Origin of the sequence: Methylobacterium sp. Leaf88 (genome assembly GCF_001422795.1) — a bacterium.
Taxonomy (GTDB): Bacteria; Pseudomonadota; Alphaproteobacteria; order Rhizobiales; family Beijerinckiaceae; genus Methylobacterium.
Genome location: NZ_LMMK01000012.1, coordinates 781,264 through 825,586, shown reverse-complemented (window position 1 = coordinate 825,586; position 44,323 = coordinate 781,264). Strand labels below are relative to the sequence as shown.

At 69.5% G+C, this 44,323-nt stretch carries 43 protein-coding genes and 1 riboswitch; of the genes, 30 read left to right on the top strand and 13 right to left on the bottom strand.

Features of this window, described 5'->3' with window-relative positions; genetic code table 11:
* Positions 1–178: 178 nt before the first annotated feature.
* Both groL and groES read right to left on the bottom strand, forming a co-directional pair.
* Positions 179–1,822, bottom strand: a complete 1,644-nt coding sequence (gene groL, locus ASF20_RS10200; RefSeq protein ID WP_056273599.1) for a chaperonin GroEL — start codon at positions 1,820–1,822, stop codon at positions 179–181.
* Between the two features lie 85 nt (positions 1,823–1,907).
* Positions 1,908–2,195 (bottom strand): co-chaperone GroES, encoded by a 288-nt coding sequence (gene groES / locus ASF20_RS10195; protein ID WP_018042554.1) that lies wholly within the window; start codon positions 2,193–2,195, stop codon positions 1,908–1,910.
* A 213-nt stretch (positions 2,196–2,408) separates the two neighbouring features.
* Between groES and ASF20_RS10190 the strand changes: the two genes are divergently transcribed.
* From ASF20_RS10190 to ASF20_RS10175, 4 genes are all read left to right on the top strand, one after another.
* Positions 2,409–3,419: a magnesium transporter CorA family protein gene (locus ASF20_RS10190; protein WP_056273596.1), complete on the top strand. Its 1,011-nt coding sequence runs from the start codon at positions 2,409–2,411 to the stop codon at positions 3,417–3,419.
* An 88-nt stretch (positions 3,420–3,507) separates the two neighbouring features.
* Positions 3,508–4,962, top strand: a complete 1,455-nt coding sequence (locus tag ASF20_RS10185; RefSeq protein WP_056273594.1) for a lipopolysaccharide biosynthesis protein — start codon at positions 3,508–3,510, stop codon at positions 4,960–4,962.
* Positions 4,963–5,063: 101 nt separating this feature from the next.
* Positions 5,064–6,251, top strand: a complete 1,188-nt coding sequence (locus ASF20_RS10180) for an FAD-binding protein (protein WP_056273591.1) — start codon at positions 5,064–5,066, stop codon at positions 6,249–6,251.
* A 163-nt stretch (positions 6,252–6,414) separates the two neighbouring features.
* Positions 6,415–7,797, top strand: coding sequence for a heterodisulfide reductase-related iron-sulfur binding cluster (locus ASF20_RS10175; RefSeq protein WP_056273589.1), 1,383 nt, complete (start codon positions 6,415–6,417; stop codon positions 7,795–7,797).
* Positions 7,798–7,804: 7 nt separating this feature from the next.
* Here the strand turns inward: ASF20_RS10175 and ASF20_RS10170 are convergent, their stop codons facing one another.
* The gene (locus tag ASF20_RS10170; protein WP_082501264.1) at positions 7,805–8,788 is read right to left on the bottom strand and encodes an MBL fold metallo-hydrolase; all 984 of its coding nucleotides are present in this window, start codon (positions 8,786–8,788) and stop codon (positions 7,805–7,807) included.
* A gap of 87 nt (positions 8,789–8,875) precedes the next feature.
* On the opposite strand from ASF20_RS10170, the gene ASF20_RS10165 reads away from it, so the two are divergent.
* A complete protein-coding gene (locus ASF20_RS10165) occupies positions 8,876–9,715 on the top strand; it encodes an AraC family transcriptional regulator (RefSeq protein WP_156648011.1) in 840 nt (279 codons plus the stop codon).
* Here ASF20_RS10165 and ASF20_RS10160 read toward each other — a convergent pair.
* The 3 genes from ASF20_RS10160 to fumC all read right to left on the bottom strand — a co-directional run bounded on the left by ASF20_RS10160 (position 9,665) and on the right by fumC (position 11,656).
* Positions 9,665–9,883: a ribbon-helix-helix domain-containing protein gene (locus ASF20_RS10160; protein WP_056273584.1), complete on the bottom strand. Its 219-nt coding sequence runs from the start codon at positions 9,881–9,883 to the stop codon at positions 9,665–9,667. The two genes, ASF20_RS10165 and ASF20_RS10160, sit on opposite strands and share 51 nt — an antisense overlap.
* A gap of 154 nt (positions 9,884–10,037) precedes the next feature.
* Positions 10,038–10,229: a DUF4169 family protein gene (locus ASF20_RS10155; protein ID WP_056273581.1), complete on the bottom strand. Its 192-nt coding sequence runs from the start codon at positions 10,227–10,229 to the stop codon at positions 10,038–10,040.
* A 14-nt stretch (positions 10,230–10,243) separates the two neighbouring features.
* Positions 10,244–11,656 carry a class II fumarate hydratase gene (gene fumC / locus ASF20_RS10150; RefSeq protein WP_056211512.1) on the bottom strand — a complete coding sequence of 471 codons (1,413 nt, stop codon included), beginning with the start codon at positions 11,654–11,656 and terminating at the stop codon, positions 10,244–10,246.
* A 143-nt stretch (positions 11,657–11,799) separates the two neighbouring features.
* Between fumC and ASF20_RS10145 the strand changes: the two genes are divergently transcribed.
* Positions 11,800–13,209 (top strand): cytochrome P450, encoded by a 1,410-nt coding sequence (locus ASF20_RS10145; protein ID WP_056273578.1) that lies wholly within the window; start codon positions 11,800–11,802, stop codon positions 13,207–13,209.
* 363 nt (positions 13,210–13,572) lie between these two features.
* Here ASF20_RS10145 and ASF20_RS10140 read toward each other — a convergent pair whose 3' ends face one another.
* The gene (locus tag ASF20_RS10140) at positions 13,573–14,241 is read right to left on the bottom strand and encodes a ClpXP protease specificity-enhancing factor SspB (protein ID WP_056273570.1); all 669 of its coding nucleotides are present in this window, start codon (positions 14,239–14,241) and stop codon (positions 13,573–13,575) included.
* Positions 14,242–14,675: 434 nt separating this feature from the next.
* On the opposite strand from ASF20_RS10140, the gene ASF20_RS10135 reads away from it, so the two are divergent.
* The 6 genes from ASF20_RS10135 to ASF20_RS10115 all read left to right on the top strand — a co-directional run bounded on the left by ASF20_RS10135 (position 14,676) and on the right by ASF20_RS10115 (position 21,026).
* The gene (locus ASF20_RS10135; RefSeq protein ID WP_082501263.1) at positions 14,676–15,497 is read left to right on the top strand and encodes a CPBP family intramembrane glutamic endopeptidase; all 822 of its coding nucleotides are present in this window, start codon (positions 14,676–14,678) and stop codon (positions 15,495–15,497) included.
* Between the two features lie 172 nt (positions 15,498–15,669).
* Complete coding sequence (locus ASF20_RS23255; RefSeq protein WP_082501262.1) at positions 15,670–16,470, top strand: thymidylate synthase; 801 nt, start codon at positions 15,670–15,672, stop codon at positions 16,468–16,470.
* A gap of 15 nt (positions 16,471–16,485) precedes the next feature.
* Positions 16,486–16,983 (top strand): dihydrofolate reductase, encoded by a 498-nt coding sequence (locus ASF20_RS10130; protein ID WP_156648010.1) that lies wholly within the window; start codon positions 16,486–16,488, stop codon positions 16,981–16,983.
* A gap of 275 nt (positions 16,984–17,258) precedes the next feature.
* Entirely contained in the window at positions 17,259–18,431 is a 1,173-nt protein-coding gene (gene hflK, locus ASF20_RS10125) for an FtsH protease activity modulator HflK (protein ID WP_056211523.1), read from the top strand.
* Positions 18,428–19,381 carry a protease modulator HflC gene (locus ASF20_RS10120; protein WP_056211525.1) on the top strand — a complete coding sequence of 318 codons (954 nt, stop codon included), beginning with the start codon at positions 18,428–18,430 and terminating at the stop codon, positions 19,379–19,381. Before hflK ends, ASF20_RS10120 begins: the two co-directional genes overlap by 4 nt.
* A 106-nt stretch (positions 19,382–19,487) precedes the next feature.
* Positions 19,488–21,026 (top strand): DegQ family serine endoprotease, encoded by a 1,539-nt coding sequence (locus ASF20_RS10115; protein WP_056273565.1) that lies wholly within the window; start codon positions 19,488–19,490, stop codon positions 21,024–21,026.
* A gap of 357 nt (positions 21,027–21,383) precedes the next feature.
* Here the strand turns inward: ASF20_RS10115 and serB are convergent, their stop codons facing one another.
* Positions 21,384–22,280 (bottom strand): phosphoserine phosphatase SerB, encoded by an 897-nt coding sequence (gene serB, locus ASF20_RS10110; RefSeq protein ID WP_056273562.1) that lies wholly within the window; start codon positions 22,278–22,280, stop codon positions 21,384–21,386.
* A 19-nt stretch (positions 22,281–22,299) separates the two neighbouring features.
* Here serB and miaA point away from each other — a divergent pair, with 19 nt between their 5' ends.
* A complete protein-coding gene (miaA, locus tag ASF20_RS10105; protein WP_056273561.1) occupies positions 22,300–23,262 on the top strand; it encodes a tRNA (adenosine(37)-N6)-dimethylallyltransferase MiaA in 963 nt (320 codons plus the stop codon).
* On the opposite strand, the gene ASF20_RS10100 is transcribed toward miaA, so the two are convergent.
* Both ASF20_RS10100 and moaA read right to left on the bottom strand, forming a co-directional pair.
* Positions 23,240–24,106: an NAD(P)-dependent oxidoreductase gene (locus ASF20_RS10100; RefSeq protein WP_056211797.1), complete on the bottom strand. Its 867-nt coding sequence runs from the start codon at positions 24,104–24,106 to the stop codon at positions 23,240–23,242. The two genes, miaA and ASF20_RS10100, sit on opposite strands and share 23 nt — an antisense overlap.
* A 76-nt stretch (positions 24,107–24,182) precedes the next feature.
* Entirely contained in the window at positions 24,183–25,220 is a 1,038-nt protein-coding gene (gene moaA / locus ASF20_RS10095; RefSeq protein WP_056273558.1) for a GTP 3',8-cyclase MoaA, read from the bottom strand.
* 161 nt (positions 25,221–25,381) lie between these two features.
* On the opposite strand from moaA, the gene ASF20_RS10090 reads away from it, so the two are divergent.
* The 8 genes from ASF20_RS10090 to ASF20_RS10055 all read left to right on the top strand — a co-directional run bounded on the left by ASF20_RS10090 (position 25,382) and on the right by ASF20_RS10055 (position 31,481).
* The gene (locus ASF20_RS10090) at positions 25,382–25,855 is read left to right on the top strand and encodes a DUF971 domain-containing protein (protein ID WP_056211534.1); all 474 of its coding nucleotides are present in this window, start codon (positions 25,382–25,384) and stop codon (positions 25,853–25,855) included.
* 45 nt (positions 25,856–25,900) lie between these two features.
* On the top strand, positions 25,901–27,274 hold the full coding sequence (locus tag ASF20_RS10085; protein WP_056273547.1) for an MATE family efflux transporter: 1,374 nt from the start codon (positions 25,901–25,903) through the stop codon (positions 27,272–27,274).
* A 186-nt stretch (positions 27,275–27,460) separates the two neighbouring features.
* Positions 27,461–28,024, top strand: coding sequence for an iron transporter (locus tag ASF20_RS10080; protein ID WP_056211538.1), 564 nt, complete (start codon positions 27,461–27,463; stop codon positions 28,022–28,024).
* A gap of 5 nt (positions 28,025–28,029) precedes the next feature.
* Positions 28,030–28,371 (top strand): cupredoxin domain-containing protein, encoded by a 342-nt coding sequence (locus tag ASF20_RS10075; RefSeq protein ID WP_056211540.1) that lies wholly within the window; start codon positions 28,030–28,032, stop codon positions 28,369–28,371.
* A gap of 34 nt (positions 28,372–28,405) precedes the next feature.
* The gene (locus ASF20_RS10070; RefSeq protein WP_056273545.1) at positions 28,406–29,848 is read left to right on the top strand and encodes a 4Fe-4S binding protein; all 1,443 of its coding nucleotides are present in this window, start codon (positions 28,406–28,408) and stop codon (positions 29,846–29,848) included.
* Between the two features lie 47 nt (positions 29,849–29,895).
* Positions 29,896–30,720, top strand: coding sequence for an FTR1 family protein (locus ASF20_RS10065; RefSeq protein ID WP_056211543.1), 825 nt, complete (start codon positions 29,896–29,898; stop codon positions 30,718–30,720).
* A gap of 6 nt (positions 30,721–30,726) precedes the next feature.
* Complete coding sequence (locus tag ASF20_RS10060) at positions 30,727–31,098, top strand: tRNA-binding protein (protein ID WP_056273542.1); 372 nt, start codon at positions 30,727–30,729, stop codon at positions 31,096–31,098.
* Positions 31,099–31,142: 44 nt separating this feature from the next.
* Positions 31,143–31,481 carry a hypothetical protein gene (locus tag ASF20_RS10055; RefSeq protein ID WP_056273539.1) on the top strand — a complete coding sequence of 113 codons (339 nt, stop codon included), beginning with the start codon at positions 31,143–31,145 and terminating at the stop codon, positions 31,479–31,481.
* Positions 31,482–31,494: 13 nt separating this feature from the next.
* Here ASF20_RS10055 and ASF20_RS10050 read toward each other — a convergent pair whose 3' ends face one another.
* Complete coding sequence (locus ASF20_RS10050) at positions 31,495–31,824, bottom strand: DUF167 family protein (protein WP_056273536.1); 330 nt, start codon at positions 31,822–31,824, stop codon at positions 31,495–31,497.
* Positions 31,825–31,998: 174 nt separating this feature from the next.
* On the opposite strand from ASF20_RS10050, the gene ASF20_RS10045 reads away from it, so the two are divergent.
* The 4 genes from ASF20_RS10045 to ASF20_RS10030 all read left to right on the top strand — a co-directional run bounded on the left by ASF20_RS10045 (position 31,999) and on the right by ASF20_RS10030 (position 35,662).
* On the top strand, positions 31,999–32,883 hold the full coding sequence (locus ASF20_RS10045; RefSeq protein ID WP_056211552.1) for a CoA ester lyase: 885 nt from the start codon (positions 31,999–32,001) through the stop codon (positions 32,881–32,883).
* 82 nt (positions 32,884–32,965) lie between these two features.
* A complete protein-coding gene (locus ASF20_RS10040) occupies positions 32,966–33,562 on the top strand; it encodes a hypothetical protein (RefSeq protein WP_056273533.1) in 597 nt (198 codons plus the stop codon).
* A gap of 143 nt (positions 33,563–33,705) precedes the next feature.
* Positions 33,706–34,812 (top strand): alkene reductase, encoded by a 1,107-nt coding sequence (locus tag ASF20_RS10035; protein WP_056273531.1) that lies wholly within the window; start codon positions 33,706–33,708, stop codon positions 34,810–34,812.
* Positions 34,813–34,861: 49 nt separating this feature from the next.
* Complete coding sequence (locus ASF20_RS10030) at positions 34,862–35,662, top strand: hypothetical protein (RefSeq protein ID WP_056273528.1); 801 nt, start codon at positions 34,862–34,864, stop codon at positions 35,660–35,662.
* A gap of 12 nt (positions 35,663–35,674) precedes the next feature.
* Here the strand turns inward: ASF20_RS10030 and ASF20_RS10025 are convergent, their stop codons facing one another.
* Positions 35,675–35,980, bottom strand: coding sequence for a hypothetical protein (locus ASF20_RS10025; protein WP_056273525.1), 306 nt, complete (start codon positions 35,978–35,980; stop codon positions 35,675–35,677).
* Complete coding sequence (locus tag ASF20_RS10020; protein ID WP_056273522.1) at positions 35,977–38,274, bottom strand: FdhF/YdeP family oxidoreductase; 2,298 nt, start codon at positions 38,272–38,274, stop codon at positions 35,977–35,979. The genes ASF20_RS10025 and ASF20_RS10020 overlap by 4 nt, the downstream gene beginning before the upstream one ends.
* Positions 38,275–38,581: 307 nt before the next feature.
* On the opposite strand from ASF20_RS10020, the gene ASF20_RS10015 reads away from it, so the two are divergent.
* From ASF20_RS10015 to ASF20_RS24950, 5 genes are all read left to right on the top strand, one after another.
* The gene (locus tag ASF20_RS10015; protein ID WP_056273520.1) at positions 38,582–38,893 is read left to right on the top strand and encodes a hypothetical protein; all 312 of its coding nucleotides are present in this window, start codon (positions 38,582–38,584) and stop codon (positions 38,891–38,893) included.
* A gap of 76 nt (positions 38,894–38,969) precedes the next feature.
* A riboswitch (cobalamin riboswitch) is annotated at positions 38,970–39,172 on the top strand.
* A 107-nt stretch (positions 39,173–39,279) separates the two neighbouring features.
* Positions 39,280–41,448, top strand: a complete 2,169-nt coding sequence (locus ASF20_RS10010) for a TonB-dependent receptor (RefSeq protein ID WP_082501260.1) — start codon at positions 39,280–39,282, stop codon at positions 41,446–41,448.
* 38 nt (positions 41,449–41,486) lie between these two features.
* Complete coding sequence (locus ASF20_RS10005; protein ID WP_156648009.1) at positions 41,487–41,888, top strand: hypothetical protein; 402 nt, start codon at positions 41,487–41,489, stop codon at positions 41,886–41,888.
* Positions 41,889–41,931: 43 nt separating this feature from the next.
* Positions 41,932–43,308, top strand: coding sequence for a PepSY domain-containing protein (locus tag ASF20_RS10000; protein WP_056273514.1), 1,377 nt, complete (start codon positions 41,932–41,934; stop codon positions 43,306–43,308).
* A 493-nt stretch (positions 43,309–43,801) separates the two neighbouring features.
* The coding region (locus ASF20_RS24950) for a Plug domain-containing protein (RefSeq protein ID WP_244476376.1) at positions 43,802–44,323 on the top strand (522 nt) is incomplete at its 3' end.

Sequence of the window (44,323 nt, the reverse complement as noted above, 5' to 3'; positions counted from 1 at the left end):
CCAACACGGACGAGAGCAGGTTGGCGATAATCCCTCTTGACCTGAAACACCCAATAGAGAAGGCCGCCTGACGCGCCTGCTGCTGTCCCGACTATTCGGCCGCCGATGGCTGTGCCGCGGATAAAAAAGGGGCCGCCTCGCGGCGACCCCCATTCCGATAAGGTGCAGTTTGGACGCCTTAGAAGTCCATGCCGCCCATGCCGCCGCCGCCCGGCATCGCCGGGGCACCGCTGTCCTTCTTCGGAGCATCGGCGATCATGGCTTCGGTGGTGACGAGGAGGCCGGCGATGGAGGCGGCGTCCTGCAGGGCGGTGCGCACGACCTTGGCCGGGTCGACGATGCCGGCCTGGATCATGTCGACGTACTCTTCGGTCTGGGCGTTGAAGCCGAAGGTGATCGAGGACGTGTTGTCGGTGATCTTGCCGACCACGATCGAGCCCTCGACGCCGGAATTCGCGGCGATCTGGCGGATCGGAGCCTCGAGGGCCTTCAGCACGATCTTGATGCCGGCCTGGACGTCCGGGTTGTCGCTCTTGAGAGCACGGACGGCCTCACGGGCACGGAGGAGGGCGGTGCCGCCGCCGGGGACGATGCCCTCTTCCACCGCAGCGCGGGTGGCGTTGAGCGCGTCGTCGACGCGGTCCTTCTTCTCCTTGACCTCGACCTCGGTCGCGCCGCCGACGCGGATGACCGCGACGCCGCCGGCGAGCTTGGCCAGACGCTCCTGGAGCTTCTCACGGTCGTAGTCCGAGGTGGTCTCCTCGATCTGCGCCTTGATCTGGCCGACGCGGGCTTCGATATCTGCCTTCTCGCCGAGACCGTCGATGATCGTGGTGGTCTCCTTCTCGATGCGGATGCGCTTGGCGCGGCCGAGCATCGGGAGGGTGACGTTCTCGAGCTTGATGCCGAGATCCTCGGCGATCATCTGACCCTGGGTCAGGATCGCGATGTCCTCGAGCATGGCCTTACGGCGATCGCCGAAGCCCGGAGCCTTGACGGCCGCGACCTTCAGGCCGCCGCGCAGCTTGTTGACCACGAGCGTAGCGAGCGCCTCGCCCTCGATGTCCTCGGCGATGATGACGAGCGGCTTGCCGGTCTGCACCACGGCCTCGAGAACCGGCAGCATCGCCTGGAGCGAAGACAGCTTCTTCTCGTGGATGAGGATGTAGGGGTCCTCGAGCTCGGCGACCATCTTCTCCGCATTCGTGATGAAGTACGGGGAGAGGTAGCCGCGGTCGAACTGCATGCCCTCGACGACGTCGAGTTCGGTCTCGGCCGTCTTGGCCTCTTCGACGGTGATGACACCCTCGTTGCCGACCTTCTGCATGGCGTGGGCGATCATCTCGCCGATTTCCTTGTCGCCGTTGGCCGAAATGGTGCCGACCTGGGCAACTTCCTCGGACGAGGCGACCTTCTTGGCGCGGCTCGTGATGTCCTTCACGGCGGCGGTGGTAGCGAGGTCGATGCCGCGCTTCAGGTCCATCGGGTTCATGCCGGCGGCGACGTACTTGGCGCCTTCGCGGACGATGGCCTGCGCCAGAACGGTGGCCGTGGTGGTGCCGTCACCCGCGATGTCGTTGGTCTTCGAGGCCACTTCGCGCACCATCTGGGCGCCCATGTTCTCGAACTTGTCGGCGAGCTCGATCTCCTTGGCGACGGTGACGCCGTCCTTGGTGATGCGCGGGGCGCCGAAGGACTTCTCGATGACGACGTTGCGGCCCTTGGGGCCGAGCGTGACCTTCACCGCGTCGGCGAGGATGTCGACGCCACGGAGCATCTTCTCGCGGGCGTCGGAGGCGAAGCGGACTTCTTTCGCTGCCATGTCAGATCCTTGTCAGTGATGGGCCCCGAGGCGCCGGATGGCACCCTCGAAGGGCTCGTGAACGGGAGGAGAACCGAAACCCGACTTAGGCGACGACGCCCATGATGTCGGATTCCTTCATGATCAGGAGGTCCTGACCGTCGATCTTGACCTCGGTGCCGGACCACTTGCCGAACAGGACGCGGTCGCCGGCCTTGACGTCGAGCGGGTTCACCCGGCCGGCCTCATCGCGGGCGCCGGGACCGACGGCGACGATCTCGCCCTCTTGCGGCTTCTCCTTGGCGGTATCCGGGATGATGATGCCGCCCTTGGTCTTCTCTTCGCCTTCGATGCGGCGGACGACGACACGGTCGTGCAGCGGACGGAACTTCATGAGCTGCCCTCTTGCTTCAAATTCGTGGATGGCGTTGATGCGGCGCGGCAGCGCGCTCAACCCAGGCCGTTAGCACTCGCCTTGGGTGAGTGCTAACGATGGCGTCGAGTTAGGCGCGGAAGCCGTTCGAGTCAAGACTGTCGCAGGCTCCGACGACGATCCGGCGACAGGATTATCCCCCGATCCCACGAGCCGCCGGAAAGTCCTTCGCGGATGATCAAGCTTCATGGTCCGCAGGGCGCGGTCGAGCCCGAGGCACAGGCGCCCGCGACAGCCTATCCGTCGGAGGTCGTATGGATCGATCTCGATGATCCGAGCGCCGAGGAGGCCGAGCGAATCGAGGCCTGCACCGGCATCCGGGTCCCTTCGCGCAAGGCCCTTAGCGAGGTGGAGAATTCGAGCCGCCTGAGGCGTTTGAAGACCGGGTTCTCACTCTCGACCCCGATGGTCACCTTCGACAAGCTCGATACGCAGTTGAAGCCCTTGGGCTTCGTGCTGACCCGGGACCGCCTTGTCACCGTGCGCTTCCACGAATTGCGGGCTTTCGCGGAGGTCAAGAAGCGCATCGACACCGGTGATGGGCCGGGCACCACCTCCACCGAGATCTTCCTTCTCCTGATAGAGGAGCTCGTCGACAGCCTCGCCGATTCACTTGAGGACATGGGCGCCGACCTCGACGAGTTGTCCACGCGGATCTTCGATTTCGACGTCCGCAGCGGTGCGCCTGCCGGGGACACCAAGCTGCGCAACCACACGCCGCGCCGGCGCGACTTGGCGCTGCGCCGAATCCTGCGCGGCATCGGACGTCGCGGGAAGACCCTCGGCAAGGTCCGGTCGAGCCTCCTCGGCCTGGAGCGGATCGTGCCCTTCGTGGCCAACGAGTGCGAGCATATCCTCGGCGAGGAACAGGTGCCGCGCTTCGAGGCCGTGCGGCGCGACATCGCCTCCCTCGACGAGTTCGAGATCCGGCTCTCCGAGAACGTTCAGTTCCTTCTCGACGCGACCCTCGGCTTGATCAGCATCGAGCAGAACAACACCTTCCGGGTGCTCACCGTGGCATCGGTGGTCGGCATTCCGCCGACCCTGATCGCTTCGATGTACGGAATGAACTTCAAGCACATGCCCGAACTCGAATGGGCCTACGGCTATCCCTACGGCCTCGCGCTCATCCTCGTAAGCGCCATCATTCCGATCGTTTTCTTCCGCATCCGGGGTTGGTTGTAACCGGTCGACGGACTGTCAGGTCTCCTGCGCTAGAGCTGTGCGCGGCGATGCCCCGTCCAGCCGGCCTCCGAGGATGACCCGTCGCGCCATGGCCGTGATCGCTGCCTTCGTCCTCAATGCCGGACTGAACTTCGTCCTCGGCCTCCTCATCGCCAAGCTGCTGGGACCAGCGGAGTTCGGTCTGTTCGCTCTGGCGACTGCCGGTGCGATCGTGGCCAACACCGTCCTGTTCGAGTGGCTGCGTCTATCCGCGACACGATTCTATTCAGCCCGGGTCCGCATCGACGAGCCCTGGATCCGGCAGGGTTTGGACCGGGCCTACATGGCCCTCACGTTCAGTCTCTTCGTGGCGGCCTTGATCTGCGCGGGACTGGGTTTCACGCTCGAGCCCAACGCGGGAAGCCGCCTGGCGATCACAGCGGGCGCCGCGGTCGCCGCATTGGGCATCGGCGTGTTCGATTATCATGCGGCCCTCGCCCGGGCGCGCTTCGACGGCCGGCTGTACTTCAATCTCGTCGCGGTGAAGAACGGCCTCGCCTTCGTGCTGATGGCGGGTGCCGCCTGGTTCTTCCCCCAACCCGTCTGGGTTCTGACGGCGGCCGGGATCAGCCAAGCCTTCGCGATCCTGCTGCTGTATCGACCGCTGCGCGATCCGATCGTTCCACGCGTACGGCTGAAGCTGCGGGAAGCCTGGCGGCTCTTCGTCGCCTACGGCCTACCCCTCATCGCGGCCAACGCGATCTACCAGCTGATGCCGTTCCTCAATCGGGGCAGCATCGCGTCCCATGCGGGCCTCGCCGAGGCGGGCTACTTCGCCCTCGCCGCCGATGTCACCACCCGGAGCATCGGCACCCTCGGGACCGCCCTCGATCTGCTGCTCTTCCAGCTCGCGGTCCGGGTCGAGGAGGAACAGGGGCGTGCCGCGGCCGAGCGCCAGGTCGGGCTCAATATCGGCGTGGTGGTTGCGCTGCTTCTGCCCTGCGCGGTCGGGTTCTGGGCCGTGCTCCCGGCCCTCGAGGCGCTGGTGGTGCCGGAGGCCTACCGCGGCCCCTTCGCTGCTTATGCGGGGCTGATGGTTCCGGGCTTCTTCTGCCTCGCGATGACCAACTTCGCCCTCAATCCGATCTTCCAGATTCGTCGGCGCACGCGCCCGGTCATCGCCGCCGCTCTGGTTGGGCTCGCCCTCAACGGGCTCGGGCTGTGGCTCCTGCCGTCCCGGTACGGTCCCGAGGGCGTCGCGATCGCACAGACCGCAGGCCTCGGGGCCGCCACCCTCATCCTGGCCTGGCGTGCGCTCACGGGACCCCAGCGCCTGCACCTGCCCTGGTGGGAAATCCTGGCTGCCAGCATCGCCTCCCTCGCCATGGCACTGTGCCTGTTACCCCTGCGCCATATCGAGCCGACACGGGCGCTGCTGCTTTCCGTGCCTCTCGGCATGGCGGTCTACGGTGCGCTCGTCTGGCTCTTCGACATCGCGGGCCTGCGCGGTCACGTGGCGGCGCGGTTGACCCGTTCACCACCCGAGACCGTACCGGCCGAATAGCCGTTCCTGACCGGATGCCATCGGCGCGAACCTCCTCTAAGGTGGCTCCACAGGAACAGGATCGAGGGTGCCGCAGAGTGCCCCGGATCGGGTGGGAATCGATGCGTACATATGAGCCTCACGACGAGGGCGCCGCGGCCGAGATCGTCCGTGGGGCGGTCGGGAGCCCGGAGCGGCTTCGCCTCGTTGGCGGAGCGACCAAGGCCGGGATCGGCCGACCGGCCCAGGACGAAGCGACGCTCTCCAGCGTGGCTCTGACCGGCATCACGCTCTATGAGCCCGCCGAGATGGTCGTCGCCGCCCGGACCGGGACGCCCCTGGCCGAGGTGCAGGCCCTCCTCGCGGCGCGCGGTCAGATGCTGCCCTTCGAGCCCATGGACCACCGCTCCCTGATGGGCACGACCGGCGAACCGACCTTCGGTGCCGTGGCGGCGGCCAACAATTCCGGACCACGCCGGATCAACGCGGGCGCCGCCCGCGACAGCCTGATTGGCGTGCGCTTCATCAACGGACGGGGCCAGGCGATCAAGTCGGGCGGGCGGGTGATGAAGAACGTCACCGGGCTCGACCTGGTGAAGCTGATGGCCGGCTCCTGGGGCACCCTGGGTCTGCTGACGGAAGTGACGTTCAAGGTGCTCCCCGTTCAGGAACGGGTCGCCACACTCGCGTTCCCGGACCTCGACGATGCCCGCGCCATCGCGGCCTTGAGCGCGGCCCTCGGTTCGCCCTTCGAGCTGACCGGAGCCGCTCACCTGCCGGCCGGGATCGAAGGCGGGGCGGCGCGGACGCTGATGCGGATCGAGGGTTTCTCGGAGTCGATCGATTATCGTCTCGGCGAATTGCGTCGTCTGCTCAAGCGCTTCGGCCAGCCCGAGATCGTCGAGGGCGGGGCGGGGACAGCGCTTTGGGCCCGCATCCGCGACGCTGCGAGCTTCGCCGAGCCGCGGAGTGCCGCGGTCTGGCGCATCTCCACTGCGCCGACCCGCGGCCCCGCCGTCACCGCCGCGATCGGCGCCCAGCGCGACGCCCGCTGGTTCTACGACTGGGGCGGTGGGCTGGTCTGGCTCGCCACGGATGCCGGGGGCGATGCCGGCGCCGAGGTCGTCCGGGCGGCCGTGCGCGCACAGGGTGGGCATGCGACCCTGGTGCGGGCACCCGATGCCGTCCGGGCGGCCGTGCCGGTCTTCGAGCCATTGGCCGAGCCCCTGATGCGGATCACCGCGGGCATCAAGGCGGCGCATGATCCCCATGGCCTGTTCAATCCGGGGCGGATGTACGCCGGTCTGTGAGCGAGGGGCGGTGCGGGACGAGGTCGCGTCGATCGCGCTCTTCGGAGCGATTCCAAGGCTCGGCAACCGGCGCGAGACCCTCTAAACAGCAGGGACCAAGAACGACGATGCCGACGCGGGCCGGACCCGATGGACGGCACGAGGGTGGACCCGAGGACGCACCGTGCAGACCAATTTCAGCCTGACGCAGCTCGCCGATCCGGCCATGGCGGCGTCCGAGAAGATCCTCCGGACCTGCGTGCATTGCGGGTTCTGCACCGCGACCTGCCCAACCTATCTCCTGCTCGGCGATGAACTCGATTCCCCGCGCGGACGGATCTACCTGATCAAGGACATGCTGGAAGGCGGAAAACCGGCGGTGCCGGAAGTCGTCAAGCATGTCGACCGCTGCCTGTCCTGCCTGTCCTGCATGACGACCTGCCCCTCGGGCGTGCATTACATGCACCTCGTCGACCATGCGCGGACCTATATCGAGGAAACCTATCGGCGTCCGTTGAGCGACCGGCTGCTCCGCAGCGTGCTGGCCTTCGTGCTGCCCTACCCGAACCGCTTCCGCCTGGCGCTGCTGGGGGCGAAGATCGGTGCTCCCTTCCGGCCCCTGGTGGCGCGCCTGCCGCGGGTCGGAAACCGCCTCGCGGCCATGCTCGACCTCGCCCCGGCCCATCTGCCGAACCGCAATCCCACCGACCGGCCCGGCACCTTCCCGGCCGAGACGCGGGCCCTGGAGGCGAGCGCGGCGTTGCATGGGTATACCGCGCCGTCGCGTCGAGGTCGCGTGGCTTTGCTGCGCGGGTGCGCCCAGAGCGTGCTGCGTCCCGATTTCAACGAGGCGGCGATCCGGCTCCTGACCCGGCACGGGGTCGAGGTGGTGCAGGCCGCGGGGGAGGGCTGCTGCGGCGCCCTGACCCACCACATGGGTAAGGCGGATTCGTCGCATGCCCAGGCCCAGCGCACCATCGACGCCTGGATCGCCGAGATGGACGGCGCCGGGCTCGACGCGATTCTCGTCACCGCCTCCGGCTGCGGCACGACGATCAAGGATTACGGCTTCATGTTCCGCGAGGACCCGGCCTACGCGGAGAAGGCGAAGCGCGTGTCCGCCATCGCCAAGGACGTCACCGAGTACATGGCCACCATCGGGTTGATGCCGCCGATCGTCGAGACCGACCTCGTGGTCGCCTACCACTCGGCCTGCTCGATGCAGCACGGCCAGGGCATCCGCACCGAGCCGAAGAACCTCCTGAAGACGGCGGGCTTCACCGTGAAGGACGTGCCCGAGGGCCACATCTGCTGCGGCTCGGCCGGCACCTACAACATCCTCCAGCCCGAGATCGCCAACCGCCTGCGGGACCGCAAGGTCGCCAACATCGAGCGGATGCGCCCCGACGTCATCGCCACCGGCAACATCGGCTGCGCCACCCAGATCGGGAAGGGCACGGCGATCCCGATCGTCCACACGGCGGAGCTCTTGGACTGGGCGACCGGCGGCCCGAAGCCGGCGGCCCTGGAGGGGCTGCCGGAGCGGACGATGGCGGCGGCGGAGTAGAGGCGCGTCAGCGCTCGCTCCGGTCCGCCATCGGGATCCAGCGGTACCCGAGCCCGTCGCGGACGACGTATCCGAGCGACGGGAAGGCGGTGTGGTAGCCGGCGACGAGGACGCGGTCGGTGGCGGCCATGTCGTAAATCGTCCGTCGGGTCGCGGCGCCGGCCGCCTTGTCCATGTCGAACAGGGCGTGCCAGTCGGGCCGGGCCAGCGAGGCGACCTCGTGATGGGCGCAGTCGCCCCAGACCAGCAGGCGCTGGCCCTCGCTTTCCACGTTAAAGGCAAGGTGGCCCGGCGTGTGGCCGAAGGCCGCCACGGCGTCGATGCCCGGCACCACCGTCTGGCCCGGCGACACGAAGCGGATGTGCTCGGCGAGGGGAAGTAGGTGGCTGCGGAAGACGCGGGCCGACTTGTACGCGTTGCCGTCCGGCGGGCCTGCCAGGCGATCGTCGTCCCTCCAGAAGGCGAATTCCCGGTCGCCCATGACGTAGCTGGCCTTGGGGAAGAGCGGGCGCCCATCCTCCAAGAGTCCGCCGATATGGTCGGTGTGGCAATGCGTCAGGACCACGAGGTCGATCGCGTCCGGCGACAGGCCGGCCTGCCGCACCCGCTGCGCCAGCTGCCCGCCGGCCGGGCGCGGGACGAAGCCGACCGCGCCGTTGCCGGTGTCGAACAGGACGGTCTCGCGGCCGGTCTGCACCAGGATCGGCGTGAAGCCGGGCGCGAAGCGGTCCGGCGGAAGCCGGTTCTCCCGCATCAGGGCCTCGACCTCCGCCTTCGGACGGTCCTCGCCCACGATCGGCCAGGGGCCGTCGATGACCGCGTCGGCGTCGCACAGGGCGGTGACGGTGAAGGCACCGAGACGGATCCGCCGCAGGCCGGCGGGCGGGCTCGGGGGCGGGGCTTGCGTCGGTATGCCCGCCCGTGCGGCCCTCGGAAGGGCGAGGCCGGCGACCAGGGTCGCGGCGAGATGACGGCGGGTGAGTTCGGTCATCGCTGGACGTTTCCCGAGAGTGCCGGTTCCGTCAGGATGGGTGCGGGACCGGTCGCGGACGGTCTATCGCGGCGGGAGGGGGCCAGCTTGAACGAACGTGCTGCGCCGTCCGGCGCGTCGTCCCTCCCGATCTGGCATGTCGAGGGGGCGCACACCCTCTTCGCGGGGCCGCTCGCGTACAATGCCAGCCACCAGCACGGCGCCCCGGTCTATCTCGCGGGACTCTACGACGCCTTCCGCATCCGCTTCGCGCCGGGGGCGTGGATCACCTGCCGCACGGCCTTCGTTCCGGCGGGGATGCCGCACGAGCTGGATTGCGGCGGCGCTCCCCTCGGCGTCCTCTATCGCGAGCCCGATGCCGGGGCGTGGGCCCTGACGGGCCTGATGGGTCCGGCCGAGGCGGTCGGCAGCGCCCTGGTGGGCAGGGGCGGGGAGGTCGGCCCGTTGCGGTCGCTCTTCGAGCGGCGCGACGCCTGCGATTGGGCGGGCGAGGCCATCGCCGACCTTTCCGGCTTCGCGGCACGGCGGGTCGATCGGCCGGTCGATCCCCGGATCGCGAAGGTCCTCGTCGACCTGCGGGCCCGGCCGGAAGCGTGGATGAGCGCGGGACGGCTGGCCACGGCGGCATCCCTGTCCTCGTCGCGGATGCAGCACCTCTTCAGCGCGACCATGGGTGTCCCGTTCCGGCGCTATCGCGGCTGGCTGCGCATGCGCCGCGCCATCGCGGCCGTCGTCCGCGGCGCCAACTTCACCGGGGCCGCCCATGAGGCGGCGTTCGCCGACCAGGCGCACTTCGCCAACGCCTTCCGCCGGACCTTCGGCGCGCCGGCCTCCTACAGCCTGCAGGACATTCGCCGCCCGAGCCCGTCGCGGCCGTCAGGCACGATCACGCACGCTCGCCAGCACGAACACCCGGAGGGCGGATGAGAGGTTCTGACCCTCCCGACCGGCATCGACGGCGCCGATCAGGGCCTGGACGGACTGGCCGCGCGCGCCTGCGATCTCCCGCAGGGCGTCCCAGAACGAGTCCTCCAGGGACACGCTGGTCCGGTGGCCGGCGATCATCACGGAGCGCTTGGTGATGCCGGTGGTCATTCCGGCACCCGACCCTCCCCCCTCTGCGGGGGAGGGTGGTCGCGGAGCGACCGGGAGAGGGGAGCGCCATATCCGGAAAGGTCGCTCCCTCTCCCGCCTGCTCCGCAGGCACCCTCTCCCGCAGAGGGGAGAGGGTCACGTGCCGCGTCCCCCATCACCCCTCCGACTCGGGCCCCACGAGCTTGTGGCCCTCGTGGCGCGAGACCTCGATGGCCTTCTTGGCCTCCGCCAGGGTCCTGGCCTTCTTCGGGCGGCCGAAGGCGATGCGGTTGTCCGCGGCCTTCGCCTCCCGCTCCACCCGCGCCCGGTCCTTCCGGGCCTGACGCAGGTTGATGATCTCCGCCATGCCGGTGGGCTCCTCTAGGCGGCGCCGGGCGCCAGCATCGTCTCGGGGCGCACCACGCGCTCGAACTCCTCGGCCGTGACGTAGCCGAGGCGCAGGGCCTCCTCCTTGAGGGTGGTGCCGTTCTTGTGCGCGGTCTTGGCGATCTCGGCGGCCTTGTCGTAGCCGATCGAGGGGGCGAGCGCGGTCACCAGCATGAGCGAGCGGCTCATCAGGTCGGCGATCTTGTCCTCGTTGGCCTTGATGCCGACGACGCAGTTGTCGGTGAAGCTCACCGCCGCGTCGGCGAGGATGCGGATCGACTGCAGCACCGCGTTGGCGATGACGGGCTTGAACACGTTCAGCTCGAAATTGCCCTGGCTGCCGGCAAAGCTCACCGTGGTGCCGTTGCCGATCACCTGGGCGCAGACCATCGTCAGCGCCTCGCACTGGGTCGGGTTGACCTTGCCGGGCATGATCGACGAGCCGGGCTCGTTCTCCGGCAGCGAGAGCTCGCCGAGGCCCGAGCGCGGGCCCGAACCGAGGAAGCGGATGTCCTGGGCGATCTTGAACAGGCCGGAGGCCAGCGCCGTGAGCGCGCCCTGCGTGAAGACCAGGGCATCGTGGGTGGCCAGGGCCTCGAACTTGTTGGCGGCCGAGGTGAAGGGCAGGCCGGTCAGCTCCGCGACCTTCGCGGCGAATTTTTCGGCGAAGTCCGGATGGGCGTTGAGGCCGGTGCCCACCGCCGTGCCGCCCTGTGCCAGCGCCAGCACGCCGGGCAGCGTCGCCTTCACGCGCTCGGTGCCGAGCGCCACCTGCGCCACGTAGCCGGAGAATTCCTGGCCGAGGGAGACCGGGGTGGCGTCCTGCAGGTGGGTGCGGCCGATCTTCACGATGGCGGCGAACGCCTCGGACTTCGCCTGGAGCGCGTCGTGCAGGTGCTGCAGGGCCGGCAGCAGCCGGTCGTTGATCTCGCGCGAGACCGCGATGTGCATCGCCGTCGGGAAGACGTCGTTCGAGGACTGGCCGCGATTGACGTGGTCGTTGGGGTGGACCGGAGACTTGCCGCCGCGCTTGCCGCCGAGCAGCTCGTTGGCGAGGCTGGCGATCACCTCGTTGGCGTTCATGTTCGACTGGGTGCCGGAGCCCGTCTGCCACACCGCCAGGGGGAATTCCTGGTCGTGCTCGCCGGAGACCACCTCGGCCGCCGAAGCCGCGATGGCCTGGGCCACCTTCGGGTCGAGGGCGCCGAGGTCCTGGTTCACCAGGGCGGCGGCCTGCTTGACCATGCCGAGGGCGTGGACGAGAGGCGCGGGCATCTTCTCGGTGCCGATCTTGAAGTTCTGGATCGAGCGCTGCGTCTGCGCGCCCCAGTAGCGATGCGCCGGGACCTCGATCGGGCCGAAGGTGTCGGACTCGGTGCGGGTGGCGGGCGTCTCGGTGGGCGACATCGTGGCCTCTTCGTCTGGTCAATCCGGACCCTACTTAAACTGCACGCCAGCAAACCGCGATGCCGCATCGCGAGAGGGCCGTGTGCCCGGCGCTGAATTGTCATGGCTTGTCAGCCCTCAGCCCGGGCCCGGAGTTGTCGTTTATGTCGAGTGCCGCCGCCCGCGTCGAAGCCCCTGTCGATGCCCCCGTGCCGGTCCGCTTCCGCCCGGCGGTCCCAAAACCCCTGCGCGAGCAGCCGGGCCTGTTCGGCTTCCTGAAGGCCGCCCGCGCCAACCCGCTGACGACCTGGCTCGACGTGCATTTCGAGAAGCCGGTGGTGGCCGCCGACGGCGCCCTCGGGCGCGTCACCGTGGTGAGCGACCCGGCCCTGATCCGCTACCTCTACGTCGAGAACGCCGCCAACTACCGCAAGGACGACCTGCAGCGGCGGGTCCTTGCCCCCGGCCTCGGCAACGGGCTGCTCACCGCCGAGGGCGAGGAATGGAAGCTGCAGCGCCGGACTTTGGCGCCGATCTTCTCCGCCCGGCACGTGCTCGGCTTCAACGGAGCCATGAACGCCGCCGGTGCCCGCATCGCCCGCCGCCTGGCCCGCCGCGACGGCACCCGCATCGACGTCGCCCTGGAGATGACCCGCGTCACCCTCGACGTGCTGGAGCGGACGATCTTCACCCAGGGCCTCGCCAGCGACCCCGACGCCCTGGGCCGGGCGATCACCCGCTTCCTCGAATCCGTCGGGCCGATCGATCCCCTCGACGTGTTCGGGGTGCCGGGATTCGTGCCCCGCATCGGCCGCCTGCGGGCGCGGCCCGCCATCCGCTTCTTCGCCGAGGTGGTGGACGAACTGATCGACCGTCGCCGCGCCCTGATCGCGCAGGGGACCGCGCCGGCCGACCTGCTGACGCTTCTCCTGAAGGCGCAGGACCCGGAAACGGGGAAGGGCCTCACCGACCTCGAGGTGAAGGCCAACATCGTCACCTTCATCGCGGCCGGCCACGAGACCACCGCCAACGCCCTGACTTGGGCCCTCTACTGCTTGTCGCAGGACCCTGCCGCCCAGGCGCGGATCGAGGCGGAGGTCGATGCCGTGCCGGCGGACCAGGACTTCGACGCCGATGCGCTGCCCTACACCAGGGCCGTGATGGAAGAGACCATGCGGCTCTTCCCGCCGGTGCCGTTCCTGAGCCGGCAGGCCATCGCGGAGGACCGGATCGGCCGCATCAAGATTCCCAAGGGCTCCCTGGTGATGGTGGCGCCCTACGTGCTCCACCGCCACCGGACCCTGTGGCAGGAGCCGGACGCCTTCATGCCCGAGCGCTTCCTGCCCGAGGCCCGGGCCGCGATCCCGCGCTTCGCCTACCTGCCGTTCGGGGCCGGCCCCCGCGTCTGCATCGGCCAGAACTTCTCGCTGCAGGAGGCGGTGGTGGTGCTGGCCCACATCGCCCGCGCCGCCCGTTTCACCCTGGCCGACGACCACGCCCCGGTGGTCCCGCTCCACCGCGTCACCCTGCGCCCGGAGCACGGGCTGCACATGACGGTGAACCCCCGGGGGTGAGGGCTGGAAGCTCGACATAACCCTGCTCCCCCCTTGCGGGGAGGAGTTGGAGGGGGGGGGTTGGGCGACCCTCGACGGGCGGGGACTGGCGGAGCGACCCCCAGGCCTCCCCTCTCCCCGCGAAGGGGAAAGAGACGCGTTTCGCTGTCCGAAGGGCCGTCGTCTCAGTCCAACCGGGATCGGAGGATATACCCGCGCGCAACACCGCGTCATCCCGGGGCCGCGCAGCGGAGCCCGGGATCCAGAGGCACGGGCGGTGCCAGGATTGACGCCGTCGGCGGCTCTGGATTCCGGGCTCGCCTTTGGCGCCCCGGAATGACGATGCGGTTTTTTCGTTGAGCGTCCGCGTCGGCGCCGCTTCGCTCAGCTCTTCTTGCGGAAGGCGTCGAGGCTGACGACTTCGGCGCTGGTCTCGGTGCCGTCCTCGGCCTTCTTCGCCGGGGGCTTGGCTTCGGTCCCGTCCTCCGACTTGCCCGCTCCCTTGGCAGCCTGGGCCGCGGCGGGCACCGGGGTGGTGCCGGCGCCGATCTTGGGGACGGCGCTGCCGATGGTGGCGAGGCCCGTGCCCTTCGGCTTGATCTCGGTGGGCTCGGACGCGGCACCCCGGGGCGGGGTCTTGCCGGCCGCAGCCGGCGCCTCCTCCGAATCCTCCTCGGCGGCGGCCGTCTCCGTGCCCTCGCTGAGGTCGAACTTGAGGCCGAACTGGACGGAGGGGTCGAAGAAGCCCGTCAGGGCGTCGAAGGGCACCAGCAGGCGCTCGGGCACCCCCGAGAAGGACAGCCCGACCTCGAAGGTGTGCTCGGTGACGCCGAGGTCCCAGAACTGGTGCTGGAGCACGATCGTCATGTCCTGCGGGTACTTCTCGCGCAGGCGCTGCGACATGCGCACGCCCGGCGCCTCGGTGCGGAACGAGACGTAGAAGTGGTGCTCGCCCGCGAGACCCTCGCGGGCCGCGTCGGTCAGCACCTTGCGCACCACGCCGCGCAGCGCGTCCTGCACCAGAAGATCGTAGCGGATCAGGTCGTCTGCCATCTGCGGTCGCTTATGCCCGGTCACTGCCCGCCGTCACACGCCGCGATGGCGCTCCGGGTCGGATGAAAATCGAATGGGAATGCCGGTGCCCGACCCTCCCAGAACCCTGCCTGAACGGCCGTCGCGGCCATCCGGACGTCCGCTACCAAGTCCGTCCGCTACCCAGAACCACCGTTCCGCGACGCGGCGGTCGCCCGTCGCGGCTCCGACCGAGATCTCCGCACCGGAGCGAGCTTCCGCCAAAACCCGGGGCCTGTCGAGCCTCGGGCCCTTGCGTCCAAAAGCCCGTGGTCCGGAAAGGGGCTGCCGGGTTACCGTTCGGGCCTCGAAGCCGTTCCGGCGCCGCCGGATCCCCGTCCTCGCCGAGCCTCTCGGCCAACGCCTTGATTATAGTGGGAGTGCCGCCGCATTTGAAGCCCGATGATGGGGCGCCGATGCCCGAGGCGCCGGCGGCCTGGTCCGCCTCCGCGCTCCTCCGGCCGTCCCGGGTCCGTGCCGGCCTCGGCGCGGCGACGGCGCTCGTCGGGCTGGCCTTCGCGGCCTTCCTGGCGCTGGCGGTGGCGACCCTCCTCGCCCTGGTGATCGTGCGGGTCGGCGGCGACTGGATCGACGGCATCGCGCTCCTGGGCGGAGACCGTCCCCGCCTGCATCCGCGCCAGCTCGCCATGCGGGAACTGGCGGTGGACGTGGTGCGGCAGGGGGTCCTGGCCCTCCTCGTCGTCGTCGCGGTGCGCTGGCGCGACGGCGCCGCCTGGCGCCGGACCCTGGCCCTGGTGGCGCCGGTGCCGCCACCCTGGGGGCCCGGCGCGCCCGGCCTGACGGCGCGCCGCTTCGCCGTGATCCTGCTGGCCTGGCCGGTGATCCACATCACCTGGGTGACCGGCATCGCCGATCTGTTCCGGATGCCGATCGGCCGGCACACGGCCCTGTCGCCCGGCCTCACCCCGGCCGCGGCGACCCTGTGGTTCGCCTACGTGCTCGTCCTGGCCCCGGTGGCGGAGGAACTCCTGATGCGCGGGGCCCTGTTCGCCCGGGCGCGGGAGGTTTTTACGGCGCGGGGCGCGATCCTGGCGACGGCGCTCCTGTTCGCCGGGGCGCATCTCACGCCCGCGGGGTTCGCCCGGCCGGTCTCGCTGATCCCCCTGGCGCTGATCCTCGGCTGGGTCCGCTGGCGCAGCGGCCGGCTCTGGCCGGGCATCCTGCTCCACGCCTGGAGCAACCTCGCGATGATCGCCTACGTGCTCGGGCCGGCCTGACCGCAGCCTGAATCCATTCCACGAAAAGCTATTGTTGCTTCGCGGCGAAAGTCCTAAAATCAACACATCGAGTCTAAGAATCGGTATCCCGGATTGAGACGTTCGTCCCACGAGTCCGTTTAAGAGAAAGTTTGTGACGCGGGCGGTTTAATGGCCCGTGGAGACTCTCGTTATGCATGAATACCATTTGCTGCTCAAAAAAATCCTTGAGCAAGGTGTCCGTAAGGATGATCGGACCGGCACCGGGACTCTGTCCATTTTTGGACACCAAATGCGCTTCGACTTGAGCGAAGGTTTCCCATTGGTTACCACTAAGAAGCTCCACCTGCGCTCAATCATTCATGAGCTCCTGTGGTTTCTTTCCGGAAGCACAAATATCGAAAAACTTCATCAGAATGGTGTCACAATTTGGGATGAATGGGCTAGTCCCTGCGGTGATTTGGGCCCGGTCTACGGCGAGCAGTGGCGATCCTGGAAAAAGCCGGGATTAACCGACGAGACAATAGATCAGATTGCCTGGGTCGTTGAAGAGATCAAGCGTAACCCCGATTCTCGTCGTCTAATTGTGACTGCATGGAATCCAGCGGAATTAGACAAAATGGCATTGGCTCCGTGCCATTGCTTGTTTCAATTCTATGTTCTGAATGGACGCCTGTCGTGTCAGCTTTATCAGCGCTCCGCAGATGTATTCTTGGGAATACCCTTTAATATAGCAAGTTATGCCCTACTAACCTCAATGATTGCTCAAGTGTGCGGTCTCCAGCCTGGCGATTTTGTCCATTCTTTGGGTGATGCCCACCTTTACTTAAATCATCTCGATCAGGCGCACCTGCAGCTATCTCGAGAGCCAAAAGCGCTTCCCAGATTAAGGCTGAACTCAACGGTTCGTTCGATTGACGGTTTCAGGTTCGAAGACATAACTATCGAGGGATACGAGGCGCATCCTGCCATCCGCGCGCCCGTCGCGGTTTGAGTCTGATCGAAGAGAATTTTGGTCCCCCGCATCACGATCATCGCGGCGGTCGCCCGCAACGGCGTCATCGGCCGCGACAACGACCTGATCTGGCGCCTGCGCAGCGACCTGCGCCGGTTCAAGGCCCTGACCATGGGCAAGCCCCTGCTGATGGGGCGCAAGACCTTCGCGTCGATCGGCCGGCCGCTGCCCGGGCGGCGCACCATCGTGCTCACCCGCGATCCCGCCTTCGCGGTGCCCGAGGTCGCGGTGGCGCAGGACTGGGCCGGCGCCCTGGCGGCGGCCGAGGGGGCCGACGAGCTGATGGTGGCCGGCGGCGGCGAGATCTACGCCCTCGCTCTGCCCCACGCCGACCGCATCCACCTCACGGAGGTCGATCTGGCGCCGGAGGGGGACACCGTGTTCCCGCCGTTCGACCGTGCGCTCTATCGGGAGACCCGGCGCGAAGCCCATCCGCCGGGCGAGCACGACGCCTGCGGCTTCAGCTTCGTCGACTTGGAACGGGCCGGGTGAGGGCCGGGGCGCGGAGAAGCGCCGTAAACCAATCCGGCGCGACCCATTGCGCATTGGGTTCCCGTGCGGTTGTCTTTCGGCGGCCCGATGCCCAAGTGGCAATCTTGACAGGATCCGGTGCGCCCACGCAGGTGCCGGGGTCGGGTCACGACGAGATCAACACTCTTGTCCACGCGGGGGAGATTCGGCCCGCCTCCTGAGGAGGCCGGGACGGGGAGCGCGGGTGGGCTTCGTGCGCGGCGCAGACGCTGCTGGAACAGGAGAGATCGGCGAGCATGCCTTGGAGCAATCAGAGCGGCGGCGGTAGCGGCAACGGGGGAGGGCCCTGGGGCCGAGGCGGCGGCGGCAATGGCGGCGGGGGTGGCCCGTGGGGCGGCGGTGGCGGTGGCGGTGGCAAGACCCCGCCCGACCTTGAGGACCTCCTCCGGCGCAGCCAGGACCGCCTGCGCGGGGTGCTCCCGGGTGGATCGTTCGGTGGAGGCCGCGGCCTCCTGATCGCCGGCGGCATCGTGGTCGCCGTCTGGCTCGCCACCGGGTTCTACACCGTGGCGCCGCAGCAGGTGGGCATCGAGACGGTGTTCGGCCGCTATCTCAGCACCACCGGCCAGGGCCTGAACTACAACTTCCCGGCTCCCATCGGCGCCGTGACCAAGCCGAATGTCGGCCAGGTCAACAGCGTGCAGATCGGCTACCGCGCCGGGCTCGGCAACCAGAGCCGCACCGTCGACAAGCCCGAGGAGAGCCTGATGCTCACGGGCGACGAGAACATCGTCGACCTCGACTTCGAGGTGCAGTGGCGCATCAATCCCCTGAAAGCGTCCGACTTCGTCTTCAACCTCGAGAACCCGGAAGGGACGATCAAGGCCATCGCCGAGAGCGCGATGCGCGAGGTCGTCGGCCGCCGCAACATCCAGCCGATCCTGACGAACGAGCAGTCGAGCGTCGCCCAGGAGGTCCGCGAGATCACCCAGAAGGCCCTCGACGAGTACGGCGCCGGCGTGCGCATCGAGCTCGTGCAGCTCGTCAGCGTGCAGCCTCCGCCGGAGGTGCGGCCCGCCTTCTTTGACGTGAACGCGGCGCAGCAGGACGCCGAGCGCGCCAAGAACGATGCGCGCACCTACGAGAGCCAGAAGGTGCCCCTCGCCAAGGGTGAGGCGCAGAAGATCATCCAGGCGGCGGAAGCCTACAAGACGCAGTCCACCGCCGACGCGACCGGTCAGGCCGCCCGCTTCACCCAGGTCTACGATTCCTACAAGGTCGCCCCGGTCATCAGCCGCGAGCGCATCTTCCTCGAAACGATGGAGCGGGTCCTGGGCTCGGTCAACAAGGTGATCATTGACCAGAACGGAGCCGGTGCCGGCACCGGCGCCAGCGCTGCCGGCGTGCTGCCGGTGCTGCCGCTGACCGAGTTCGGTCCCCGCAACGCTGCCGGTGGAGTGGCCCGATGAACAACCAAGCCCTCCGCACCGGCCTCATGATCGTGGCGGCCGCCGTGGCCGTCGGCCTCTACGCCTCGGTCTTCACCGTCGGCCAGATGCAGCAGGCCCTGGTGCTCCGCTTCGGCGGCGTCCGCGCCGTCCTGAACCAGACCGGCACCGACAAGCCTGGCCTCTACTTCAAGCTGCCGTTCTTCGAGAACGTCGTCCTGTTCGACAAGCGGGTGCTCGACCTTGATCTCCCGGTCCAGACCCTGCTGACCACCGACCGTCAGAACCTCGAGGTGGACGCGTTCGCGCGCTACCGGATCATCGATCCGCTGAAGTTCTACCAGTCGGCCAACAACATCGCCCGCGCCAACACCCTGCTGGCGAGCTTTACCAACTCGGCCCTGCGCAACCTGCTCGCCCGCTCGACCCGCGACGCCATCGTCCGGACCCAGCGCGCCGAGCTGATGAACCAGATCCAGGCCGACGTGAACCGGCAGGCCAAGGAGCTCGGCGTCGAGATCGTCGACCTGCGCATGACCCGCGTCGATCTGCCGGCCCAGAACAGCTCGGCGGTCTACAAGCGCATGACGACGGAACGCCAGCGCGAGGCGGCCGACATCCGGGCCACCGGCGAGCAGGCCGCGGTCACGATCAAGGCCAAGGCCGACCGCGACGTCACCGTGCTGCTCTCGGAGGCCAACCAGACGGCCGAGACCCTGCGCGGCCAGGGCGACGCCGACAAGAACCGCATCCTGGCGGAAGCCTACGGCAGGGACGCGGACTTCTTCAGCTTCTACCGCTCCATGCAGGCCTACGAGACCGGCTTGAAGGGCTCCGACACGCGGCTCGTGATCAGCCCCTCGTCGGACTTCTTCCGCTACTTCAGCGATCCGCAGGGCCGGACCCCGGCGACGCCGGCCGCCCGCACGCGCGCGCCGGCGGAGCCCGGCTCCACCGGCACGCTGCGCTGAGCGGTCACCATGACGCTCCGGCGGCGGACCCCGGTTCGCCGCCGGACTCTTGATCGGCGGACGGCGGAGACGATCTAAGGACGTCTTGAGACAGATGAGGTCGATTATGGTTCCCGTCGCGAGCGCCGTCCGGGCGCCCCGTTCCCGAGCGCTTCAGCGCAGCCTGCGCTCTGCCCTCGCCGCCGCCGCGCTGGCGACCGCCCTCGCCGTGACCGGCGCCCCGGCCCCGGCCTTCGCCAAGGGCCCCGAATCCCTCGCCGACCTCGCCGATCAGGTCACCGACGCGGTCGTGAACATCTCGGCCTCGACGACGGTCGACGCCCGGCCCAACGCCCGCTCCGGCCCGCAGCTCCCACAGGGCACGCCCTTCGAGGACCTGTTCGAGGAGTTCTTCAACAAGCGCGGCCAGCGCGGCGGCGGCGACCGCAGCGAGGCCGACCGCCCGAAGCCGCAGCAGCGCAAGTCGAACTCGCTGGGCTCGGGCTTCATCATCGATGCGTCCGGCATCGTGGTGACGAACAACCACGTCATCGGCGACGCCAACGACATCCAGGTCATCCTGCACAACGGCACCAAGCTGAAGGCGGAGATCATCGGCAAGGATGCCAAGATCGACCTCGCGGTGCTGCGGGTGAAGCCGGAGGCCAACAAGCCCCTCAAGGCCGTGCCCTTCGGCGACTCCGAGAAGATGCGTCCGGGCGACTGGGTCATCGCCATCGGCAACCCCTTCGGCCTCGGCGGCTCGGTCTCGGCCGGCATCGTCTCGGCGCGGGGCCGCAACATCGAGTCCGGCCCCTACGACAACTACATCCAGACGGATGCTGCCATCAACAAGGGCAATTCCGGCGGCCCGCTGTTCAACATGAACGGCGAGGTCATCGGCATCAACACGGCGATCCTGTCGCCCACCGGCGGCTCGGTCGGTATCGGCTTTGCGGTGCCCTCGAACAACGCGTCCCAGGTCATCGACCAGCTGCGCGAGTTCGGCGAGGTCCGCCGCGGCTGGCTCGGCGTGCGCATCCAGAACGTGGACGAGACCACGGCGGAAGCCCTCGACATGAAGGACGGGGTCAAGGGCGCCCTGGTCGCCGGCGTCGACGAAAAGGGCCCGGCCAAGGCCGCGGGCCTCGAGATCGGCGACGTCATCGTCAGGTTCAACGGCACGGCGGTGAAGTCGTCCAGCGACCTGCCCCGGATCGTCGCCTCGACCCCGGTCGGCAAGGTCGTGGACGTGCTCGTGATCCGCAAGGGCGCCGAGACCACGAAGTCGGTCACCCTCGGCCGTCTCGAGGACACCGAGAAGCCGACCCTCGCCAGCGTCAAGCAGCCGGAGGCCGAGAGCGCCGTGCGCCAGGTGCTCGGCCTCAACCTGTCGGGCATCACCGACGAGGCCCGCAAGCGCTACAGCCTCAAGGACAGCCTCAAGGGCGTCCTCGTCACCCGCGTCGATCCGAACTCCACGGCGGCCGACAAGCAGATCAAGCCGGGCGAGGTCATCGTCGAGGTCGGGCAGGAAGCGGTGAACGCACCCGCCGACGTCAGCAAGCGCATCGACCAGCTCAAGAAGGACGGTCGCAAGTCCGTCCTGCTCCTGGTCGCCAGTGCGAGCGGCGACGTCCGCTTCGTGGCGCTGGGAATCGACTGATTCCCAGACGCCATTCGAACACATCCAGCCGCCGCCCGAGAGGGCGGCGGTTTTGTTTTGGTAGGTGGGGCTACTCTGATTCGCAGCCAACCGATTCACCGGCCGAAGCATGTCCCGTCGCTCCCCGTCATCCCGGGGCCGAGCAGCGGAGCCCGGGATCCAGAAACACAGGTGGCGCAAGGTCTTGCAGGGTCGGCGGTTCTGGATTGCACGCCGTTGGCGCGCCCCTTCGGGTCCGGGCTCGCCTGTGGCGCCCCGGAATGACGGCGCGGTGTCGGCTGTGGTCAGGCCGGAAACCCGCGCTCAGCACCATGTCATTCCGGGGCCGCCCAAGGTGCCCCGGCATGGCGGCGCCGCTCAGCCCACGAATTCGGCCGACGAATACCCCTGCAGGTAGAGCAACGCCGTGAGGTCGCCGTGGTCGATGCGCACCTGCGCGGCGGCCGCCACCTTGGGCTTGGCCCGAAAGGCGACGCCGAGGCCGGCCTCGGCGAGCATGTCGAGGTCGTTGGCTCCGTCGCCCACCGCCAGGGTCTCCGCGGCGTCGAGGCCGAAGCGACCGCGCAGGGCGACCAGGGTCGCGCGCTTCGTCTCCTTGTCGACGATCGGCTCGATCACCTCCCCGGTGAGCCGGCCGTCCTGGATGCCCAGCGTGGTGGCGTGGGCCTCGTCGAAGCCGATCCGGGCTGAGACCGGCCCGGTGAACAGGGTGAAGCCCCCGGAGATCAGGCAGGTGTGGGTGCCGTGGGCCTTCATGGTCCGCACCAGGGTGCGTCCGCCCGGCGTCAGGGTGATGCGCGCTTCGATCAGCGCGTCGATCGTGTCCACGGGCACGTCCCGCAGGAGGGCGACGCGCTCGCGCAGGGCCGGGCCGAAGGCGATCTCGCCCCGCATCGCCCGCTCGGTGATGGCGGCGACCCGGTCCTTCAGGCCGATCGTGTCGGCCAGCTCGTCGATGCATTCCTGCTCGATCATGGTCGAGTCCATGTCGGCCAGGAACAGGCGCTTGCGCCGGTGCGGACCGGCCTCGATCACCGCCACATCGATCGGCTCGTGGGCCAGGGCCGCGCGCAGGCGCCGGGCCAGCGCCGGCGCATCGGCGGACGCGCCGGGGACCAGCACCTCGGCGGCGACCTCGCCATGCAGGATGCGGGGCTGGTGTTCGGTGCGCAGCACCGCCCGGGTCTCGGCCAGCACCGCATCGGTGATGGCGGGGCGGCTCTCGTTTGCTATCAGGATCGCGACGAGGGTCATCCGGGAGTTTTCCACGCCAGTGTCGCCGGTCACGCAACGCACGCACGCGCAGGTTTTGCCGGCGGCGATCCTCATCGCAGGGCCGACCGCCTCGGGCAAGTCGGGCCTGGCGCTGGCGCTCGCCCGCGATTTCGACGGAGTGGTGATCAACACCGACTCGATGCAGGTCTATGCCGACCTGCGCCGGCTCTCCGCCCGGCCGAGCGCGTCCGAGGAGGCCGAGGCGCCCCACCGCCTCTACGGCCACGTGGACGGCGCGGTGAACTACTCGGCCGGGCACTTCGCCCGCGAGGCGGCGCCGCTGATCGGCACGCTGCGCGCGGAGAAGCGCCTGCCGATCTTCGTCGGCGGCACCGGCCTGTATTTCCGCGCTCTGGAGGAGGGGCTCTCGGAGCTGCCGCCGGTGCCGGACGACGTCCGGTCGGCCCTGCGGGCGCGGGCCGAGGGCCGGGCGACGGAAGCGCTTCACGCCGATCTGGCCGAGCGCGACCCGGCCGGGGCGGCGGCCCTGCGCCCCAGCGACCGGGCGCGGGTGATGCGCGCCCTCGAAGTGTTCGCGGCGACCGGCCGGCCCATCGCGGAATTCCACGGGGCCCGCACCCCCGGGCCGCTGTCCGGCCTGCCGCTCGTGAAGCTGTTCCTGGCCCCCGAGCGCGAGGCCCTGCGCCGGGCCATCGACGCGCGCTTCGAGGCGATGATCGCGCACGGGGCGCTGGGCGAGGTCGAGGCCCTGCGCGACCGGCGCCTCGACCCGCTGCTGCCGATCATGCGCGCCCACGGGGTGCCGGGCCTGATCGCCCATCTTGACGGGACGCTGGCGCGAGCGGAGGCGATCCGGCGCGGGCAGGGCGACACGCGGCGCTACGCCAAGCGCCAGTTCACCTGGTTCCGGCACCAGATGGGGCCGGACTGGCTCTGGACGCCGCCCGAAGAAGCCCTCGGGCGAACGCAGGCGGCGCTTACTTCTCCAGGCGGGCGATGAGGGACGAGGTGTCCCAGCGGTTGCCGCCCATGCCCTGCACGTCGGCGTAGAACTGGTCGACCAGGGCGGTGACCGGCAGCTGCGCCCCGTTGCGCCGGGCCTCGGCCAGGAGGATGCCGAGGTCCTTGCGCATCCAGTCCACGGCGAAGCCGAAGTCGAACTTGCCCGCGTTCATGGTCTTGCCGCGGTTCTCCATCTGCCAGGAGCCGGCGGCGCCCTTGGAGATCACCTCCAGCACGGCCTCGACGTCGAGGTTCGCGCGCTTGGCGAAGTGCACGGCCTCGGACAGGCCCTGGACCAGCCCCGCGATGGCGATCTGGTTGACCATCTTGGTGAGCTGGCCGGAGCCGGCCGGGCCCATCAGGCGGCTGGCGCGGGCAAAGCACAGAATCGCGGGCTCGACCGCCGCATAGGTCTCGGCCTCGCCGCCGCACATCACGGTGAGGGCCGCGTTCTCGGCGCCGGCCTGCCCGCCCGAGACGGGGGCGTCGATGAAGCCGAGGCCGGCGGCCCCGGCGGCGTCGGCGAGCTCGCGGGCGACCTCGGCCGAGGCGGTGGTGTGGTCGACGAAGACCGCGCCCTTCTCCATGCCGGCGAAGGCGCCGTCCGCGCCGAGGGTGACGCTGCGCAGGTCGTCGTCGTTGCCCACGCAGGCGAAGACGATGGCCTGGCCCTTGGCGGCCTCGCGCGGGGTGGCTGCGAAGGCGCCGCCATGGGCGGCGACCCAGGCCTCGGCCTTGGCGGCGGTGCGGTTGTAGACGGTGACCTCGTGGCCCTTGGCGGCGAGGTGGCGGGCCATCGGGCCGCCCATTACGCCGAGGCCCAGAAACGCGACCTTCGCCATCATCATCTCCGCTCGTATCCTGAATACGAGCGGGGTCTAGGAGCGATGCTCCCGAGCGTCAAACCATCGCGAAGACTTATCCGCCGGTGACGCTCATGTGGCGCGGCACGGCGGCCGGGCGGGCCCGTTCGATGACGAAGTCGTGGCCCTTGGGCTTGCGCGCGATGGCGTCGATCACCGCCTGGGTCACCAGGGCATCGTCGGGCGAGGCGCGCAGGACCGCGCGGAGATCGGCCGCGTCCTCCTGGCCGAGGCACATGTAGAGCTTGCCCGTGCAGGTCAGGCGCACCCGGTTGCAGCTCTCGCAGAAATTGTGGGTCAGCGGCGTGATGAAGCCCAGGCGCCCACCGGTCTCGGCGATGCGGACATAGCGGGCCGGGCCGCCGGTGCGGTCGGGCAGGGGCGTCATCGTGTAGCGCTGCTCGAGCCGGGCGCGGGCCACCGAGAGGGGCAGGAACTGGTCGGTGCGGTCGCCCTCGATCTCGCCGAGCGGCATGACCTCGATGAGGGTCATGTCCATGCCGTCGCCGTGGGCCCAGGCGATCATGTCGGCGATCTCGTCCTCGTTGACGCCCTTCAGCGCCACCGCGTTGATCTTGACCTTGATGCCCGCCTTGCGCGCCGTCTCGATCCCGTCGAGCACCACCTTCAGGTCGCCCCGGCGGGTCACGGCGCGGAACTTGTCCGGGTCGAGGGTGTCGAGGGAGACGTTGACGCGGCGCACGCCGAGTTCGGCGAGTTCGGGCGCGAAGCGGCCGAGCTGCGTGCCGTTGGTGGTCATCGTCAGTTCTTCGAGGGCGCCCGTATCGAGGTGGCGGGACAGGCGCCGGAACAGGTGCATGATGTCGCGGCGGACCAGCGGCTCGCCGCCGGTGATGCGCAGCTTGCGCACGCCGCGCTGGATGAACACGGCGCAGAGCCGGTCCAGTTCTTCCAGGGAGAGCAGGTCGCGCTTGGGCAGGAACTGCATGTCGTCGGACATGCAGTAGACGCAGCGCAGGTCGCAGCGATCGGTGACCGAGATGCGCAGGTAGGTGATCGCCCGCTGGAACGGGTCGATCAGCGGCGCAGGCGCGATCGGGGCAGCGTCGTCGGTGGCGCGGGGACCCCACATGCGGGATTCTGTGCTCTGTTGGGGTGAGGAAACGTTGGCGCGGTCGCGTGACGAACCTAACATGGCACGTCATATGAGGTCTCGCACCCTCGCGGGCAAGTTTGCGTCGGTCGCAGGGGCCATGCAACCCGTGCGGCCGACGCGGCCGGAAGGAAGCCACCATGACTCAACAGGCTGTCGATCCGCACGCGGCCCCGGCCGCATCCGAGCGCTGGCCCACCGAGATCCGCCTCTCGGGTGACAAGCGCACCCTCAACGTCGCCTTCGAGGATGGCGGCCGCTTCGCCCTGCCGGCGGAGTATCTCCGCGTCTCGAGCCCCTCGGCCGAGGTCCAGGGGCACTCGCCCTCCGAGCGCAAGGTGATCGGGGCGAAGCGCGACGTGGCGATCCTCAAGGTCGAGCCGATCGGCAACTACGCCGTCAAGCTGACCTTCGACGACATGCACGACACCGGTCTGTTCGGGTGGGGCTACCTCTACGATCTCGGGCGCGAGTACCGGAACCGCTGGGCGACTTACCTGTCCGAGCTGGAGGATCGGGGCCTGAGTCGCGATCCCGTTCGCCGGGCCGCGAAGCCGACCCCCACCCCGAGCGAGGGCGGCGGAAGCTGCGGCAGCGGCTGCGGCTGCCACTGAACGGATCGACCGCCGCCCGGAAGGCCGCTGCAGGACCCCATCGATATGACGCCCTCGACCAGCCCGGCGACGAGCCGGCGCGTCCTCGCGCTCGCGCTGCCGATGACGCTCGCCAACGTGACGACGCCGCTTCTCGGCTTCGTCGGCGCCACCGTGATCGGCCGGCTCGGCGATGCCGCGCTCCTCGGCGCCATGGCCCTGGGCGCGGTGATCTTCGATGCGATCTTCTGGTCGTTCGGTTCGCTGCGCATGGCCACCGCCGGTTTGACCGCGCAGGCGGTGGGGGCAAACGACCGCGCCGAGGTCGACCGGACGCTGGCCCGCGCCCTCGCGGCGGCCGTCGTGGTCGGGCTGGTGATCGTGGGGCTGCAGGGGCCGATCGGCCGGGCGGCCTTTTCCTTGAGCGGCGCGAGCCCCGCGGTGATCGCCGCGCTGGCGGCCTATTTCCACATCCGCATCTTCGCGGCCCCCTTCACCCTGGCGAACTACGCCATCCTCGGCTCGGTGCTGGGGCGCGGGCGCACCGATCTCGGGCTGATCCTGCAGGTCGCCATCAACCTCACCAACATCGTCCTCACCCTGGCCCTGGTCCTCGGCGCGGACATGAGCGTCGCCGGGGCCGGGCTCGCCACCCTGATCGCGGAGGCGGCCGGCGCCGGCCTCGGCCTGCTCCTGCTGGCGCGGCTCGGCTCGCGCCCCTTCGCGGTGCCGTTCCGGGTGGTGCGCGATCCCCTGGCGCTCGCCCGGATGCTCAGCGTCAACGCCGACGTGATGATCCGGACCCTGCTGCTGGTGGGCTGCATCACCCTGTTCTCGGCGCTCGGCGCCCGCTCGGGCGACGTGGTGCTGGCGGCCAACGCCGTCCTGTGGAATCTCTTCATGATCGGCGGCTTCTTCCTCGACGGCTTCGCCACCGCCGCCGAGACCCTGTGCGGCCAGGCGGTGGGCGCCCGGGACGAGGCCCGCTTCCGCCGCGCCGCCACTTTGAGCCTGCTCTGGTGCCTCGCCTTCGGCGGCGCCATCGCGGGCGGGTTCCTCCTCGCCGGCAACGCCTTCATCGACGCGGTGACCACGAGCCCGGAGGTGCGGGCCATGGCCCGGCTCTACCTGCTGCCGGCGGCCCTGGCGCCCTTCCTGGCGGCGCTGCCCTTCGCCTTCGACGGCATCTACATCGGCGCCACCTGGACCCGGGCGATGCGCAACCTCATGCTCGTGGCGAGCGCGGCCTACGGCCTCGCCCTCCTCGCCGCCCACGCGGCCGGCCTCGGCAATGGCGGCCTCTGGCTCTCGTTCCTGATCCTGCTGGCCGGGCGCGGAATCAGCCAGGCGCTGGCCTATCCGGGCCTGACGCGCCGGACCTTCTCTCCGACGGGCGCGATCCCTCGGGAGAAGCACGCGGGGGACTTCACGCCTGCGTGACGCGGGTCCGACACGGCGGCGCGTCGGCATTGGCGTCGTCAGTCACGCACAAGATCAGCGACCGCGACTGCATCAGGGTTTACTTGGGCGCTCAGGTAGAGCTTTAGTTTGGAATTGTTCTTATTAAGGAACGTGACGAAAAAGCCTCTTTGCTTGGTTTATCGTCTGGTCTACGCGCTAGACACGATGCGCAAGAATCTCCGCTCCTCCCTCGCCCTGGTCGTTCTCGTCGCCGGCGCCGTCTCCCTCGGGAGCGGGGCCCAGGCGAAGGAGACGCCCATCGGCCCGCACGTGACCCAGAACGGGATCGAGGTGGGGGCCGTCTACCTGCAGCCGATCGAGATGGATCCGCCGGACATGATGCGCGCCGCAGCCGCGTCCGACATCCATCTGGAGGCCGACATCCACGCGGCGAAGGACAACCGCAACGGCTTCGCCGAGGGCGACTGGGTGCCGTCCCTGACGGTCAGCTTCGAGATCACCAAGCTGGAGGGCGAGGCCGCCACCGGGCCGAAGGTGACCGGTTCGCTGATGCCGATGGTCGCCAATGACGGCCCGCATTACGGCGACAACGTCAAGCTCTCCGGCCCCGGCCGCTACCGCCTCAAGCTCACCGTCGCGCCGCCCGGCCCGCACAGCCATTTCGGTCGCCACGTCGACAAGGAGACCGGTGTCGCCGAGTGGTTCAAGCCCTTCGACCTGATCCAGGACTTCACCTTCGCGGGTATCGGCAAGAAGGGAGCCTACTGAGCCCCATGGCCGTTCTCTCCCGAACCCTGACCGCCGCCCTCGCGGCCGGTCTACTGGCCGCCGCCGGTCCGGCGCGCGCCGAGGATCTGCCGGTCATCAAGGTCGAGATGAAGGACGGGACCATCACCCCGGACGTCATCGAGGTCCCGGCCAACACCCGCTTCAAGCTCGAGATCACCAACACGGGCACCAGCCCGGTGGAGTTCGAGAGCGTGGAACTGAAGCGCGAGAAGGCGCTGGCCGCGGGCGCGACCTCCTCCATCGTGTTCCGCACCGTCGACCCCGGCCGCTACGACGTCTTCGACGACTTCCATCCCAACTCGAAGGCCACCCTGGTGGCGAAGTGATGCGGCTCCGATAACCCTGGCGAACCCAACCGGAATGGCAGCCTCGACGTCCCTCAAGCCGCACGACGCCGGCTCCCCGCGCGGCGCCCGGACGCCGCGCGACGTCCGGGATGCCTGGATCGACGCGAAGCTCGCGGAACTCGGGCAGTGGATGCAGCGACACGGCGGCACGATCCGCGCCATCCAGTGGGGCGTGGTCGGCGTCTACCTCGTGCTGGTCGCGGTGCCGGCCTTCCTGCCGCTGCCCGACCGCAGCGCGCACCTGTGGAACAACCTGACCGTCTTCGCCCAGTTCGCCTTCTGGGGCATCTGGTGGCCCTTCGTGCTGGTGAGCATGGTGGTGGTCGGCCGGGCCTGGTGCGGCATCCTCTGCCCCGAGGGGGCGCTGACCGAGTTCGCCAGCCGCTGGAGCCTGGGCCGCGCCGTGCCGCACTGGATCACCTGGGGCGGCTGGCCGTTCATCGCCTTCGCCGGGACCACGGTCTACGGCCAGATGGTCAGCGTCTACGGCTACCCCAAACCCGTGCTGGCGGTGCTCGGCGGCTCCACCGTGGCGGCGATCGTCGTCGGGCTGCTCTACGGCCGCAACAAGCGGGTCTGGTGCCGCTACCTCTGCCCCGTCAACGGGGTCTTCGCGGTGCTGGCCAAGCTCGCGCCGGTGAGCTTTCAGGTCGATCACGCGGGCTGGGCGGCCTCGCCGAAGCCGCGCGGTGACACCTTCAACTGCGCGCCGCTGGTGCCGGTGAAGACGATGACCGGCGCGGGCGCCTGCCACATGTGCGGGCGCTGCTCCGGCTATCGTGGGGCCGTGCGCCTCGCCCGGCGCTCGCCCACCCACGAGATCGTCCACGTCGCCGGCACCGAGCCGAGCCTCGACCAGACCGTGCTGATCCTGTTCGGCATGATGGGCCTGGCCGTCGGCGCTTTCCAGTGGTCGTCGAGTCCCTGGTTCATCGACGTCAAGCAGGCGCTGGCCACCTGGCTGATCGAGCGCGGCACGACCTGGCCCCTCGAGACCACGCTGCCCTGGTACATCCTGACGAACTATCCCGAGCACAACGACGTGCTCAGCCTCCTCGATGGCGGGCTCCTCCTGGGCTACATCGCCGCCGCCGCGATCGTCCTCGGCGTCTCCCTCTCGGGCCTCGTGGCCCTGGCCACCCTGTCCCTCGGCTGGTCGCGGGCCCGCTTCCACCACCTTACCCAGGCGCTGATCCCGGTGGCGGGCTGCGGCGTGTTCCTCGGCCTCTCGGCGCTGACCGTCACCTTCCTGCGCGGCGACGGCATCCTCATTCCCTACGTCTCGGAGATGCGCGCCGCGCTGCTGCTGGGCACCAGCCTGTGGAGCGTCTGGCTCGCCTGGTCGGTGGCCGGCCTCTCGGCGCGGGGCCTGCGCCGCTTCGGCGCGACCCTCGGCATCGCCGCCGCCTGCGCCCTCTCGGTCTCCGGCTGGGTGCTGCTGTTCTGGATCTGGTAGGGCGGCCGTCTCGGCCGCGACCGTGAACTCGTAAAGGAATTCTCCGCATGATCGGAGCCTTCGTCATCGCCTTCCGCGAAGTCATCGAGGCGGGCCTCATCATCGGCATCGTGCTCGCCGCCACCCGCGGCATCGCCGGGCGCGGACGCTGGATCGCCCTCGGCGTCCTCGGCGGCCTCGCGGGCGCGGCCCTGGTGGCGCTCTTCGCCGAACGCATCTCCGACGCGTTCGAGGGCGCGGGGCAGGAGATCCTCAACGCCGGCGTCCTCATCGTCGCGGTGCTGATGCTGATCTGGCACAACACCTGGATGGCCAAGCACGGGCGCGAGCTCGCGGGCGAGTTGCGGGCCGCCGGCGAGGCGGTGCGCACCGGCCAGAGCACGGCCGCGGGCCTCGCCCTGGTGGTCGGCGCCGCGATCCTGCGCGAGGGTGCGGAGCTCGTGCTGTTTCTCTACGGCCTCGTGGCGTCCGGCACCTCCGGGCCGGACATCCAGTTCGGCGCCCTGGCCGGCGTCGCCGTCGGCGCAGCGACCTCCTCGGTGAGCTATTTCGGCCTCGCCGCGATCCCGACCCGCTACGTCTTCTCGGTGACGAGCGGCCTCATCGTCCTGCTGGCGGCGGGCCTCGCGGCGCAGGCGGCGCAGTTCCTCACCAATGCAGGCCTGATCACCGTGCTCGACCGGCCCCTGTGGAACACCTCCGCCGTCCTGCGGGAGGACAGCCTCGTCGGACGCGTGCTCCACGCCCTCGTGGGCTACACGGACCGCCCGAGCGGCATGCAGGTGCTGGTCTATCTCGGCACCATCCTGGTCATGGTCGCGCTGATGCAGGTGTCGTCCACCGGCAAGCGCCGCCAGCTCCGCACCGCCTGAGCGTCCATGCACGTCACCCACTCCGCCGATGCGCCGGCCGCCCCGGCCATCACCTTCGACGATTTCCTGGCGGTGGATATCCGCGTCGGGACCGTCGTCTCGGCCGAGCCGTTCCCCGAGGCGCGCAAGCCGGCTCTGAAGCTCGTGATCGATTTCGGGCCGGCGATCGGCACCCGCCGCTCCAGCGCGCAGATCACCGAGCATTACCGGGCCGAGGACCTGCCCGGCCGGCAGGTCGCCGCCGTGGTGAACTTCCCCCCGCGCCAGATCGGCAAGTTCCTGTCGGAGGTGCTCACCCTGGGCTTCGCCGATCCGAACGGCGCCGTGGTGCTGGTCCGCCCCGACCAGGCCGTGCCGAACGGCAGCCGCCTGTTCTGAGGAGCGGGTTGCCGGACGCTCGGTTTTTCGCCATCCCTGTCCGCATGAGCGACCTCGGACACGACGAATCCGGCATCGAGTGGGACGATGGGTTCGCCGATCAGCTGATCGGCGCGACGCTCTTCGTCGGCATCACCTATCTCGATCACGACGGAATCCTGATCCGCCGCGAGCAGGTCTTCGGCCGCGTCGAGACGGTGGATGCCGAGGCCGGAATCACGATCCGGCCCTTCGACGGCGCGGCCCCCTTCACCATGGTGCCGATCCTGGAGGCCATCGAGCCGGCCGATCCCGGTTCGTACCAGCTCTCCCCGGAGGACCCGGTGGTCGAGAACCCCGACTATACGGTGGTGTTCAGCCTCACCGCCCCGCTCCGCCACTGAGGGCGTCACCGCCCTACCGGCGCAGGGTGGCACCTTCGGTCCACGCGGCCAGCCGGGCGGCGAGCGCCGCGCCGTCGCCGGACAGGGCGACGATCTTGAGGCGGGCGGTTTCGCCGGAGACGATCCGGATATCGGACCGGCGGAGCTTCAGGGCCTTGGCCAGATAGGCGAGCAGCGCCGCGTTGGCGGCGCCCGCGACGGGCGGCCCGGCCACGCGCACCTGCAGGGCGACGCGCCCTTCTGCATCCGCCACCAGACCGTCCAGCCCGTCGCGGCCCGCCCGCGGTGTCAGGCGCAGGGCGAGGCGCAGGCCGTCCGGGGTCACTTGGTAGGGCTCGCTCATCCGTATCCGACCCTCCAAGGCCCGGCCCGAAATCCGTGTCGCCGGGCAGGGGCGGACCGCGTTCGCCGCGTGCGTTGCAACAAAATCGCTGGAATGCCACGTCAATCCGGCGGTATCGGGGTGTCTCGCCTGACGTGTTGCACTAAGCTTCAGCGAAAATCACGGGAACGCCAGATGTCCGACCTCCGCTTGCGCCGCAGCGTGCTGTATATGCCCGGTTCGAACCAGAGGGCGCTCGACAAGGCCAAGACCCTGTCGGCCGATTCGCTAATCCTCGACCTGGAGGATGCGGTGGCGCCCGACGCCAAGGACGTCGCGCGCGAACAGGTCTGTGCCGCGGTGAAGGGCGGCGGCTACGGCGAACGCGAGATCATCATCCGCGTCAACGCCCCCCAGACCCCCTGGGGCGAGGCCGACCTCAAGGCGGCGATCCAGGCCCGCCCCGACGCGATCCTGATGCCGAAGGTGTCCTCCCCGGCCGTGCTGGAGAGCATCGCCAACCACCTCGAAGCCCTCGACGCCCCCGAGAGCATCGCCGTCTGGGCGATGATCGAGACCCCGGCGGCGATCCTCAACATCCAGGAGATCGCCAAGGCGCAGCGCGACCGGCGCACCCGCCTGACCTGCTTCGTGCTGGGCACCAACGATCTCGCCAAGGACACCTGGGCCCAGCTCGTGCCCGGCCGCGTGCCGATGCTGCCCTGGATGATGTTCACCCTGGCGGCCGCCCGCGCCGAGGGCCTGACCATCCTCGACGGCGTCTGGAACGATATCGAGGACGTGGCGGGCTGCCGGGCCGAGTGCCAGCAGGCCCGCGACCTCGGCTTCGACGGCAAGACCCTGATCCACCCCAACCAGCTCGAGCCGGCCAACACCTGCTTTGCCCCCTCCGACGAGGAGGTCCGCCGCGCCCGCCTCGTCATCGAGGCCTTCGACCGCGCGGAGAACGCCAAGCGCGGCGCGATCAAGATCGAGGGCCGCATGTACGAGCGCCAGCACATCGGCATGGCCCGCCGGGCGGTGAACTGGCGCGAAGCGATCGCCGCCAAGGGGTATTGAAGCCGCGTCCGGCCTCGATGATCCTCGATCATCCATTTGCGGATCGCCCGTCTCTGGCGCGGCCAACGACGGGCGGACTTCGTTGAACATCGAGATCCCGGGTGAGATCACCTTCTCGCGGACCTACAACATCCCGCCGATTTCGGTATCGCTTCCGCTGACAGCCGGGGCCCGCACGTTCGCGCAGGTCGCGATCACGGCCATCGCGTGGTGCTTCATGATGCCCACCCTGGCGTTGTTCGTGATGCTGCTCTGGCACGCCTTGACGGTCGCAGCCGATCCCGGCGGATCGGTGCTGGTCCTGTGCGCCCTGGCGTTCCTGTTGCTTTGCTTCATGCCGAAGGCCCTCTTCGGGATGGAGGATCTTACCCGTGGCGGACTGACCCTGATTCTCGATTCCGATGGCGTCACCGATCGGCGTTCGGGACAGATCCTTCGCTGGACGGACGTGGCGACCGCGCGGATCGTTCCGAGGAGGAATGGGTGCTGGGTTCGCCTGGGCCTGCATACGCCCCTTCCGCCCCGGCGCCTGTTCGATCGCGGCGGTACGGGCCTACTTGGGCGTCGAACCCCGGATCTGTACAACGTCGACATCACCAACCTCGACGTCCGCCAACACGTTCTCGGCCAGACGATGCTTGCGCTCGTAGCCGCCAATGGCGGGAGGGTGGAGCGCTGAGCGCATCGCGTCGGAGTGATCAACGCAGCGGGGCAGGATTGCGTCCAGCTCCTGCGCGGGAACACCCTCCGGCGCCGCTGCTTGTCCCGCCTGAAGCCCGGCGCGCCTGCGCGCCCGGTCCCATCCAGGACACAGCCGACCGCATGAGCCCGATCCTTCAGCCCTTCACCCTGGGCGACCTCACCCTGAAGAACCGCGTCGTGATGGCGCCGCTCACCCGCAGCCGCTCCTCCACCGAGGGCGTCCCGCCGGACTTCGCGGTGGATTACTACGCCCAGCGCGCCAATGCCGGCCTCATCATCAGCGAGGCCACCAACATCTCGCCCCAGGCGGTGGGCTACGCCTACACGCCGGGAATCTGGAGCGACGCGCAGGTCGAGGCCTGGAAGCCCGTCACCGCCGGCGTGCACGCCAATGGGGGCCTGATCTTCCTCCAGCTCTGGCACACGGGCCGGATCTCGCATCCCGACGTGCAGCCGGACGGACAGCTGCCGGTGGCCCCCTCGGCGCTCAAGCCCGAGGGCACGGCCTTCACGGCATCCGGCATGCAGCCGCACGTGACGCCGCGGGCGCTGGAGACGGACGAGATCCCGGGTATCGTCGCGGATTACCGCCGGGCCGCCGAGAACGCCAAGCGCGCCGGCTTCGACGGCGTCGAGATCCACTCGGCCAACAACTACCTGCTCGAGCAGTTCGTGCGCGATTCCACCAACCACCGCACCGACCAGTACGGCGGCTCGATCGAGAACCGCCTGCGCTTCCCGCTGGCCGTGGTGAAGGCCGTGACAGAGGTCTGGGGCGGGGGCCACCGGGTCGGCATCCGCCTGTCGCCCGCCACCACCGAGCCCGGCAAGACCCCCCTCGACAGCGACCCCAAGGCGACCTTCGGCGCCTACGTGGAGGCCCTGAACGCCTTCGGCCTGCTCTACGTCCACACCATCGAGGGCGTGACGCAGCAGACCCGCGACGTGCCGGATTCGGTCGATTTCGGCCAGATCCGCGAGCGCTTCCGGGGCGCCTATATCGGCAACAACCAGTACACCCTGGAGCTCGCCGAGAAGGACCTCGCCGAGGGCCGCGCCGACCTCTTCAGCTTCGGCCGCCCCTATATCGCCAACCCGGACCTCGTGCAGCGCCTGGAGGCCGGCGCGCCCCTGGCCGAGGCCCCGAAGTCCTACTGGTACGGCGGCGGCGCCAACGGCTACTCGGACTGGCCGGGCATGAACGGCCCGGTGGCGATCAAGCGCTGAGCGGGCAAGAATCGCAGTGCCTGGTTGATGTGGAGATCCTTCGTAAGGAATGGCTGCCACGTTCGGCGCCATGACGATGAATGGATTTCGAGCGGCCTTCGTTGTGTTCGGCCTCATTGGCGCCGCCGTCTCGGGCGGCGCCGTGAGCGCGGCGCCGAGCGTGCAGGTCATCTATCTGCTGCCAGCCGACCGTCAGGAGTCCGAGAGTTACCGGCGTGCTGCCGAGTTCGGAGTCAGGCATTTTCAAGCTTGGCTGAGCGATGCGCTCAGGGGCCCGACCTTTCGCCTTGCAGATCCGGCGGTGCGCATCGTCCGGTCCGAGAAGAACGCAGCTTGGTTTCGCTGCACCGACCGACACACCGGCTACAGCGCATTTTATCGCAATACGGTGGATGAACTCGCGCGTATGGGCGTTGTCCGGTTCAACGATCCCGCCTCACGCTTTTTGGTCTACGTCGATGCTGACCATGCCTGCGGACAATCCGGCGCTGGTGGCAGTGGCGTCGCCGTTGTCTCGGCCAACGACCTTCGCGGCTTGTCTGGCGAGCGTATTGTTCCTGCCTGCGACAGGGCGAATGGAGCTGAAATTGCGGGAAGGTGCCGCTGGATCGGCGGTATCGGGCATGAGTTTCTGCACACGATCGGATTGATGCATCCGGACCGGTCACCAGCCTGCCAAACTGCCCAGTGTCGTGCCGAGGCCTTGATGATGCAGGGCTATATCACCTATCCGCGTGCGATTCTGCTCGATGAGGAGAAGGCGCAGCTTCTTCACTCGCCGTTCATCGAGACGGGTATCCGGACGGAAGCCCGTGACTGCACCGAGGTGATCGCCCCCTCGGTCCGCTGATCCTCGAACAACCTAACCATGCAGCTGCGCCAGCACCGCATCCCCCGCCGGGCTGGCAACGTAGCGCGTACGCTGGGTCCGCGCGTTCCGGTCGGTCAGGGCGAGGAGTCTCGCCTCGCTCGCCAGCGTCTCGACGGCGCGCAGCACCAGGGCGTGCTCCAGGTCGAAGACGCGGGCGAAGCTGCGGCTGTCGCGGGCGAGGTCGAGGTGGAGGGCGGCGAGAATGCCGGCCTCCAGGGTCGAGAGTCCGGGCTGGAGGGCGACCACCGCGTCGGTGGCCGCCAGGAAGGTCTCCGCGTCGGCCGGCGGTTCGCTCATGCGGCGGCCGGCGCGCGCAGGCGCACCAGCACCGACTTCGAGGTCGGCGTGTCGCTGCCCTCGCCGAAGGTGGAGAGCGGCACGAGGACGTTGAGCTCCGGGTAGTAGCCGGCGAGCGATCCGCGCGGCATGTCGAAGGGCACGAGGCGGAAATCCTCGGCCACCCGGGTCACGCCGTCGTCATGGGTGCCGACGATGTCGACCCGGTCGCCCGTTCGGGCCCGGATCTCGGCCAGGTCGTCCGGGTGTGCGAAGACCACGCGGCGCTCGCCGTAGACGCCGCGGTAGCGGTCGTCGAGGCCGTAGATCGTGGTGTTGTACTGGTCGTGGCTGCGGAAGGTCTGGAGCACGAAGGTGTCGCTCGCGCGCTTCGCCCGCTGGTGCTCCGTCGCCTCGGGCAGGGGATCGGCGGAGAAGTTGGCCCGGCCGGTGGGCGTCTCGAAGCTGCGCTCGGCGGCGAGGTTCTTCAGCATGAAGCCGCGCGGGCGCCGGACGCGCAGGTTGTAGCCGGTGAAGCCCGGGATCGTACGCTCGATCAGGTCGCGGATGCGGTCGTAATCGTCGGCGAGGGCCGCCCAGTCGACCCGCGCGGAGCCGACCGTCGCCGCCGCCATGCCGGCGATGATGCCGATCTCGGAGCGCAGCTCGGCCGAGGCCGGCTTGTTGATGCCGCCCGAGCCGTGGACCATGCTCATGGAATCCTCGACCGTGACGATCTGGGTCTTGCCCTTCGCGTTCCGGTCGATCTCGGTGCGGCCGAGGCAGGGCAGCAGGTAGGCGACGCGGCCCGGCACGAGGTGCGAGTGGTTGAGCTTCGTCGCGATGTGGACGGTGAGTTCGCAGGAGGCCAGGGCCTTGGCCACAAGGGTGGTGTCCGGCGTGGCGCGGGCGAAGTTGCCCCCGAGGCCGATGAAGGCCTTCGACGAGCCGTCGAGCATGGCTCGGATGGCGGCGAGCACGTTGTGGCCGTGCGCGCGCGGGGCGGTGAAGCCGAATTCCCGCTCCAGGGCGTCGAGGAGGGCGGCCGGCGGCTTCTCGTTGATGCCGACGGTGCGGTCGCCCTGCACGTTGGAATGGCCGCGCACCGGGCACAGGCCGGTACCGGGGCGACCGACATGGCCGCGCAGCAGCATCACGTTGGCGAGTTCCCGGACGGTGGCCACCGAATGGCGGTGCTGGGTCACGCCCATGGCCCAGGTGCAGATCACCTTGTCGGCGGCTAGATAGACCCCGGCCGCGACCTCGAGGTCGGCCCGGGCCAGGCCGGACTGGTCCTCGATGGATTCCCAGGGGGTGGCGTCCACGGCGGCCCGGTAGGCCTCGTAGTCCGCGGTGTGGTTGCGCAGGAAGGTCCGGTCGAGCAGCGACGGCTGACCGACGGCCAGGGCCGCATCGTCGGCCGCGAACACCGCCTTGGCGATGCCCCGGAACGCCGCCATGTCGCCGCCGAGGCGTGGCTGGTAGTAGTGGCTCGCCACCGGCGCGCTGGCGCCGCGCAGCATCTCCACGGTGTTCTGCGGGTCGGCGAAGCGCTCCAGCCCGCGCTCGCGCACGGGATTGAACACCACGACCTTCGCGCCGCGCTGGGCCGCCCGCCGCAGGTCGCCGAGCATGCGCGGATGGTTGGTGCCGGGGTTCTGCCCGACGACGAAGATCGCGTCGGCTTTCTCGAAATCCTCCAGCAGCACGGTACCCTTGCCGACGCCGATGGCCGCCTGGAGGGCGATGCCGCTGGCCTCGTGGCACATGTTGGAGCAGTCGGGGAAGTTGTTGGTGCCGTAGTGCCGGGCGAAGAGCTGGTAGACGTAGGCGGCTTCGTTCGAGGCGCGGCCCGAGGTGTAGAACTCGGCCTGGTCCGGGTGGTCGAGCCCGCGCAGGGTGGCGCCGATTTCCGCGAACGCGGCGTCCCAGGTCGTGGCGACGTAGCGGTCGCTGGCCGCGTCGTAGCGCATCGGATGCGTCAGGCGGCCCTCGCCCTCCAGGGCGTAGTCGGTCCAGCCGCGCAGCGCGCTCACGGTGTGCTTGGCGAAGAACTTCGGCGGCGTGCGCTTGTCGGTGGCCTCCCAGGACACCGCCTTCACGCCGTTCTCGCAGAACTCGAACGAGGACCCGTGCGCCGGATCGCCCCAGGCGCAGCCGGGACAGTCGAAGCCGTCGGGCTGGTTGGCCTTCAGCATGGCGCGCGCACCCGACAGGGGTGCCCGGCTTCCCAGCAGGTGCTTGCCGCAACTTTTCAGGGCCCCCCAGCCGCCAGCCGCGGAGGAGCGCTTCGGGGTCGCGACCGGATGATCCATGACGGGGTCCTGAGGGGCAGGGCTCGCATGGCCGACGATCGGCCGCGAAGCGGAGCAGTCTCGCCTCAGCGATATCGCGATGCACAGCGTGCGCTCAATCGCGCGAAAACGCAGGCCAGTCATGCCGTTAGGGGTCCCATGCGTTTTTTGCAGAGCCGATGAAGACCGGGTTAAAACCGTTCCAGGCCGCAATGCGGACAATCGGGACCTTCCTCTCCGGCCCCGGTCCCTGGCGGAGGGCGGGTCGATCGCCTAACCCTCGGGCCGGATCGGCCGCTGGAAAGCGGGGTAGATGGGAGCGTGGGAGATGCGGACGCCGGTGAGGATCTTCGCGGCGGCGGCCGTCGGCCTCGCGGTCGGCCTCGCGGTGATGGCGCACGATCGGCAGATGGGCGCCGAATGGGCCGTGTCGGCCGAGCAGATCGCCGACGCGCAGGCCTACGGCAAGCCCGGCGTGGAGCTTCCGCCGGGCCACATGGTGACCGCGCCCCAGCGCAGCGAGGGCGCGGAGCGCCTTCCCCTGAAATGGATCCTCCTCGGCCTCGCGGCCGGTGGCGCCGTCCTAGCCGGCACGGGCCACCGGCGCGCGCCGGCGCGGAAACCGGATGACCGACCCTGACGCCCGACGCCTGTCGCCTGCCGGGCACACCGGCCCGAAAACCCCGCGCGGCCATTGACGCCGTCACCGCGTGTCGGGCTTCCTGGCGTCGGACGGTTCCTCCCCGGAGGATCAAAAGGGAACGCGGTGAGGAGTTTTGCTCCAACGCCGCGGCTGCCCCCGCAACTGTAAGCGGCGAGTTCCTCATCAGCACGTCACTGGGTGTCTCGACATCTGGGAAGACGATGAGAGGGCGGTGACCCGCGAGCCAGGAGACCTGCCGTCAGTCGTGGTCACACGCGAAACGCATCGGGCGGGGTGTCCTGGTGGGTGTCGGGGCGGATGCCGTGCGGCATCCGGGCCGGCCTCGTTCGCGGTGACGTGCCACAGACGTCGCCCGAGGTCCCATGTCGTCCTCCCGTTTTCGCTCGTTTCCCCGTTCACGGCCCACCGCCCGATCCTGGCTCCTCGGCGCCTGCGCCGGTTTCCTGCCCTACGGCGCCGGGATTCCGGACGCGTTCGCCGAGACTGCGCAGGCGGACCTCGCCGAATTGTCCGTGACCGCCGAGGCCCCGGCCAGCGGTGGCCGCGGGCCAGCCGCCCATGCGGGATTCGTCGGCGGCGTCACCGGCATCGGCGGCGGCCTCCGCAGCGTCGATGCGGCGAGCGCCGGCGTGATCTCGGGGGCGGCACTGAACAGCCGGCCGATCACCCGGCCCGGCGAGGCGCTCGAGAGCGTGCCCGGCCTCATCGTCACCCAGCATTCCGGGGAGGGGAAGGCCAACCAGTTCTTCCTGCGCGGGTTCAACCTCGACCACGGCACCGACATCGCGCTTCACGTGGACGGCATGCCGGTGAACATGCGCACCCACGCCCACGGCCAGGGCTATGCCGACCTGAATTTCCTGATCCCGGAACTCGTCGGCGCGGTCGAATTCCACAAGGGACCCTACTTCGTCCGCGACGGCGACTTCGCCTCTGCCGGCTCGGTGCGGATCGACTATCTCGACACGGTCGCGCGCAACCTCGCGCTGACGTCGCTCGGCAGCTTCGGCTACAAGCGCGCCCTCAGCATCGCCTCCGCGCCCCTCGGCGAAGGCCACCTGCTCGTGGCCGGCGAGGCCCAGACCTATGACGGCCCCTGGGACGTGCCCGACCGCCTCGCCAAGCTGAACGCCGTCGTCCGCTACAGCCAGGGCACGGCCCTCGACGGCTTCGCGCTGACGGGCATGGCCTACTGGGCCAAGTGGAACGCCACCAACCAGATCCCGGAGCGCGCCGTGGCGGAGGGGATCATCGGCCGCTTCGGCTCCCTGAATCCCACGGACGGTGGCGACACCGGCCGTTTCTCCCTCTCGGGCCGCTGGAGCCGGACGAGCGACGCCGGCATCACCCGGGCGAGCGGCTACGTCATCCGCTACGGCATGAACCTGTTCAACGACTTCACCTACTTCCTCAACGATCCGGTGAACGGCGATCAGTTCCGCCAGCGCGACAGCCGGGTGCTCGGCGGCGGCGAGGTCAGCCACACCGTCGAGGGCACCCTGTTCGGCTTGGCCGCGGAGAACGAGATCGGCCTCCAGACCCGCACCGACGCCATCCGGGTCGGCCTGTTCAACACCACGGCGCGGCAAACCCGCTCGACCGTGCTCGATGACCGGGTGCTGGAGGCGAGCGCGGCCCTCTACGTCGAGAGCCGGATGCGCTGGACCGACTGGCTGCGCACCAGCGTCGGCGTGCGCGCCGACGGGTTCTCCGCCGATGTCCGCTCGGACACCCCGGCCAATTCCGGCACGGCCCGGGACGGGATCGTCAACCCGAAGCTCGGCCTCGTGCTGGGACCCTGGTTCGACACCGAGGTGTTCGTGAATTACGGGGGCGGCTTCCACTCGAACGATGCCCGCGGCGTCACCGCCACGGTGGATCCGGCGAGCCCGCTCTTCAACATCAGCCGCTCGCCCTTCCTCGTGCCTTCGACGGGCTCGGAGATCGGCCTGCGCAACCGCAGCCTCGCCGGGCTGGAGACGGCGGTGACGCTGTTCCAGCTCGACTTCGCCTCCGAGAACCTGTTCCAGGGCGACAGCGGCACCACCGAGCCGAGCCGTCCCACCCGCCGCTTCGGCGTCGAATGGACCAACCGCTACGCGGTGACGCCCTGGCTCTCCCTGGAGGGGGACCTGACGGTGACGAATGCCCGCTTCGCGGACCGCGACCCCGTCGGCAACCGAGTCCCGGAGGCGCCCACCACCATCGCCTCGGCCGGGTTCACCTTCGGCGAGGGGCCGGGCTGGTTCGGAGCGATGCGCCTGCGCTACTTCGGGCCGCGGCCGCTGATCGAGGACAATTCGGTGCGCTCGCGCCCGACGGCGCTGGTCAACGGGCGGGTCGGCTACAACTTCGACAACGGAATCAGCCTGTCCCTCGACGTGTTGAACCTGACCAACGCCCAGGCCGACCAGATCACCTACTTCTACACCTCCCGTTTGCCCGGCGAGGCGGCGGACGGCGTCGCGGACCGGCACTTCCACCCCGTCGAGCCGACGGCGGTACGTCTGACCCTGGCGGGGCGGTTCTAGGTCACATGCCGGGTGAAAGTCTGTGAGATGACTTTGCCATGTTGACGAAGCGTGGAACCACAGCTTACGCGGCTGTCATGCGTGCTTGGCGGCCAGATTGGGGATTCTGCCGTGCGGTCATCGCCCTGACCGTCCTCTACGCGCTTTGCCTGCAGGCGTTGCTGGGTTCCATGGCGCCCGTGCCCCAGCTGAGCTTCAACACCATCATCTGTGCCGAACACGCCGGAACGGACGCTCCGACGGACGCGGCACTGCCCTGTCGGCATTCGTGCTGCACCCTGGTGCAAGCCGTCATGGTGCCCGTTCTGGTTCTCGCCTTCGTCGCCGTGCGCTGGTCGCCCGGCGATGCGGTGCTCCGCGCCTGGCGGACCGGAGACCCGGGAACCGCACGGGCGCCGCCCGATCCATCCGTCAGTCCCCGAGGTCCGCCGACCGCCTGATCGATCCGTTTGTCCCAGATCGCTCCGTGCCGGACCCCCAACCATGTCTCAGTCCCTCCAGGGTGACGCGACGGCCTTCCGCGCCGTCGTTTCTGCCCACCCGATGCAGGATGCCGTCTATCGCGCCGTCTGGCGCTGGCACTTCTACGCCGGCCTGCTCTGCCTGCCCGTCCTGATCCTGCTCTCGGTCACCGGCTCGCTCTACCTGTTCAAGGACGAGGTCAACGCGACCCTGTTCGCGTACCGGACAAGGGTCGCCGTGCAGGCGAGCCCGCCCGTGGGTGTGGACGTCCTGCTGTTCAACGCCTCCGAGGCCGTGCCGACCGCCGTACCGGTCTCGTTGACCGAGCCCGCCGATCCGTCCGCCTCCGCGGTCGTGACGATGGCCGAGGGATCCCGCAGGATCCTGGTCTACCTCAACCCATACGACGGCTCGGTGCTGGACCGGGTCGCCCGGGACGACGAGTTCATGATGGTGGTGCGAGGCCTGCACAGCCTCGCCTACTTCGGACCGGTGGCCAACGGACTCATCGAGGTCGTGGCCGGGTTCACGATCATCCTGGTTCTGACGGGCCTCTATCTCTGGTGGCCGCGCCAGCAGGGCGGCGGGGTCGTGCGCCTCCGCGGCACACCCCGCAGGCGCGTGTGGTGGCGCGACCTGCACGCCGTCACCGGCCTGGTCGCCGGGGCCGGAATCTTCTTCCTCGCCCTGACCGGGCTGCCCTGGTCGGCCTGGTGGGGCCAGCACCTGCGCAGCTGGTCCAACGCGGCCGGCGTCGGGCAGCCCAGCGCCCTCTGGGCCAACAAGCCCGTGTCGACCGTGCCCATGCGGGAGATGCTCACCACCACCGGATGGGCCATGGAGGACGCTCCGCTTCCGACCTCGCAGCCGGCCGCCACCCCCACCATCGGGCTCGCGCGCGCCGTCGACATCCTGCAAGCCCTCGGGATGCCGCGCGGCTTCGAGGTCTCCCTGCCGTCGGGGGAGACCGGCGTCTACGCCGCGGCCGCCTACCCGAAGGACGTGACGGGGCAGCGGATGATCTCCCTCGACCAGTACACCGGCACGCCGCTGGTCGACGTCCGGTTCGCGGACCTTGGCGGGGTCGCCCGCGCCATTCAGTACGGCATCGGCCTCCACAAGGGCGAGCACTGGGGTCGAGCCAATCAGTTCGCGATGCTGGCCTTCTGCCTGGCGACCATCCTGCTCGCCGTGACCGCCGCGACGATGTGGTGGAAGCGGCGCCCCGCCGGTCGCCTCGGCGTACCACCGTGGCCACGCGACCGGCGTGTCGCGGCCGGCGTGACCCTGATCGTCTTCGTCCTCGGGGCCCTGTTCCCCCTGACCGGGCTCGTCATCCTCGGCATGCTGCTGCTCGACCTCGGCCTGCAGGCGCTGCGAACCCAGGCGAGGACCTGAGGCAGCCGGAACGGGCGGCGTTCCCGTGCACCCCATCCTTCCCCTGCTGATCGGCCGCCGCGGCATCCTCGGCGTCGTCCTGATCGCGCTCGCGCTCTGGACACAGGCGCTTGCGCCGGCTGCGGCCCTGCGCATGCTCGCGGCGATGTCCGATCCACTGCGCAATCCCATTCTCTGCGGCCCTGCGGTCGATGGGGGCGAGGAGGTCCGTTCGAACGTGGGGGTGCCCGCCCCGGCACACCCGGGATGCGCCCTGTGCCAGTTGTGCTGTGCAGGGGTCGCCCTCCCCACGCTGCCATCGGGCCCGGCCGCCATACGGAGCGTGCACTGGCATCCGGTATCGTGGCCGATCCCCCCTCCCACGCGCGCACGGCCTCCGTCCCGTTGCCTGGGGCAGCCCCGGGCTCCGCCTCACCTCGTCTGATCGCCGAACCACCCTTCCTCACCGCAGCGTGCCTGCGCAGCGTCTTCCCCGATCCGTCGAGCTTTCCCCATGTTCCCGTACCCAAGCGTCCGCCGGCCCGTGCGCGCCCTGGCGATCCTTCTCGGCGCAAGCCCGCTCGCGATCGCGATGGCGCAGGCCCAGACCGCCGGTCAGGCCGTGACCCTGGAAGAGCTCTCCGTCGAGGGCCAGGGCGGTGGCGCCGGACAGGGGCGGGGTCGGACTGCCCTCTCGCCCGCCGCCGCCGCCGCACCGACACCCATCGACCGCCCCGTCGGCGAGGTCGTCACCAGCCTCGGGCGAGACGGCATCATCGAGAACCGCCCGGCCACCAGCATCGGGTCGGTTCTGGCCAACAGCCCCGGCGTGACCGTGCGCCAGGGCAATGGCGGGCGCGACGTGGTGATCTCCATCCGCGGCAACAATGCCCGCTCCACCGGCGTGATCAAGAATACGGTCGTGCTGGAGGACGGCTTCATCCTGACCCAGCCGGACGGCGCCTCACGCTTCGACCTCGTCGATCCGCGCGCCTATGGCCGCGTCGACGTGTTCCGCGGTCCGCAATCAGCGCTC

Excerpts from the sequence above, each read along its gene's own strand:
- ASF20_RS10085 (WP_056273547.1), top strand. The coding sequence starts at position 25,901 with ATGACGCCCTCGACCAGCCCGGCGACGAGCCGGCGCGTCCTCGCGCTC.
- ASF20_RS10190 (WP_056273596.1), top strand. The coding sequence starts at position 2,409 with ATGATCAAGCTTCATGGTCCGCAGGGCGCGGTCGAGCCCGAGGCACAG.
- ASF20_RS10015 (WP_056273520.1), top strand. The coding sequence starts at position 38,582 with ATGCGGACGCCGGTGAGGATCTTCGCGGCGGCGGCCGTCGGCCTCGCG.
- ASF20_RS10060 (WP_056273542.1), top strand. The coding sequence starts at position 30,727 with ATGCACGTCACCCACTCCGCCGATGCGCCGGCCGCCCCGGCCATCACC.
- ASF20_RS23255 (WP_082501262.1), top strand. The coding sequence starts at position 15,670 with ATGCATGAATACCATTTGCTGCTCAAAAAAATCCTTGAGCAAGGTGTC.
- moaA (WP_056273558.1), bottom strand. The coding sequence starts at position 25,220 with ATGTGGGGTCCCCGCGCCACCGACGACGCTGCCCCGATCGCGCCTGCG.
- ASF20_RS10180 (WP_056273591.1), top strand. The coding sequence starts at position 5,064 with ATGCGTACATATGAGCCTCACGACGAGGGCGCCGCGGCCGAGATCGTC.
- ASF20_RS10070 (WP_056273545.1), top strand. The coding sequence starts at position 28,406 with ATGGCAGCCTCGACGTCCCTCAAGCCGCACGACGCCGGCTCCCCGCGC.
- ASF20_RS10100 (WP_056211797.1), bottom strand. The coding sequence starts at position 24,106 with ATGGCGAAGGTCGCGTTTCTGGGCCTCGGCGTAATGGGCGGCCCGATG.
- ASF20_RS10030 (WP_056273528.1), top strand. The coding sequence starts at position 34,862 with ATGGCTGCCACGTTCGGCGCCATGACGATGAATGGATTTCGAGCGGCC.
- ASF20_RS10185 (WP_056273594.1), top strand. The coding sequence starts at position 3,508 with ATGGCCGTGATCGCTGCCTTCGTCCTCAATGCCGGACTGAACTTCGTC.
- ASF20_RS10045 (WP_056211552.1), top strand. The coding sequence starts at position 31,999 with ATGTCCGACCTCCGCTTGCGCCGCAGCGTGCTGTATATGCCCGGTTCG.
- ASF20_RS10050 (WP_056273536.1), bottom strand. The coding sequence starts at position 31,824 with ATGAGCGAGCCCTACCAAGTGACCCCGGACGGCCTGCGCCTCGCCCTG.
- ASF20_RS10155 (WP_056273581.1), bottom strand. The coding sequence starts at position 10,229 with ATGGCGGAGATCATCAACCTGCGTCAGGCCCGGAAGGACCGGGCGCGG.
- ASF20_RS10090 (WP_056211534.1), top strand. The coding sequence starts at position 25,382 with ATGACTCAACAGGCTGTCGATCCGCACGCGGCCCCGGCCGCATCCGAG.
- ASF20_RS10075 (WP_056211540.1), top strand. The coding sequence starts at position 28,030 with ATGGCCGTTCTCTCCCGAACCCTGACCGCCGCCCTCGCGGCCGGTCTA.
- ASF20_RS10055 (WP_056273539.1), top strand. The coding sequence starts at position 31,143 with ATGAGCGACCTCGGACACGACGAATCCGGCATCGAGTGGGACGATGGG.
- fumC (WP_056211512.1), bottom strand. The coding sequence starts at position 11,656 with ATGTCGCCCACCGAGACGCCCGCCACCCGCACCGAGTCCGACACCTTC.
- ASF20_RS10035 (WP_056273531.1), top strand. The coding sequence starts at position 33,706 with ATGAGCCCGATCCTTCAGCCCTTCACCCTGGGCGACCTCACCCTGAAG.
- ASF20_RS10140 (WP_056273570.1), bottom strand. The coding sequence starts at position 14,241 with ATGGCAGACGACCTGATCCGCTACGATCTTCTGGTGCAGGACGCGCTG.
- ASF20_RS10135 (WP_082501263.1), top strand. The coding sequence starts at position 14,676 with ATGCCCGAGGCGCCGGCGGCCTGGTCCGCCTCCGCGCTCCTCCGGCCG.
- hflK (WP_056211523.1), top strand. The coding sequence starts at position 17,259 with ATGCCTTGGAGCAATCAGAGCGGCGGCGGTAGCGGCAACGGGGGAGGG.
- ASF20_RS10005 (WP_156648009.1), top strand. The coding sequence starts at position 41,487 with ATGTTGACGAAGCGTGGAACCACAGCTTACGCGGCTGTCATGCGTGCT.
- ASF20_RS10160 (WP_056273584.1), bottom strand. The coding sequence starts at position 9,883 with ATGACCACCGGCATCACCAAGCGCTCCGTGATGATCGCCGGCCACCGG.
- ASF20_RS10170 (WP_082501264.1), bottom strand. The coding sequence starts at position 8,788 with ATGACCGAACTCACCCGCCGTCATCTCGCCGCGACCCTGGTCGCCGGC.
- ASF20_RS10025 (WP_056273525.1), bottom strand. The coding sequence starts at position 35,980 with ATGAGCGAACCGCCGGCCGACGCGGAGACCTTCCTGGCGGCCACCGAC.
- serB (WP_056273562.1), bottom strand. The coding sequence starts at position 22,280 with ATGACCCTCGTCGCGATCCTGATAGCAAACGAGAGCCGCCCCGCCATC.
- ASF20_RS10080 (WP_056211538.1), top strand. The coding sequence starts at position 27,461 with ATGCGCAAGAATCTCCGCTCCTCCCTCGCCCTGGTCGTTCTCGTCGCC.
- ASF20_RS10000 (WP_056273514.1), top strand. The coding sequence starts at position 41,932 with ATGTCTCAGTCCCTCCAGGGTGACGCGACGGCCTTCCGCGCCGTCGTT.
- ASF20_RS10020 (WP_056273522.1), bottom strand. The coding sequence starts at position 38,274 with ATGGATCATCCGGTCGCGACCCCGAAGCGCTCCTCCGCGGCTGGCGGC.
- groES (WP_018042554.1), bottom strand. The coding sequence starts at position 2,195 with ATGAAGTTCCGTCCGCTGCACGACCGTGTCGTCGTCCGCCGCATCGAA.
- ASF20_RS10065 (WP_056211543.1), top strand. The coding sequence starts at position 29,896 with ATGATCGGAGCCTTCGTCATCGCCTTCCGCGAAGTCATCGAGGCGGGC.
- ASF20_RS10120 (WP_056211525.1), top strand. The coding sequence starts at position 18,428 with ATGAACAACCAAGCCCTCCGCACCGGCCTCATGATCGTGGCGGCCGCC.
- groL (WP_056273599.1), bottom strand. The coding sequence starts at position 1,822 with ATGGCAGCGAAAGAAGTCCGCTTCGCCTCCGACGCCCGCGAGAAGATG.
- ASF20_RS10145 (WP_056273578.1), top strand. The coding sequence starts at position 11,800 with ATGTCGAGTGCCGCCGCCCGCGTCGAAGCCCCTGTCGATGCCCCCGTG.
- ASF20_RS10115 (WP_056273565.1), top strand. The coding sequence starts at position 19,488 with ATGGTTCCCGTCGCGAGCGCCGTCCGGGCGCCCCGTTCCCGAGCGCTT.
- ASF20_RS10010 (WP_082501260.1), top strand. The coding sequence starts at position 39,280 with ATGTCGTCCTCCCGTTTTCGCTCGTTTCCCCGTTCACGGCCCACCGCC.